This window comes from Curtobacterium sp. NPDC087082 (genome assembly GCF_044745045.1).
Lineage (GTDB): Bacteria > Actinomycetota > Actinomycetes > Actinomycetales > Microbacteriaceae > Curtobacterium.
The window spans coordinates 218119-274538 of the sequence record NZ_JBIUZN010000005.1 but is presented as its reverse complement, the minus strand read 5'-3'; the positions used below and the strand labels follow the sequence as shown (position 1 = coordinate 274538).

The 56420-nt window shown below is 71.1% G+C and carries 52 protein-coding genes and 2 tRNA genes (1 of these 54 running past the window's edge); 24 read left to right on the top strand and 30 right to left on the bottom strand.

The genetic code is table 11. The annotated features are described in order from the left end of the window. Positions 1 to 373 carry the 5' portion of a TetR family transcriptional regulator gene (locus ACIPEP_RS14860; protein ID WP_402717684.1) on the bottom strand. The gene continues 227 nt to the left of window position 1, outside the view, so only the first 373 of its 600 coding nucleotides appear in the window; it begins with the start codon at positions 371 to 373; its stop codon lies beyond the left edge, outside the window. Between the two features lie 32 nt (positions 374 to 405). Here ACIPEP_RS14860 and ACIPEP_RS14855 point away from each other — a divergent pair, with 32 nt between their 5' ends. Genes ACIPEP_RS14855 through ACIPEP_RS14840 form a run of 4 tightly spaced genes read left to right on the top strand, consistent with a single transcriptional unit; the run spans position 406 to position 5616 of the window. After that, positions 406 to 2034 carry an ABC transporter substrate-binding protein gene (locus ACIPEP_RS14855; RefSeq protein ID WP_402717683.1) on the top strand — a complete coding sequence of 543 codons (1629 nt, stop codon included), beginning with the start codon at positions 406 to 408 and terminating at the stop codon, positions 2032 to 2034. A gap of 35 nt (positions 2035 to 2069) precedes the next feature. Then, positions 2070 to 3101, top strand: coding sequence for an ABC transporter permease (locus tag ACIPEP_RS14850; RefSeq protein ID WP_402717682.1), 1032 nt, complete (start codon positions 2070 to 2072; stop codon positions 3099 to 3101). Continuing rightward, positions 3098 to 3979: an ABC transporter permease gene (locus ACIPEP_RS14845; RefSeq protein ID WP_402717681.1), complete on the top strand. Its 882-nt coding sequence runs from the start codon at positions 3098 to 3100 to the stop codon at positions 3977 to 3979. The genes ACIPEP_RS14850 and ACIPEP_RS14845 overlap by 4 nt, the downstream gene beginning before the upstream one ends. Further along, on the top strand, positions 3976 to 5616 hold the full coding sequence (locus ACIPEP_RS14840) for an ATP-binding cassette domain-containing protein (protein ID WP_402717680.1): 1641 nt from the start codon (positions 3976 to 3978) through the stop codon (positions 5614 to 5616). Before ACIPEP_RS14845 ends, ACIPEP_RS14840 begins: the two co-directional genes overlap by 4 nt. A 207-nt stretch (positions 5617 to 5823) precedes the next feature. Here ACIPEP_RS14840 and proP read toward each other — a convergent pair whose 3' ends face one another. Beyond that, a complete protein-coding gene (gene proP / locus ACIPEP_RS14835; RefSeq protein ID WP_254790819.1) occupies positions 5824 to 7404 on the bottom strand; it encodes a glycine betaine/L-proline transporter ProP in 1581 nt (526 codons plus the stop codon). Between the two features lie 274 nt (positions 7405 to 7678). Here proP and valS point away from each other — a divergent pair, with 274 nt between their 5' ends. Continuing rightward, positions 7679 to 10273 carry a valine--tRNA ligase gene (valS, locus tag ACIPEP_RS14830; RefSeq protein WP_254789347.1) on the top strand — a complete coding sequence of 865 codons (2595 nt, stop codon included), beginning with the start codon at positions 7679 to 7681 and terminating at the stop codon, positions 10271 to 10273. 65 nt (positions 10274 to 10338) lie between these two features. Next, positions 10339 to 10590, top strand: a complete 252-nt coding sequence (locus tag ACIPEP_RS14825; protein ID WP_070416567.1) for a hypothetical protein — start codon at positions 10339 to 10341, stop codon at positions 10588 to 10590. Between the two features lie 113 nt (positions 10591 to 10703). On the opposite strand, the gene ACIPEP_RS14820 is transcribed toward ACIPEP_RS14825, so the two are convergent. Then, a complete protein-coding gene (locus tag ACIPEP_RS14820) occupies positions 10704 to 11540 on the bottom strand; it encodes an alpha/beta fold hydrolase (protein ID WP_071295388.1) in 837 nt (278 codons plus the stop codon). Between the two features lie 121 nt (positions 11541 to 11661). Here ACIPEP_RS14820 and ACIPEP_RS14815 point away from each other — a divergent pair, with 121 nt between their 5' ends. Next, on the top strand, positions 11662 to 12255 hold the full coding sequence (locus ACIPEP_RS14815; protein ID WP_402717679.1) for a TetR/AcrR family transcriptional regulator: 594 nt from the start codon (positions 11662 to 11664) through the stop codon (positions 12253 to 12255). An 88-nt stretch (positions 12256 to 12343) separates the two neighbouring features. Continuing rightward, on the top strand, positions 12344 to 14371 hold the full coding sequence (locus ACIPEP_RS14810) for a M3 family metallopeptidase (protein ID WP_402717678.1): 2028 nt from the start codon (positions 12344 to 12346) through the stop codon (positions 14369 to 14371). A gap of 293 nt (positions 14372 to 14664) precedes the next feature. Here the strand turns inward: ACIPEP_RS14810 and clpX are convergent, their stop codons facing one another. Further along, a complete protein-coding gene (gene clpX, locus ACIPEP_RS14805) occupies positions 14665 to 15945 on the bottom strand; it encodes an ATP-dependent Clp protease ATP-binding subunit ClpX (RefSeq protein WP_022907244.1) in 1281 nt (426 codons plus the stop codon). A 216-nt stretch (positions 15946 to 16161) separates the two neighbouring features. Here clpX and ACIPEP_RS14800 point away from each other — a divergent pair, with 216 nt between their 5' ends. Next, positions 16162 to 16887 (top strand): YcnI family protein, encoded by a 726-nt coding sequence (locus ACIPEP_RS14800; RefSeq protein ID WP_070416571.1) that lies wholly within the window; start codon positions 16162 to 16164, stop codon positions 16885 to 16887. Beyond that, the gene (locus ACIPEP_RS14795) at positions 16884 to 17594 is read left to right on the top strand and encodes a copper resistance protein CopC (RefSeq protein ID WP_402717677.1); all 711 of its coding nucleotides are present in this window, start codon (positions 16884 to 16886) and stop codon (positions 17592 to 17594) included. The genes ACIPEP_RS14800 and ACIPEP_RS14795 overlap by 4 nt, the downstream gene beginning before the upstream one ends. 65 nt (positions 17595 to 17659) lie before the next feature. Here ACIPEP_RS14795 and ACIPEP_RS14790 read toward each other — a convergent pair whose 3' ends face one another. The 5 genes from ACIPEP_RS14790 to ACIPEP_RS14770 all read right to left on the bottom strand — a co-directional run bounded on the left by ACIPEP_RS14790 (position 17660) and on the right by ACIPEP_RS14770 (position 21082). Further along, entirely contained in the window at positions 17660 to 18319 is a 660-nt protein-coding gene (locus ACIPEP_RS14790; protein WP_070416572.1) for an ATP-dependent Clp protease proteolytic subunit, read from the bottom strand. Between the two features lie 29 nt (positions 18320 to 18348). After that, positions 18349 to 18978, bottom strand: a complete 630-nt coding sequence (locus tag ACIPEP_RS14785; protein ID WP_070416573.1) for an ATP-dependent Clp protease proteolytic subunit — start codon at positions 18976 to 18978, stop codon at positions 18349 to 18351. 298 nt (positions 18979 to 19276) lie between these two features. Next, positions 19277 to 20584, bottom strand: coding sequence for a trigger factor (tig, locus tag ACIPEP_RS14780; protein ID WP_070416574.1), 1308 nt, complete (start codon positions 20582 to 20584; stop codon positions 19277 to 19279). 36 nt (positions 20585 to 20620) lie between these two features. Continuing rightward, positions 20621 to 20697: transfer RNA gene (locus ACIPEP_RS14775), tRNA-Pro, on the bottom strand. A 58-nt stretch (positions 20698 to 20755) separates the two neighbouring features. Then, positions 20756 to 21082: a hypothetical protein gene (locus ACIPEP_RS14770; protein ID WP_402717676.1), complete on the bottom strand. Its 327-nt coding sequence runs from the start codon at positions 21080 to 21082 to the stop codon at positions 20756 to 20758. 54 nt (positions 21083 to 21136) lie between these two features. Between ACIPEP_RS14770 and ACIPEP_RS14765 the strand changes: the two genes are divergently transcribed. The 3 genes from ACIPEP_RS14765 (at position 21137) to ACIPEP_RS14755 (ending at position 22146) form a co-directional block, all read left to right on the top strand. Continuing rightward, positions 21137 to 21210: transfer RNA gene (locus tag ACIPEP_RS14765), tRNA-Gly, on the top strand. Positions 21211 to 21322: 112 nt separating this feature from the next. After that, complete coding sequence (locus ACIPEP_RS14760) at positions 21323 to 21913, top strand: transcriptional regulator (protein ID WP_071295888.1); 591 nt, start codon at positions 21323 to 21325, stop codon at positions 21911 to 21913. Continuing rightward, entirely contained in the window at positions 21910 to 22146 is a 237-nt protein-coding gene (locus ACIPEP_RS14755; protein WP_070416577.1) for a hypothetical protein, read from the top strand. Before ACIPEP_RS14760 ends, ACIPEP_RS14755 begins: the two co-directional genes overlap by 4 nt. Positions 22147 to 22176: 30 nt before the next feature. Here ACIPEP_RS14755 and ACIPEP_RS14750 read toward each other — a convergent pair whose 3' ends face one another. The 7 genes from ACIPEP_RS14750 to ACIPEP_RS14720 form a co-directional block, all read right to left on the bottom strand. Further along, on the bottom strand, positions 22177 to 22467 hold the full coding sequence (locus tag ACIPEP_RS14750) for a DUF1905 domain-containing protein (protein ID WP_402717675.1): 291 nt from the start codon (positions 22465 to 22467) through the stop codon (positions 22177 to 22179). Positions 22468 to 22686: 219 nt separating this feature from the next. Further along, a complete protein-coding gene (locus ACIPEP_RS14745) occupies positions 22687 to 23601 on the bottom strand; it encodes an endo-beta-N-acetylglucosaminidase H (protein WP_402717674.1) in 915 nt (304 codons plus the stop codon). Positions 23602 to 23629: 28 nt separating this feature from the next. Continuing rightward, on the bottom strand, positions 23630 to 26638 hold the full coding sequence (locus ACIPEP_RS14740) for an alpha-mannosidase (protein ID WP_402717673.1): 3009 nt from the start codon (positions 26636 to 26638) through the stop codon (positions 23630 to 23632). A gap of 66 nt (positions 26639 to 26704) precedes the next feature. Beyond that, on the bottom strand, positions 26705 to 28090 hold the full coding sequence (locus ACIPEP_RS14735) for a glycosyl hydrolase (RefSeq protein ID WP_402717672.1): 1386 nt from the start codon (positions 28088 to 28090) through the stop codon (positions 26705 to 26707). Beyond that, complete coding sequence (locus tag ACIPEP_RS14730) at positions 28090 to 29058, bottom strand: carbohydrate ABC transporter permease (RefSeq protein ID WP_402717671.1); 969 nt, start codon at positions 29056 to 29058, stop codon at positions 28090 to 28092. The genes ACIPEP_RS14735 and ACIPEP_RS14730 overlap by 1 nt, the downstream gene beginning before the upstream one ends. After that, the gene (locus ACIPEP_RS14725; protein WP_070416584.1) at positions 29055 to 29933 is read right to left on the bottom strand and encodes a carbohydrate ABC transporter permease; all 879 of its coding nucleotides are present in this window, start codon (positions 29931 to 29933) and stop codon (positions 29055 to 29057) included. Before ACIPEP_RS14725 ends, ACIPEP_RS14730 begins: the two co-directional genes overlap by 4 nt. After that, positions 29933 to 31228, bottom strand: a complete 1296-nt coding sequence (locus ACIPEP_RS14720) for an ABC transporter substrate-binding protein (RefSeq protein WP_402717670.1) — start codon at positions 31226 to 31228, stop codon at positions 29933 to 29935. The genes ACIPEP_RS14725 and ACIPEP_RS14720 overlap by 1 nt, the downstream gene beginning before the upstream one ends. 111 nt (positions 31229 to 31339) lie before the next feature. Between ACIPEP_RS14720 and ACIPEP_RS14715 the strand changes: the two genes are divergently transcribed. From ACIPEP_RS14715 to ACIPEP_RS14705, 3 genes are all read left to right on the top strand, one after another. Then, complete coding sequence (locus tag ACIPEP_RS14715; RefSeq protein WP_402717669.1) at positions 31340 to 32371, top strand: LacI family DNA-binding transcriptional regulator; 1032 nt, start codon at positions 31340 to 31342, stop codon at positions 32369 to 32371. 105 nt (positions 32372 to 32476) lie between these two features. Further along, the gene (locus tag ACIPEP_RS14710; protein ID WP_336697361.1) at positions 32477 to 32800 is read left to right on the top strand and encodes a hypothetical protein; all 324 of its coding nucleotides are present in this window, start codon (positions 32477 to 32479) and stop codon (positions 32798 to 32800) included. Positions 32801 to 32901: 101 nt separating this feature from the next. After that, entirely contained in the window at positions 32902 to 33054 is a 153-nt protein-coding gene (locus ACIPEP_RS14705) for a hypothetical protein (RefSeq protein ID WP_156794738.1), read from the top strand. A 35-nt stretch (positions 33055 to 33089) separates the two neighbouring features. Here the strand turns inward: ACIPEP_RS14705 and ACIPEP_RS14700 are convergent, their stop codons facing one another. From ACIPEP_RS14700 to ACIPEP_RS14690, 3 genes are read right to left on the bottom strand one after another with little or no spacing between them, the layout of a single operon-like run. After that, the gene (locus tag ACIPEP_RS14700) at positions 33090 to 33965 is read right to left on the bottom strand and encodes an EamA family transporter (RefSeq protein ID WP_402717668.1); all 876 of its coding nucleotides are present in this window, start codon (positions 33963 to 33965) and stop codon (positions 33090 to 33092) included. A gap of 10 nt (positions 33966 to 33975) precedes the next feature. Further along, positions 33976 to 34638, bottom strand: coding sequence for a response regulator transcription factor (locus ACIPEP_RS14695; RefSeq protein WP_070416588.1), 663 nt, complete (start codon positions 34636 to 34638; stop codon positions 33976 to 33978). Positions 34639 to 34677: 39 nt separating this feature from the next. Then, entirely contained in the window at positions 34678 to 36189 is a 1512-nt protein-coding gene (locus ACIPEP_RS14690; RefSeq protein WP_402717667.1) for a histidine kinase, read from the bottom strand. A gap of 90 nt (positions 36190 to 36279) precedes the next feature. Between ACIPEP_RS14690 and ACIPEP_RS14685 the strand changes: the two genes are divergently transcribed. Further along, positions 36280 to 36666, top strand: a complete 387-nt coding sequence (locus tag ACIPEP_RS14685; protein ID WP_402717666.1) for a hypothetical protein — start codon at positions 36280 to 36282, stop codon at positions 36664 to 36666. A gap of 66 nt (positions 36667 to 36732) precedes the next feature. Then, on the top strand, positions 36733 to 37560 hold the full coding sequence (locus tag ACIPEP_RS14680; protein ID WP_402717665.1) for a helix-turn-helix domain-containing protein: 828 nt from the start codon (positions 36733 to 36735) through the stop codon (positions 37558 to 37560). Between the two features lie 77 nt (positions 37561 to 37637). On the opposite strand, the gene ACIPEP_RS14675 is transcribed toward ACIPEP_RS14680, so the two are convergent. Genes ACIPEP_RS14675 through ACIPEP_RS14645 form a run of 7 tightly spaced genes read right to left on the bottom strand, consistent with a single transcriptional unit; the run spans position 37638 to position 46151 of the window. Further along, the gene (locus tag ACIPEP_RS14675) at positions 37638 to 39290 is read right to left on the bottom strand and encodes a dipeptide ABC transporter ATP-binding protein (protein WP_402717664.1); all 1653 of its coding nucleotides are present in this window, start codon (positions 39288 to 39290) and stop codon (positions 37638 to 37640) included. Further along, positions 39287 to 39868 carry a GbsR/MarR family transcriptional regulator gene (locus ACIPEP_RS14670; protein WP_402717663.1) on the bottom strand — a complete coding sequence of 194 codons (582 nt, stop codon included), beginning with the start codon at positions 39866 to 39868 and terminating at the stop codon, positions 39287 to 39289. Before ACIPEP_RS14670 ends, ACIPEP_RS14675 begins: the two co-directional genes overlap by 4 nt. Beyond that, positions 39865 to 41274: a serine hydrolase gene (locus ACIPEP_RS14665; RefSeq protein WP_402717662.1), complete on the bottom strand. Its 1410-nt coding sequence runs from the start codon at positions 41272 to 41274 to the stop codon at positions 39865 to 39867. The genes ACIPEP_RS14670 and ACIPEP_RS14665 overlap by 4 nt, the downstream gene beginning before the upstream one ends. 39 nt (positions 41275 to 41313) lie before the next feature. Continuing rightward, entirely contained in the window at positions 41314 to 42204 is an 891-nt protein-coding gene (locus ACIPEP_RS14660) for an ABC transporter permease (RefSeq protein WP_309779004.1), read from the bottom strand. Further along, positions 42201 to 43142, bottom strand: a complete 942-nt coding sequence (locus ACIPEP_RS14655) for an ABC transporter permease (protein ID WP_092384060.1) — start codon at positions 43140 to 43142, stop codon at positions 42201 to 42203. The genes ACIPEP_RS14660 and ACIPEP_RS14655 overlap by 4 nt, the downstream gene beginning before the upstream one ends. After that, positions 43142 to 44542: a M14 family zinc carboxypeptidase gene (locus tag ACIPEP_RS14650; protein WP_402717661.1), complete on the bottom strand. Its 1401-nt coding sequence runs from the start codon at positions 44540 to 44542 to the stop codon at positions 43142 to 43144. Before ACIPEP_RS14650 ends, ACIPEP_RS14655 begins: the two co-directional genes overlap by 1 nt. Positions 44543 to 44558: 16 nt before the next feature. Continuing rightward, on the bottom strand, positions 44559 to 46151 hold the full coding sequence (locus tag ACIPEP_RS14645) for an ABC transporter substrate-binding protein (RefSeq protein ID WP_229085062.1): 1593 nt from the start codon (positions 46149 to 46151) through the stop codon (positions 44559 to 44561). Between the two features lie 183 nt (positions 46152 to 46334). Here ACIPEP_RS14645 and ACIPEP_RS14640 point away from each other — a divergent pair, with 183 nt between their 5' ends. Beyond that, positions 46335 to 46979: an FMN-binding negative transcriptional regulator gene (locus ACIPEP_RS14640; RefSeq protein WP_402717660.1), complete on the top strand. Its 645-nt coding sequence runs from the start codon at positions 46335 to 46337 to the stop codon at positions 46977 to 46979. Further along, positions 46976 to 48451, top strand: coding sequence for an amidohydrolase (locus tag ACIPEP_RS14635; RefSeq protein WP_402717659.1), 1476 nt, complete (start codon positions 46976 to 46978; stop codon positions 48449 to 48451). Before ACIPEP_RS14640 ends, ACIPEP_RS14635 begins: the two co-directional genes overlap by 4 nt. Positions 48452 to 48457: 6 nt before the next feature. Here ACIPEP_RS14635 and ACIPEP_RS14630 read toward each other — a convergent pair whose 3' ends face one another. The 3 genes from ACIPEP_RS14630 to ACIPEP_RS14620 are packed head-to-tail and all read right to left on the bottom strand — an operon-like array spanning position 48458 to position 50544. Continuing rightward, a complete protein-coding gene (locus tag ACIPEP_RS14630) occupies positions 48458 to 49384 on the bottom strand; it encodes an Fpg/Nei family DNA glycosylase (RefSeq protein ID WP_402717658.1) in 927 nt (308 codons plus the stop codon). Positions 49385 to 49403: 19 nt separating this feature from the next. Beyond that, a complete protein-coding gene (locus ACIPEP_RS14625; protein WP_070416594.1) occupies positions 49404 to 49892 on the bottom strand; it encodes a ribose-5-phosphate isomerase in 489 nt (162 codons plus the stop codon). Positions 49893 to 49914: 22 nt separating this feature from the next. Further along, the gene (locus ACIPEP_RS14620) at positions 49915 to 50544 is read right to left on the bottom strand and encodes an XRE family transcriptional regulator (RefSeq protein ID WP_083413707.1); all 630 of its coding nucleotides are present in this window, start codon (positions 50542 to 50544) and stop codon (positions 49915 to 49917) included. Here ACIPEP_RS14620 and ACIPEP_RS14615 point away from each other — a divergent pair. Continuing rightward, a complete protein-coding gene (locus ACIPEP_RS14615; protein WP_402717657.1) occupies positions 50543 to 51070 on the top strand; it encodes a GNAT family N-acetyltransferase in 528 nt (175 codons plus the stop codon). The genes ACIPEP_RS14620 and ACIPEP_RS14615 overlap by 2 nt on opposite strands. Before the next feature lie 258 nt (positions 51071 to 51328). Here the strand turns inward: ACIPEP_RS14615 and ACIPEP_RS14610 are convergent, their stop codons facing one another. Beyond that, positions 51329 to 51889, bottom strand: a complete 561-nt coding sequence (locus ACIPEP_RS14610) for a disulfide bond formation protein DsbA (RefSeq protein ID WP_217637385.1) — start codon at positions 51887 to 51889, stop codon at positions 51329 to 51331. Between the two features lie 208 nt (positions 51890 to 52097). On the opposite strand from ACIPEP_RS14610, the gene pepN reads away from it, so the two are divergent. The 3 genes from pepN to ACIPEP_RS14595 all read left to right on the top strand — a co-directional run bounded on the left by pepN (position 52098) and on the right by ACIPEP_RS14595 (position 56268). Further along, the gene (gene pepN / locus ACIPEP_RS14605) at positions 52098 to 54677 is read left to right on the top strand and encodes an aminopeptidase N (protein WP_402717656.1); all 2580 of its coding nucleotides are present in this window, start codon (positions 52098 to 52100) and stop codon (positions 54675 to 54677) included. A gap of 77 nt (positions 54678 to 54754) precedes the next feature. Continuing rightward, the gene (locus ACIPEP_RS14600) at positions 54755 to 55831 is read left to right on the top strand and encodes a mechanosensitive ion channel family protein (protein WP_402717655.1); all 1077 of its coding nucleotides are present in this window, start codon (positions 54755 to 54757) and stop codon (positions 55829 to 55831) included. Beyond that, complete coding sequence (locus tag ACIPEP_RS14595; RefSeq protein WP_402717654.1) at positions 55828 to 56268, top strand: globin; 441 nt, start codon at positions 55828 to 55830, stop codon at positions 56266 to 56268. The genes ACIPEP_RS14600 and ACIPEP_RS14595 overlap by 4 nt, the downstream gene beginning before the upstream one ends. Positions 56269 to 56420 lie beyond the last annotated feature (152 nt).

Below are 56420 nucleotides of genomic sequence, written 5' to 3'. Positions count from 1 at the left end.
CGCTCGCCACGAGCTCGGCACCGATGCCCATCACCTCGGCCTGTGCGATCGCCCAGGGGACCCGGTCGGGGTCGTGGGCGCGGGCGGTGGCGAGCAGCGCGGCCTCGACGGCCCGCACCGCGGAGTCCTCGGTCGAGGCGGCGAGGCACGCCGGGAGCGTCGCGACCGCGGCGTCGAGGTCGAGCCAGAGCACGTCGGACTTCGCCGTGAAGTAATTGAAGAACGTCGCGCGGCTGACCCCGGCCCGCGCGGCGATCTGGTCGACCGTGGTCCGGCCGTAGCCCTGTTCGAGGAACAGCTCGGCCGCGGCGTCGGCGAGCACCTCGGCGCTCGAGCGTCGGGGGCGGCCACCGCGGCGCATCGGTTCGTCCATGGGCCCCAGTAAACCGCTAGACTCGTCCAGCCATGATCTTGGACTCAGTACAGAAAACCACCGCAGTGGTCGGCGGCGCCGCCGCACTCCTCCTCGTGCTCGCCGGCTGCACCGGTGGCGGCACCGCGACGTCGAACAGCACACCGGTCGACGGCGGCACGCTCACGTACGCCTCGGGCGACGCCGAACCGACCTGCCTCGACCCGCACGTCGGCGGCAACTACCCGCAGGCGCTCCTGTCCACCCAGTACATCGAGGAGCTCACCGCGCTCGACGACGGCAAGCCCGTCCCCGCGCTGGCGAAGTCGTGGACGACGAGCGACGACGGCAGGACGCTCACCTTCACGCTGCGCGACGACGTGACCTTCACCGACGGCACGCCCTTCGACGCCGCCGCGGTCGTGGCGAACATCGAGCACGTGCAGGACCCGGCGACCGCGTCGAGCACGGGGTACCTCGCGCTGCAGTCGATCACGAAGGCGACGGCCACCGACGACCACACGGTCACCCTGACGCTGAGCCGGCCGGACAGCGCGCTGCTCGAGTCGTTCTCGCAGCCGTGGGTCGGCATGGAGTCCCCGAAGGCGCTGGAGCGCTCGCAGGCGGTGAACTGCGAGTCGCCGGTCGGCACCGGCCCGTTCGAGGTCACCGGCTGGAAGCACGGCGACCGGGTGACGCTCCGCAAGAACGCCGACTACACGCTGCTCCGCGGGAGCACGGAGCCCCGCCTCGACGGCATCACGTGGCGCTTCCTGCCCGACTCGACCTCGCGGTACGCGGCGCTGCAGTCCGGCCAGGTCGACGTCATCGACAACGCCCAGCCCGACCAGCTCAAGGCGGCCTCGTCGAAGGGGTCCATCCGCGACCTCGACGCTCCGCGCCCCGGTGCGTCGAACCGCCTCGAGCTGAACTCCGGCCACGGGGTCTTCCGCGACGAGGCCGTCCGCAAGGCCTTCATCGCCGGCGCCGAGATCGACCCCGGCATCCGGTCGCTCTTCCTCGGGACGGCGAAGCGCTCGTACTCGGTGCTCTCCAGCGTCGAGCCGTACGGGTACTCCGACAAGAGCCTGTTCGAGTACTCACCGACGAAGGCGAAGCGACTCCTCGACGACGCCGGCTGGAAGGTGGGCAGCGACGGCATCCGCGAGAAGGACGGTGAGCAGCTGACCGTCACGTTCCCGGTGTCGACGAACCAGTCCGTCCCCGCCGAGCGCAGCCTGTTCCAGCAGATCCAGGCCTCCGAGAAGGCCGTCGGCTTCAAGGTCGTGCTGCAGGAGCTCGACCTCTCCAGCTGGTACGCGGCCCTCGCGGCGAACGAGTACGACGTCGTCAGCGCGCCCTACACGAAGGTGGGCGCGGACGTCCTCCGCATCCTGTACGACTCCGCCAGCATCACGCCGGCACCGTCCGGGTACTTCGCGAACCTCGCCCAGCTCGACGACCTTGAGCTCGACGACCTGCTCCAGCAGGCAGCGCAGACCTCGGACACGTCCGAGCGCGGCGACCTCTACGAGCAGGCGCAGGAGATCATCCTGTCCAGCGGCACCGTCCTCCCGCTCTACGACCAGCAGAACCACTTCCTGCTGCGGTCGAGCGTGCACGGCGTGCAGACCACCGCGGTGTCGACGCCGTGGTTCGGCACGGCCTGGATCGACCGCTGATCGCGACCTCGCGATCGTCGGACAGGAGGCACGGATTGCGTCGCGGACGTCGAGGCACGCCCGCCGCGTGGTCGGCGTGGACCCTGTGGGGACTGCGCCGCCTGGCCGGCGGCGTCGGGGTGCTCTGGGCGGTCGCCACGATCGTGTTCGTCGCGATCCGGCTCATCCCGGGCGACCCGGCGCTCGCGATCCTCGGCGGACCGGGCTCCCAGGCCTCGGCCGAGGCGGTCGCGCAGGTCCGGCAGGAGTACGGCCTCGACCGGCCGGTGCTCGTGCAGTACGCGGTGTTCCTCGGGCGTCTGGCGACCGGGCACCTCGGTGACTCGTACGCGTTCCGGACGCCGGTGTCGACGCTCCTCGGGCAGCAGCTCCCGGTCACGCTGACCCTGGCCGTTCTCGGGCTCGTCGTCGCCTGGGTGCTCGCGATCGTCGCCGCGTGGTGGTCGACGCAGCGCGGCCGGTTCGCCGCGGGACTCACGAGCGCCCTGAGCGTCACCGCGAGCGTCACCCCGCACTTCTGGCTCGGCAGCGTCCTCATCGTGGTGTTCGCCAGCGCCCTCGGCTGGGTGCCGGCGGTCAGCGACGGCTCGGCCCGGGGCTGGGTGCTGCCGGTCGTCACGGTGGCCGTGCCGGTCGCCGGGTACCTCGCCGAGACCGTCCGGGACGGCGTGGTCGACGCCCAGCGGTCGGCCTTCGCACTCGCGGCCCGCAGTCGTGGCGAGACCCGCGCGGGACTGTTCGGCCGGCACCTGCTCCGGCACGCCGCACTCCCGGGGATCGCCCTGTCCGCGTGGGCGTTCGGTTCGCTCGTGTCCGGTGCGGTCGTCGTCGAGTCGGTGTTCGCGCTCCCGGGCATCGGGCGCGCACTCGTGACCGCGGTGACGCAGCGGGACATGCCGCTCGTCGCGGGCATCGCGCTGGTGTCGGCCGCCGCGTACGTGGTCGTGCTCGCCGTCGCGGACCTCGTCGAGCGTGTGGTGGACCCGCGTGCCGGCGGGACGGCCGGGGCGGGGGCGACCCGGCGTCGCGCTCCGCGCGTCACCTGGCACGGGGCGGGCGCACGGTGAGCGGGATCGCCGAACCGCGCCTCCAGGCCGGTGCCCAGGGTGACGCGTCCGCCGGACGGTCCGAGCGAGTCCGTGGGGGGACGCTCGGCCCGGCCGGATGGACCGCTGCCGCCGTCGTGGCGCTGGCCGTGGTCGCAGTGGTGTGGCCGGCGCTGCTCGGCGGTGGCGACCCGCTCGCCGTGCACCCGGCGCAGGCGCTCCAGGCGCCGTCGTGGTCGAGTCCGTTCGGCACCGACGAGTCCGGGCGGGACGTCCTCGCCCGGGTCGTCGCCGGGACCCGGGCGTCGCTCGTGGTCGGTGTGGTCGCGACGCTCGTCGGCGGCGGGGTCGGGGTCGTGCTCGGCGTGGTCGCGGGACTCGGCGGACGCGTCGTCGACGGGGTCGTCGGCCGACTGACCGAGGTCGCGTTCGCGCTCCCCCTGCTCCTCGTGGCGCTCGTCGTCATCGCGGTGACCGGCCCCGGGCCCGTCCCGGCGATGCTCGCGGTCGGGTTCGCCACGGCGCCCGGGTACGCCCGGATCGTCCGCGGGCTCGTGCTCCGGGCGCGCCGCTCGCAGGTGGTCGAGACCGCCGTGCTGATGGGCCGCTCCCCCGCCGTGATCACCGTGCGGCACGTGCTCCCCGCGGCGCTCTGGCCGGTCGTGGCGGTCGGGACGCTCGGCGTCGGGCAGGCGATCGTGTGGGCCTCGGCGCTGAGCTACCTCGGCGTCGGCACCCCGCCGCCCGCGCCCGAGTGGGGCGCGATGCTGGCCGACGGTCGCACGTACCTGCTGACGGCCCCGTGGATGAGCACCTTCCCCGGCCTCGCGATCGTGGTCCTGGCGACCGCGGTGACCGTGCTCGGCCGGGCGATCCGACGAACAGGAGCGATCCGATGACCGTGCTCGACGTGCAGGGGCTGACCGTCAGCATCGGCGGGGCAGTGGTCGTGCAGGACGTCGCGCTGCACGTCGATGCCGGCGAGTGCGTCGCGCTCGTCGGCGCCTCCGGCTCCGGCAAGACCGTCACCGCACGGGCGGCGCTCGGCCTGTCGGCGCCCGGTTCCTCGGTCCGGGTCGACCGGCTGACCGTGGCCGGGCTCGACGTCCGGGCGTTCTCGGACCGCAGGTGGCGGAGCGTGCGCGGCTCGCGGGTCGGCTACGTCGGCCAGGAGGCCCTGGGCGCCCTGGACCCGCTGCGTCCCGTCGGGCGTGAGGTCGCGGACGCCCTCCGGCTGCACACGGACATGACGGCGGCGCAGCGGGTGGGGGCCGTTCGGGACGCCCTCACCGCGGTCGGCCTCGACCCGGCGCTCGCCACGGACGGCCGGCTCGCGGGCACCCTGTCCGGCGGGATGCGCCAGCGCGCCCTCATCGCCGCGGCCACGGTCGGGTCGCCGGCGCTCGTGGTCGCCGACGAACCGACGACGGCGCTCGACGCCGGGGTCGCGGTCACCGTGATGGAGCAGCTGCGTGCGGCCCAGTCGCGCGGCGCCGGGCTGCTCGTCATCACGCACGACCTCGGGCTCGTCGCGGGGTGGGCGGACCGGGTGGTCGTCGTGCACGAGGGACGCGTGGTGGAGCAGGGGCCGGTGGCGTCGGTGTTCGCGGCGCCCCAGCACGAGGCGACGCGGGCGCTGGTGCGGGCCGCGGGTGCGGGCGCGGGGCCCGGCGGGTCTGCAGTGTGCGAGGTGCCGGACACGGTGCGGGGGTCGGAGCCCCGCACGGAGCGCGGAGCCTCGCACGGTGCGGGCGTGGTGCTCGCGGCCGAGGGGCTCGCGCGGGCGTTCGACGGCGTGCCCGCCGTGCGCGACGTGTCGTTCGGGCTCGAGCGCGGGCGCGTCCTCGGGGTGATCGGTGCGTCGGGGTCCGGCAAGACCACGCTCGCGAGGATGCTCCTCGGCCTCGAGCTCCCCGACGCCGGCACGGTCACGCTCGACTCGTCGCCGTGGGTCCCGCTCGACGAACGCACCCGCCGGCCCATGCGGCACCGGGTGTCCGCGGTGGTGCAGGACCCCGGGGCGACGTTCGACGAGCGGTGGAACGTGGAGCGGGTCCTCGCGGACGCGTTCACCGGCGGCGCCGAGCGGTCGGCCCGTGGTGCGCTCGGTCCCCGCATCGACGCAGCGCTCGACCAGGTGGGGCTCGACTCGGCACTCCGCCGGCGCTCGCCGCTGACGCTGTCCGGCGGGCAACGGCAGCGCCTCGCGATCGCCCGCGCACTCGCGACGTCGCCCGAGGTCATCGTGCTCGACGAACCGGTCACGGCACTCGACGCCACGGTGCAGGACGCGGTGCTGACACTCCTCGAGGGGCTCCGGGACAGCACGGGCGTGGCGATGGTCTTCGTGTCGCACGATCTCCGGGCCGTCCGGCGGATGGCCGACGACGTGCTGGTCGTGCACGAGGGCCGGGTCGTCGAGCACGGCCCCGCCGCGACGGTGTTCGACCGCCCGACGCACGCCGTGACCGCGCGCTTGCTGCGGGCCGCCGAGCGGCTGGCCGCGGGCCCGCGGCCCGCGGCCGGCGCAGCGTAGCGCGGCGCGCGGCGCGCGGCGCGCCTGAGGTCGCCGAGACTCGGCCCGGCGGACACTTTCGCGGGTCGGAGGCCCGAGGAACGTCCGGCCAGCCGAGTCTCGGCGCAGGGCCGCGCCGCGCACCGTGTCGCGCACCGCGCCCGGACGAGCGGAGGCACGGCGCGACGTCCGAGACGGACGCGCACCGTGCCTCCTGGCAGCCGACGGCTACGAGCCCGCGGGCTCCTTCGAACCGTCACCGGACGACGGCACGTCGCCCGAGATGATCGGGATCTCGCTCGTCGAGAAGTCCTTCGCCCAGTCGGACTGCGCCAGCTCGGACTCCGGGTCGTTGTAGTCCTTGATGACGCCGGCGATCTCGTCCTCGTGCGCCACCGTGGGGCCGGACCCCATCAGCGGCGTCGCGGCCGTCTCCTTGGTGAAGTAGACGGCGACGAGCCCGATCAGGGCGGCCAGCATCAGGTAGAACGCCGGGATGTCCTCGGCCCAGCCGTAGCCGGCGTCCTTCGCGGCGTTGATGAGCGCCGAGGTGGCGAGCGGGGTCGTCCCACCGAAGAGCGACACCGACACGTTGAACGCGATGGCGAGCGCGCCGTAGCGGATGATCGTCGGGAAGAGCGCCGGCAGGGTCGACGGCATGGTCGAGGTGAACGTCACGAGCACGACACCCAGGATCAGGAGTCCCGCGAAGACCCCCACGCCGGTGCCGGTCTGCACCAGCTTGAGCGCCGGCCACGACAGCAGGATGAACCCGACGCAGCCCGCGGCGAGCACGGGACGTCGGCCGAACTTGTCGGACAGGCGACCGCCGAACGTGATGACGACCATCATGAGGATCATCACGATCACGATGAGGATCAGGCCGAACGTGGCGTTCTGGCCGAGGTTCTGCTCGAGGTACGTCGGCATGTACGACAGGAGCATGTAGTCGGTCACGTTGAACACGAGGACCAGACCGATGCAGATGATCAGCGAGCGCCAGTTCTCGGCGAAGAGCTTGAGGAACGGGGTCTTCTGCCCCTCGCGCTCCGCGGCCTGCTCCTGCTGCTTCTGGAACGCCGGGGTCTCCTCCAGCTTGAGGCGCAGGTAGAGGCCGATCAGGCCGAGCGGACCGGCGATGATGAACGGGATGCGCCAGCCCCAGCTGAGCAGGGCGTCCTCGGAGAGGCCGAACTGCAGGCCCGTGACGATCGATGCGCCGAGCACGTAGCCGGCGAGGGTGCCGAACTCGAGCCACGAACCCATGAACCCGCGGCGCTTGTCCGGCGAGTACTCGGCGATGAACGTCGCCGCCCCGCCGTACTCACCACCGGTCGAGAAGCCCTGCACGAACCGCGCCACCAGCAGCAGCACGGGCGCCCAGAAGCCGATCGAGTTGTAGCTCGGGATCAGGCCGATCATGAGCGTGCCCGCGGCCATCAGGATCATCGTGAGGGCGAGGACCTTCTGCCGGCCGATCCGGTCGCCGATCGGGCCGAAGACCGCACCGCCGATGGGGCGCACGATGAACGCGGCGGCGAAGAAGCCGAAGGTCGCGACGATGTTCGCGGCGGGGTCGCCCTCGGGGAGGAACACCTTCGAGATCGTCACCGTGAGGTAGGCGAAGATGCCGAAGTCGAACCACTCCATGGCGTTGCCGAGCGCGGCGGCCGCGACGGCACGCTTGAGCAGCGACTCCTCGACGACGGTGACGTCGTCCTCGGTCAGCTTGCGGCGTGCGCGCTTCGCGGCGCCCTTGGTGCGCAGGGGGCGGTCGCCCCGTGCGTTTCCTGCTTCGTTCGGTGCCAAGTGAGTTCCTCCGGTAGTGCTGTGTCTTGCCTTCGGGCGCCCGGCGGACGGCGACGCTGCAGTCCCTGCGAACCCCGCGTCCGCCGGACAAACTCCGACAGACTATCAGCTGCCCGGCGTGTCTGCCGGATCCGTGTGCTATTGGCCACCGGAGGGTCGGTGCGAGCCGCTACGATCGTGGGACTGCGCAGCACGCGCACACACTCAGGCACCTCATCACGGACTCGGTGCCGCACACAGCGGTCGCAGCACCGCACCGAACGGAAGGCCCGCCATGTCGAAGCCCATGCCCGAGAAGCCCACGGTGGACGGACTCGAAGACGTCTGGGGCCCGGTCTGGGAGCAGGACGGCACCTACCGGTTCGACCGCGACGCCGCCGGCGACCGCAGCAACGTCTACTCGATCGACACCCCGCCGCCGACCGCCTCCGGTTCGCTCCACATCGGGCACGTGTTCTCGTACACGCACACCGACCTCAAGGCCCGGTACGAGCGCATGCGCGGCAAGCACGTCTTCTACCCGATGGGCTGGGACGACAACGGTCTCCCCACCGAGCGCCGCGTGCAGAACTACTACGGCGTCCGCTGCGACCCGCAGCTCCCCTACGACGCCACCTTCGTGCCGCCGTTCGAGGGCGGGGACAACAAGTCGTCGAAGGCGGCCGACCAGATCCCGGTGTCGCGCCGCAACTTCATCGAGCTGTGCGAGCGCCTGACCGTGCAGGACGAGCAGCAGTTCGAGCACCTCTTCCGCACGCTCGGCCTCTCCGTCGACTGGACGCAGTCGTACCGGACGATCGACGACACCTCGCGGGCGAGCGCCCAGCGTGCCTTCCTCCGCAACCTCGAGCGTGGTGAGGCCTACCAGGCCGACGCCCCGACGCTCTGGGACGTCACGTTCCGCACCGCCGTGGCCCAGGCCGAGCTCGAGGACAAGGAGATGCCGGGCGCCTACCACGGCATCGCCTTCCACCGCACGGACGGCGGCGACGACGTCGTCATCCAGACCACCCGCCCCGAGCTGCTCCCCGCGTGCGTCGCCCTCGTCGCGCACCCGGACGACGAGCGCTTCCAGGACCTCTTCGGCACGACGGTCCGCTCCCCGCTGTTCGACGTCGAGGTCCCGGTGCTCGCGCACCACCTCGCGCAGCAGGACAAGGGCGCCGGCATCGCGATGGTCTGCACCTTCGGCGACACCACCGACGTCGTGTGGTGGCGCGAGCTCCAGCTGCCGAACCGCGCGATCATCGGGTTCGACGGCCGCGTCCGCTCCGACGAGCCGGCCTGGATCGAGTCCGACGGCGGCAAGGCGCTCTACGCCGAGATGGCCGGCAAGACCGTGTTCTCGGCGAAGAAGGTCGTCGTGGACGCCCTGACCGAGTCCGGCGAGCTGATCGGCGACGTGAAGACGATCAACCACCCCGTGAAGTTCTTCGAGAAGGGCGACAAGCCGCTCGAGATCGTCTCGACCCGCCAGTGGTACATCGTGAACGGTGCCCGCGACGAGCAGCTCAAGGCGACCCTCCGGCAGCGCGGCGACGAGATCGCGTTCCACCCGGACTTCATGCGCGTCCGGTACGACAACTGGGTCGGCGGCCTCTCCGGCGACTGGCTCATCTCGCGCCAGCGCTTCTTCGGCGTGCCGCTGCCGGTCTGGTACCCGCTCGACGCCGACGGCAACCCGGTCTTCGACCAGCCGATCGTCCCGACCGAGGCACAGCTCCCCGTCGACCCGGCGTCCGAGCCGGCCCCGGGCTACACCGAGGACCAGCGCGGTGTCGCCGGCGGGTTCCAGGGCGAGCTCGACGTGATGGACACCTGGGCCACCTCGTCGCTCACCCCGCAGCTCGCGGGCAAGTGGGAGACCGACCCGGCGCTCTACGACCTCGTCTACCCCTACGACGTCCGCCCGCAGGCGCAGGACATCATCCGCACGTGGCTGTTCACGACGGTGCTCCGCAGCCAGCTCGAAGCGGACACCGTGCCGTGGAAGCACGCGTCGATCTCCGGCTTCATCGTGGACCCCGACCGCAAGAAGATGTCGAAGTCGAAGGGCAACGTCGTCACGCCGCTGTCCATCCTCGAGCAGCACGGCGCCGACGCGGTCCGCTACTGGGCGGCCTCGTCGAAGCTCGGCACCGACGCGGCGTTCGACCCGCAGAACCCGAAGCAGATCAAGGTCGGTCGTCGTCTGGCGATCAAGGTCCTCAACGCCGCGAAGTTCGTCTACGGCTTCCCGCTGCCCGAGGGCGCGACGAGCGTCACCGAGCCGCTCGACGTCGACGTGCTCGCCGAGCTCGGGTCGGTCATCGACCAGGCCACCACCGCGTTCGACGCGTTCGACCACGCCCGTGCCCTCGAGGTGATCGAGCGCTTCTTCTGGACCTTCTGCGACGACTACCTCGAGCTCGTCAAGGAGCGCGCGTACGGCACCGCCTCGGACGCGACGCACGAGACCCAGGCGAGCGCGGTCCTCGCGCTCCGCGCCGCGATCGACGCGCTGCTGCGCCTGCTGGCACCGTTCCTCCCGTTCGCGACGGAGGAAGTGTGGGCCTGGACCCACGAGACCAGCGTGCACCGCGCCTCCTGGCCGACCGTGGCCGAGCTGCCCACGCAGGCCGAGCCGACGGGGCTCCTCGGGGCGGTGGGTCAGGCGCTCATCGGCATCCGCGGGGCGAAGACGGCCGCCAAGGCGTCCCAGAAGACGCCCGTGACGCGCGCCGTCGTGCAGGCCCCGGCCGAGACGCGTGCGCTCATCGAGCGCGCTGCGGTCGACCTGGCGGCCGTCGGCCGCATCGAGAACCTGTCGTTCGAGGACGGCGCGGAGCTGGCCGTCACCGAGATCGAGCTGGCGGAACAGCAGGCGTAACGTCGGTCGTCCGGGCCGGGTCGCGTGTGCGATCCGGCCCGGCCACCACCGGACTGGAGGCACGGATGCAGTTGGGCAGACGCTGGAACGTGGGTGCCGAGGCACCCGGGCAACTCCCCGAGGCGATGGTCGTCGCCGTGCGGGGCGTCGAGGACGAGCTCGCGTCGGAGTCGGTCGACACGGCAGGGTGGGGCTGGACCCTGACCTTCCTCGAGGGCAAGCCGATGGTCGCGCTCGACGACGGCACCTCGATCCACCTCGACGACGCCGGGCGCGCCCAGGTCACGAACCCCGACGACGCCCCCGAGGAGGACTGAGGGCGCTCGCGCCGCCCGCGCGCCCGCGCGCCGCGCGCATCGCTTGGTGAGCAGAAATGGTCGGGTCCCGCTGGGGAACCCGACCATTGCTGCTCACGATGCGAGCACGCGCGCTACTTCGCGAGCCACCCCAGGAGCACCTCGTTCACCTCGGCGGTGTGCGTGGTGAGCAGGCCGTGCGGGGCGCCCTCGATCTCGACGTACTCCGCCGCGGGCAGGGCCTTGGTGAAGCGTCGGCCGGTGGCGTCGATCGGCAGGATGTTGTCCGCCGTGCCGTGCACGATGAGCGCCGGGACGGTGACCTTCGGGATGTCCTGACGGAAGTCGGTCGGCCACGTCAGCGGTGCTGCGGCGGACGCGATGGCACCCGACCCGGCAGCGACGTTCCACGCGTTCCGGACGGCCTCTTCCGAGATGCGGGAGCCGAGGTTGTCCGACAGGTTGAAGAAGTCCTGGTAGAAGTTCGTGAAGTACGCGTACCGGTCCTTCTTGACGTCGGCGGCGATGCCCTCGAAGAACGACATCGGGCCGGCGCCGTCGGGGTTGTCGTCGGTGATCGCCAGGAAGGGCTCGAGCGAGGCCAGGAACGCGACCTTCGCGATCCGGTCCTCGCCGTGACGGCCGATGTACCGGGCGATCTCGCCTGTGCCCATCGAGAAGCCGACGAGGATCACGTCGTGCAGGTCGAGGGTCGTCAGGACCGTGTGCAGGTCGTCGGCGAAGGTGTCGTAGTCGTACCCGGTCGACGGCTGCGAGGACTGCCCGAAGCCACGGCGGTCGTACGTGATGACGCGGTAGCCGGCGTCGAGCAGGGCCGGGACCTGGCCCTCCCACGAGTTGCCGTCGAGCGGGAAGCCGTGGATCAGCACGATCGGCTGGCCGGTTCCCTTGTCCTCGTAGTGGAGTTCGATGTCGACGCTGTTCTCGGTCCCGACGGTGATGGCACCCATGGTCGTTCCTTCCCTGAACCTCGCGGAGAACGGTCGTTCTCCGTCGATGTGGCTTACACTAGAGAACGGTCGTTCCCGGCGCAAGTCGAGAACGGTGGACACGCAGCGAACGGGGTACGCCATGGCAACCAGCACGCTCCCGACCGTCGACCCCGACGTCCGGGCACACATCGTCGACGTCGCCGACCAGCTCTTCTACGCGCGCGGCATCCAGTCCGTCGGCATGGACGAGATCCGCACCGGCGCCGGGGTGTCGCTCAAGAAGCTCTACGCCGCGTTCCCCGGCAAGGAGCAGCTGATCGCCGCGGTCCTCGCCGGACGCCACGACGTCTGGGAACACGGGGTCCACGGCGCGGTCGATGCCGCCACCACCCCGCGTGACAAGCTGCTCGCGGTCTACGACTTCCTCGAGTCGTGGTTCGGCGACGACACCTTCCGCGGCTGCGGGTTCATCAACGCGTTCGGCGAGCTCGGAGCCACCTCCCCCGCCGTCGCCGAGATCGCCCGTGCCCACAAGGACTCGTTCCAGCGCTTCGTGCAGGACCTCGCGGCCTCGGTCGTCCGCGACCCCGCCACCGCCGAGGAACTCGCCGCCCAGCTCGCCCTCCTCGCCGAGGGGGCACAGACCACGGCCGCCATCGCCGGGTCGACGACGCCGGCGCGGCACGCGCGGCGGGCAGCCGAGACCCTCATCGACGCGGCGACGCGCGCCTGAGACGCGACCGACTCTCGGACAGGAGGCGCGGGGCGGGTCCGCACCGCGCCTCCCGTCCGACAGCGTCACCGGTCCGTAGGGTGGAGCGATGGCAACCCCGTTCGATGGACCGAGCACCCTTCCCTACGCCCTCCCGCCGTTCCGCGAGGTACGGCTCGAGCACTACCGCCCCGCGTTCGACGCCGGCATGGCCGAGCAGCGCACCGAGGTCGAGGCGATCGCCGCCTCCCCCGACGAACCCACCTTCGAGAACACGCTCGTGGCGCTCGAGCGCACCGGGCAGCTGCTCGCCCGCGTGAGCCACGTGTTCTTCACGCTGTCGTCGGCGGACTCGACGCCGGAGCTGCACGACCTCGAGGCCGAGGTCTCCCCGCTGCTCGCTGCACACCGCGACGCGATCACGCTCGACGGACGTCTGTACGCACGGGTGGCGGCGGTCCGCGATTCGCTCGACGACCGGGCCGACCTCACCGACGAGGACCGTCGGCTGGTCGAGCGGACGCACACCGAGATGACCCTCGCGGGCGCCGGGCTCGACTACGCCGGCAAGGAACGGCTCACCGCGATCAACCAGGAGCTCTCGACGCTCACGACGACCTTCGAGCGGAACCTGCTCGAAGACACGAACGATCTCGCCGTGCACGTGTCGGATGCTTCGGAACTGTCCGGCCTCGACGACGGCGCGAAGTCCGCCGCCGCCGCAGCCGCTGCCGACCGGGGGCTCGACGGCTGGCTCATCACACTGCCGCTCTACACCGGGCATCCGTGGCTGTCGTCGCTGGCCGACCGCGGGCTGCGTCGGCGGATCATGGAGGCCTCGCTCTCCCGTGGCCGTCGGGGCAACGACCACGACAACCGCGACGTCCTCCTGCGCATCGTCCGACTCCGGGCCGAGCGCGCCGAACTCCTCGGCTTCCCGAACCACGCCGCGGTCGTCACGGCCGACGAGACCGCCGGGACGCCCGAAGCCGTCGACGGTCTGCTGTCGTCCCTTGTAGGCGCGGCCGCTCGCAACGCCGACGACGAACGGGACGTCCGCGCCCGGGTGCTCGGTCACGAGGTCGAGTCGTGGGACTGGGCGTACGCGACCGAGCTCCTGCGCGGTGAGCAGTTCGCGGCGGACAGCTCGGCGCTCCGCCCCTACTTCGAGGCCGACCGGGTGCTGCACGACGGTGTCTTCCACGCTACCGGCGAGCTCTACGGCCTGACCTTCACCGAGCGCCCCGACCTGCACGGGTACAACGACGAGGTGCGGGTGTTCGAGGTGCGCGGCGCCTCGGGTGAGGAGGTCGGGCTCTACCTGCTCGACCTCTACACGCGGGACGGCAAGCGCGGCGGCGCGTGGATGAACCCCGTCGTGGAGCAGTCCGCGCTGCTCGGCACGCTGCCCGTCGTCGTGAACAACCTCAACGTCGCGAAGCCGGCCGCCGGATCGCCGACGCTCCTCATCCAGGACGAGGTCGAGACGCTCTTCCACGAGTTCGGGCACGCGCTGCACGGCCTCATCGCCCGCACCACCTACCCCCGCTTCTCGGGCACGAACGTGGAGCGGGACTTCGTCGAGTTCCCGTCGCAGGTGAACGAGATGTGGGTGTCGTGGCCGTCCGTCCTGGCGAACTACGCCAAGCACCACGAGACCGGGGCGCCGCTGCCGCCGGAGCTCGTCCTGGGGCTCAGCGACTCCGCCGGCTTCAACGAGGGGTTCGCGACGACGGAGTACCTCGCCGCGGCGCTGCTCGACCAGGCGTGGCACCGGCTCTCCGCTGCCTCGGCGGCTTCCGTGACCTCGGTCGAGGACTTCGAGCGGGCGGCTCTGGAATCCGCGGGCATCGCGGTCGAGGCCGTCCCGCCGCGGTACTCGTCGACGTACTTCGCGCACACGTTCTCGGGCGGGTACGACGCCGGGTACTACGGGTACATCTGGTCCGAGGTCCTCGATGCCGACACGGTGGAGTGGTTCCGCTCGAACGGTGGGCTCTCGCGCGCAGCGGGTGAGCGGTTCGCCTCGAAGTTGCTTGGCGTCGGCGGGGCGAAGGACCCGCTCGAGGCGTACCGGGACTTCCGCGGGCGCGATGCCGAGGTGGGGCCGCTGTTGCGGCGCCGCGGGCTGGAGTAGGGGGGCGCGGCGCGCTGCGCGCCGCGCTGCGGCGCAAGCTGCCGGCGCACAACCAAAGTCCCCCCGAGCCGCGCGCATGCGCGGCTCGGGGTGACTTGCGTTGTGCGCAGCGCGCCGACGCGCAGCGTCGAACCACGAATCCGACGTTGAACCGCCACCGAAGGCCGGTTCGACGTCGGAAACGTGGTTCGAACGTGCGCCCGGCCCGCCGCCGCGCGAGACGCCAGCTGGCGCGGGGCGCGCAAGCGCGCGCAGCGCAGCAGGGCGCGCAAGCGCCCGCCGCGCGCCCTGCGCTAGGCGGACTTCTCGACGCGCTTCGCCCTCGGCCGCGGGACGATCGTCGGCGCAGCGTTCTCGAGCACCGACTCGCGGGTGATCACGACGCGTGCGACATCGTCGTCCGACGGCACGTCGAACATCACCGGCCCGAGCACCTCTTCGAGGATCGCCCGGAGCCCACGAGCACCCGTCTGCCGCAACACCGCGAGGTCCGCGATCGCCTCGAGCGCACCCCGATCGAACTCGAGCTCCACCCCGTCGATCTGGAACATCCGCTGGTACTGCTTCACGAGCGCGTTCTTCGGCTCGGTCAGGATCTGCATGAGCGCCGACTGGTCGAGCTGCGACACCGTGGTCACGACGGGCAGGCGCCCGATGAACTCCGGGATGAGCCCGAACTTGTGCAGGTCTTCCGGCAGGACGTCGGCGTAGAGGTCCTGCTGGTCGAGCGGGCTGTGCAGGGGTGCACCGAAGCCGATGCCCCGCTTGCCGACGCGCGACGAGACGATGTCCTCGAGCCCGGCGAACGCCCCCGCCACGATGAACAGCACGTTCGTCGTGTCGATCTGGATGAACTCCTGGTGCGGGTGCTTCCGACCGCCCTGCGGCGGGACGGAGGCGACCGTGCCCTCGAGGATCTTGAGCAGCGCCTGCTGCACGCCTTCACCCGAGACGTCGCGTGTGATCGACGGGTTCTCGGCCTTGCGGGCGATCTTGTCGACCTCGTCGATGTAGATGATGCCGGTCTCGGCACGCTTCACGTCGTAGTCGGCTGCCTGGATGAGCTTGAGCAGGATGTTCTCGACGTCTTCGCCGACGTACCCGGCCTCGGTCAGGGCAGTGGCGTCCGCGACGGCGAAGGGCACGTTGAGCCGCTTCGCGAGGGTCTGCGCGAGGTAGGTCTTGCCGCAGCCGGTCGGCCCGATGAGCAGGATGTTCGACTTCGCGATCTCGATGTCGTCGCGGTCTTCCGCTGCGGTGATCTGCCCCTGCGCGCGGATGCGCTTGTAGTGGTTGTAGACCGCCACTGCGAGGGAGCGCTTCGCCGGGTCCTGCCCGATGACGTACTCCTGCAGGAAGTCGAAGATCTCGCGCGGCTTGGGGAGCTCGAAGTCACCGCTGGCGGTGTCCTCGCCGGCTTCGGCCAGTCGCTCTTCGATGATCTCGTTGCACAACTCGACGCACTCGTCGCAGATGTACACCCCGGGACCGGCGATCAGCTGCTGGACCTGCTTCTGGCTCTTGCCGCAGAAGGAGCACTTGAGCAGGTCAGCGCTCTCTCCGATGCGTGCCATGTCGGTGCCCTCCTTGGTAGACCGATGCAGGTCGACGACCTGCCCGACTCGTACCGAGCCTAATCGCAACCGGTGACACCGACCGCGACGCCGAGCCGGTTTCGCCCGGCGCGTTCGCCCAGGGCGTTCGATCCTGCTACCGTGTCCACGACTTCTCTACAAGTTGTAGAAGCCGCAGTCGCGGGTCGGAGAACCCGCAGTCCCGGAAGGAACCCCATGTCCAAGCGCCTCGCCGTCGTCGGCACCGCGACCCTCGGCGTCACCGCTGCGATCGTCCTCGGCACCGCGGGTGTCGCCAGCGCCCACGTCTCGGCGACGGCCACCTCGACCGCGGCGAACTCGTACACGACGGCCACCTTCTCGGTCCCGCACGGCTGCGACGGCTCCCCCACGACGAAGATCGAGTTCCAGGTGCCGGAGTCCGTCATCGAGGTCACGCCGACCGTCAACCCGAACTGGACGATCACGAAGGCCACGGCGCCGTACACGAGCCCGTCGGCCTCCGCGGACGACGAGTCCGCCGAGGACGCGGGCGAACGCGTCACGAGCGTCACCTACACGGCGAAGACCCCGCTCCCCGCCGACGAGCGCGACACCTTCGCGCTGTCCTTCTCACTCCCGGACGGCAAGCCCGGCGACCTCGTCGAGTTCCCGGCCCTGCAGACCTGCGAGAAGGGCTCGGTCGAGTGGAACCAGGAACAGAAGGCCGGAGAAGCCGAGCCCGAGCACCCCGCGCCCTCGATCACGCTGACCGCGGCCGAGGCCACCGACGACGACGGTGACCCGGTCGCCGCCACCCCCACGGCCGCAGCGGCAGCGGAGTCCACGCCCGCCGACCCCGACCTCGTCGGACGCTTCCTCGGCCTCGGCGGCCTGGTGCTCGGCGCAGCCGCCCTGGTCGTCGCCGTTGCCGGCACCCGCCGTCGGAGCGCCTCCAAGTGACGGAGCGCGACACGTCGACGGGGCGCGTCGCGTCGACGAGGCGCGTCACGTCGACGGCGCGGTCACCGCGCCTCCGGCGGGCCTGGAGGCGCGGTGCCGGTGTCGCCGCCACCCTCGCCATCGCAGGCGGTGCGGTCCTCGGCCTGGCCGGCCCCGCCAGCGCGCACAACTACATGATCGCCTCGACCCCGAAGGTCGACGGCACGCTGACCGCGCTGCCGAAGGCCTTCGAGATCACGACGAACGACAAGCTGCTCGACATCGACGACACGAACTCGGGCTTCGCCTACCGGATCGTCGGCCCCGACGGGAAGTACTACGAGGACGGCTGCCTCGACGTGGACGGCCCCTCGATGACCACCAAGGCCGCACTCGGCGCCTCGGGGAAGTACACCGTCGAGTGGCAGATCGTCTCCGCCGACGGGCACACCGTGTCCGACGAGTACCGCTTCACGTGGGACGCCCCCGCCGGGTTCACCCCGTCGAAGGGCTCGTCCACCCCGCCCGTCTGCGCCACGGCCGGCAGTGCGGCGAGTGCCAGTGCCGACACCACGGGCACCGCCTCGGGCGACACCGAGTCCCCGACGTCCGACGCCCTCTGGATCGGTGCCGGCGGCGTCGTGCTCGTCGGGCTCGTCGTCGCGCTCCTCCTGCTCCTGCGACGTCGCCCCGCCCCCGCGGCCGACGACGATCCCACCGACGACTGACCGCACCGCACGACGAAGGCCCCGCACCGATCGGTGCGGGGCCTTCGTCGTGCGGGACGCCGGTACTACTTGACGAGCGCCGGCAGGTTCTTGCGGCTCGTGAGGACCTGGTCGATCAGGCCGTACTCGAGCGCCTCTTCGGCGGACATGATCTTGTCGCGCTCGATGTCGTTGTTGACCTGCTCCGGCGTGCGGTTCGAGTGCTTCGACAGGGTCTCCTCGAGCCAGGTGCGCATGCGGAGGATCTCCGCTGCCTGGATCTCGATGTCGGAGGCCTGACCGCCGCCCTGCTGGACCGCCGGCTGGTGGATGAGCACGCGGGCGTTCGGGAGCGCCAGACGCTTGCCGGGGGTACCGGCGGCGAGGAGCACCGACGCCGCCGAGGCAGCCTGACCGAGGCAGACCGTCTGGATCTGCGGACGGATGTACTGCATCGTGTCGTAGATCGCCGTCATCGCGGTGAACGAGCCACCGGGCGAGTTGATGTACATCACGATGTCGCGGTCCGGGTCCATCGACTCGAGCACGAGCAGCTGGGCCATGACGTCGTCGGCCGACGCGTCGTCGACCTGGACGCCGAGGAACACGATGCGGTCCTCGAACAGCTTCGCGTACGGGTCCTGCCGCTTGTAGCCGTAGGCCGTGCGCTCTTCGAAGCTCGGCAGGATGTACCGATCAGTGGGGGCCGGGACGTTCTGCGCGCCACCGAGCATGGGGAGATGCATTCTCGTTTCCTTTTCTTCGGTGGGTGGGGTCAGGACTGGGCGTCGGGCTCGGCCGCGTCGGTGGGGGTCTCGCCGTCGCCGACGGTGCCACCACCGCCGATGACCTCGGTCGACGATGCACGGAGGTGGTCGACGAAGCCGTACTCGAGGGCTTCCTGCGCCGTGAACCAGTTGTCGCGGTCGTTGTCCTTGAGGATCTGCTCGATCGACTTGCCGGTCTGCTCCGCCGTGAGCTCGGCCATCCGCTGCTTCATGTCGAGGATGACCTTCGCCTGCGTCTGGATGTCGGCGGCCGTACCACCGAACCCACCCGACGGCTGGTGCAGGAGCACACGCGCGTTCGGGGTGATGTAGCGCTTGCCCGGGGTGCCCGACGAGAGCAGGAACTGCCCCATCGAGGCGGCGAGGCCGATGCCCACCGTGACGATGTCGTTCGGCACGAACTGCATCGTGTCGTAGATCGCCATACCGGCGGTGATCGAGCCACCGGGCGAGTTGATGTAGAGGTAGATGTCCTTCTCAGGGTCCTCGGCGGCGAGCATCAGCAGCTTGGCTGCGATCTCGTTCGAGTTGTCGTCGCGGACCTCGGAGCCGAGCCACACGATCCGGTCTCTCAGAAGGCGGTCAAAAACACTGGGGTTCAGTGTCGCTTCGGCCATGGAAAAGCTCCCGTTCAGTTGTCGCTTGTTGTCGAACTTATCGGGTGCAACGCACCACTTCTCGTCTGTTCGCTGTCGGCAATGCGGTGGTGCCGAAATACGGGACGGGAGGCGCGGGGGCCCCGGGCCCCCCCCCCCCCCGCCCGCGGGGGGGGGGGGGGGGGCCGGCGGGGGCGGCGGGGCCCGCGGCCGCGGCGGCGCCCGCGACGCCGCGCGGGGCCCCCCCCCGGGGGGGGGGGGGGGGGGCCCCCCCCCCCCCCCCCGCCTCCCGTCCGTCGTGCTGGTGGCGTCGAGATCGTTACTCGGCGTCCTCCGCAGGCGTCTGCGCGACCCCCGCCGTGAAGGCGGAGAGGTCGACGTCGTCACCGTTGGTGTCCTTGACGGTCACCTTGGAGAGGACGGTCGCGACGGCCTTGGAGCGCGCGACCTCGCCGACCATGCCCGGGATCTGCCCGTTCTGGTCGATGACCTTGATGAACTCGCCCGGCTCCATGCCGTACTGCGCAGCGGCCTGGATGAGGTACTGGGTGAGCTCTTCCTGCGAGACCTGGATCTCCTCCTTCTCGGCGATCGAGTCGAGGAGGATCTGCGAGCGGAATGCCTTCTCGCTGGACTCGGAGACCTCCTTGCGGTGCTCGTCGTCCTCGAGGCGGTTCTCCTGCTCGAGGTGACGGTGCACCTCGTCCTCGATGAGCTGCTCCGAGATCGGGATGTTGACGTCCTCGATGAGCTTCTCGACGAGCTTGTCGCGAGCCGCGGCGCCCTGACCGAAGGTCTTGGACTTCGCGATCTGCTCCTTGAGGTCCGCCTTGAGCTCGTCGATCGTGTCGAACTGGCTGGCGATCTGCGCGAACTCGTCGTCGGCCTCGGGGAGCTCGCGCTCCTTGACGGCGGTGACGGTCACGGCGATCTGGGCGATCTCGCCTTCGCGGTCGCCACCGACGAGCTTCGACTCGAAGGTGGTGGACTCGCCGGCGGTGAGGGACTCGAGCGCCTCGTCGATGCCCTCGAGCAGGTCGCCGGAGCCGATCTCGTAGGAGACGCCGGTGGCCGAGTCGACCTCGTCGTCGCCGATGGTGGCGGTGAGGTCGATCTGGGCGAAGTCACCCGTCGTCGCCGGGCGGTCGACCGTGACGAGCGTGCCGAAGCGGGTGCGCAGGTTCTGCAGCTCCTCTTCGATCTCGTCGTCCGAGACCTCGACCGCGTCGACGGTGAGCTCGTACTTGTCGTACTCCGGCAGGTCGAACTCGGGACGGACGTCCACCTCGAAGGTGAGGACGAGGTCGCCCGTGAAGTCCTTGACGTTCGGGAGCTCGGCGACGTCGGCCTCGGCGCGACCGAGGATGCGCAGCTCCTGCTCCTCCACCGCCTGGCGGTAGAAGTTGTCGATGGCGTCGCCGACGGCGTGGTTGAGGACCTCGCCGCGGCCGACGCGCTGGTCGACGATCGCCGGCGGGACCTTGCCCTTGCGGAAGCCGGGGATGTTGATCTGCTCGGCGATGTGCTTGTACGCGTGGTCGATGCTCGGCTTGAGATCTTCCGGCGTCACGTTCACGGTGAGCTTGACGCGGGTGTCGCTCACCTTGTCGACGGTGCTGGTGGCCAAGGGATGTTCTCCTGTTGGTTGACGTTCGTGTGGTCCTGGTCGGGGCGACAGGATTTGAACCTGCGACCTCCCGCTCCCAAAGCGGGCGCTCTACCAAGCTGAGCTACGCCCCGTTTGACTGGGCCAGGGGTGTCCGCGCACGCCGGTGGGGCGCATGCGACGCCGATGAGTCTAGCGGTCCCCGGGCGCGCGGTTCCCGGCAGGTTCGGAGCCGTCGTCGGCGGCGCGTCGCAGGCCCGTCCGCCACCGCACGCCGACGACGACCTGCACGCCGAGCGCGGCCACCGCGAGCAGGATGCCGGCGACGATGCGCCACGCGTGCAGGAGCGCGTGCGCGGGCTGGGTCTGCGGGTCCCCGAACAGCTCCGGCCGCAACGAGAGGACGATCGCGGCGAGGACGACCAGCACGTAGGAGAGCACGCGCGAGCGCTTGATCCGCCGGGCGTCCCGGTCGCTCGGCGGGAGCACGACCCGGGACGACACGGTACGTGGTGACATGTCGGTGCTCGTTCGTCCGCTACGATGGTCGGGCTGCGCCTGGTGCGCAGGCGCGGGGATGTAGCTCAATGGTAGAGCCCCAGTCTTCCAAACTGGCCACGCGGGTTCGATTCCCGTCATCCCCTCCACTCCTCGCTCTCGGCCCTTCCGGGCCGTCGATCGGTGTGCGGCGAACCGAATGCAAGGAAGTGTTTGCAACGAACTGTTTGCAAACATCTCTTTGCGGTGTACGGTCGAGCCATGACCGACGAGACCCGCATCCTCGACGTCGCCGCCCTCAAGGCGCTGGCGCACCCGCTCCGGGCGCGCCTGCTCGACCTGCTCTCCCAGAACGGCCCCTCGACCGCGACGTCGCTCGGCGCGAAGCTGGGCGAGTCGAGCGGCTCGACGAGCTACCACCTCCGGCAGCTCGAGCGCCACGGGTTCGTCCACGAGCTCCCCGACCGCGGCAACGCCCGCGAGCGCTGGTGGGAACGCACCGCCGGCCGGATCAGCATCGGCAGCCCCGACGAGGGCCCGGCCTCCCCCGCGCAGCAGACGGCGACGCAGCTCGCGAGCCTCGCCGTGATGGACGCCGAGAACGACCTGGTGCGCGAGTGGACCACCCGTGACCCCGACACCGTCCCGGCCGACTGGCGTGGCGTCTCGGGGTCGTCGACCTACGTCGCGCTCACTCCCGACGAGTACGGCGCGATGTGGCGGGAGTTCGAGGCCGTCATCGAGCGGTACCGCGCCATCCGCGGGCAGGCCGCCGATCTGCCCGAGGGCGTCCGTCGTGTGTTCGCCCAGGTCCGCAGCGTCCCGATCATCGACGAGGAGCCGACACCGTGACCACCTACCAGCCCCGCACGCTCCCGGTCCCGCCGATCTCGCCGGTCGAGGTCCTGACCAACCGGCTCGGCACCGCGCTCGTCCGCTGGAGCCTCCGGCACGCCGAACGCCGTGCCCTCCGAGCCGTCACGGCCCGCGAACGCGCTCTCCGTCGCGCGCTCGGTGAGCAGGCCCCGGCGATCACGAGCACGACGACCGACCTGGTCGCGGCCGAGCTCCGTCGGCGCTGGTGACCCGGCCGGCACGACCACCGTCCGCGGACCTCAGGGACCTGCGAGCTCGAGGGTGATCGCCGGTTCGTCGCCCAGCTCGACACCCGCGCGACGACGTTCCGCCGCCCGGAGGGGCACGAGGTACCCGCCGTCCTTCGGGAAGAGCGAGGTCGTCCAGGTCACCGACCCGATCGTGACGCGGGCGGGGATCACGCCCCAGCCGTAGGTGAGCATCGGAGCGAGGTCGTGGATCACCTCGGCGGCGTCCGGCGGCACGACGGCGTAGAAGAACGGCGCCGGACCGCGCCACTCGATGACCTTGCCGGTGAACTGGAGCTCCACGTCGCGATCGTACGGCGCACCGCACGCGGACGGGCGGGTTCTGCCGCGTTCGTGACCGTTCCGGTTCACGATCCCCGGGTTCCGCGAACCAGGACGGTCAACGCGCACGCGCGAATCCTGCTCCAGCGACGGGAGGCGAGGGACGGGACGGACGCGCCCCGCGCCTCCTGGACCGTGCCGAGGAGACGCGGGGCGCGAGCCGCCGCACCGGACGCGACGTCAGTGGTACGTCGCGGCCTGCCCGTAGAGCACCTGCGTCATCGACGACACGTACGACGAGACGTCGCCGTCCGGCAGGTTGTACGTCATGAAGACGCCGTACCCGTCGGCCTTCGTGCGCTGTGCGAGCGACACCGCGGTGGACTGCGCCGTGTTCTGGATGTCGACCGCGGCGGCGGACAGCTTCGCCTTCCCGAGCCCCGGGATCGACGGCGCCGAGTAGGTGCCGTAGTACGGGTTCCAGGCGTAGTCGAGCTTCGAGCCGATGGTGCTGCTCGACGACGAGAGCGACGAGGACGCCGGGCCGATGTCGTAGAAGGAGATGAGCTTGCCGGGCATCTGGGCACGGAGCGCGGTGATGAGCCAGCCGATCGACTGCTGGTTCGGCTGCGGCGTGCCGTTCGTGCCGTAGTCGGAGTACTCGTCGTCGAGGTCGACCCCGTCGAGGCCGTACTTCGTGACCGTGGCGGTGACCTGGGACGCGAAGTCCGCGGCGGCTGCCTGGGTCGGGAAGTTGGCGATCCCGGCGCCCTGGTGGTTGCCGAGGATCGACAGCGAGACCTTGATTCCCTTGGCCTGCAGCGGCTTGATCTGCGTCGCCGCGGCGTCGAGCGTCGCCTGCACCTTGTCGTTGTTGTACAGGACGGCCTTCGACCCGTTCCAGTTGATGTTCGAGGCGAAGATGATCGCCACGTCGAACGCGTTCGCCCCGTTCGCCAGCTGGTAGCGGCCGACGTTCGCGAGCTGGTCGTTGTTGACCTCCACGTACGCGATGCTCGTGGGCCCGGACTTCGTCGCGCTGGTCGCAGACACGGTCGCTCGTGCCGGGTCAGCCGACGCTGCGGACGGCACGAGTGGTGCCGCCATCATCGCGGCGATGGCCGCCACGATGCCGAACTTCATCGTCTTCTTCATCACATTCCTCCTTGAATGGGTCGGTCGTTCAGTTGTGTGGGAAGCGGAAGGTCCGCACCTCGTAGGCGTCGACGGCGAACGAGGACGCGTCGACGGTCCCGGCCGAGGCCAGTGGCTCTTCGAGCAAGGTGACCTCCGCCCCCGCACCGAACGGGCCGTCGACCACGATCCCGCCGGTCCCCCGCTGCCCGGACGGCTCGTACACCCGCACGACCAGGTCGCCGGACCGGTCGTCGGCGAGCTTGACGCTCGACAGCACGACGTCCCCGGAGACCTGCACGAGCGGGTCGAACCCGTGCCCACCGGTGGTCACCCGCGCAGCGGCGTTCATGACCACGCCGGCCGCCGTCGCCCCGAGCTGGTCGGTGCCGATGACGATCCCGTACCGGTGCGTCTGCACGCCCTGGTCGGTCTCGGGGTCGGGGAACCGCGGTGCCCGCAGCAGCGAGAGCCGCACGGTGGTGGTCACGTGCCCGTCGACGGCGTCGCGCGTGATGTCGAACCCGTGGATCGAGTCGTTCACGAGGGCGACGCCGAAGCCCGGCTCGGACACGAGCACGTAGCGGTGCATCGAGGTCTCGAACTTCGCGGCCTCCCACGAGGTGTTCGTGTGCGTCACCCGCTTCTGCGCCCCGAACTGCGTCTCGGCGACGGTGTGCTCGGCGCGGACGTCGAGCGGGAACGCGACCTTGAGGAACTTCTCGGTCTCGTGCCAGTCGGTCGTCTGGTCGAACTCCAGCGTGCGGGAGTCCGGCGCGAGCACGAGCTCCTGCCGGACCGTCGAGTCGCCGAACGCCCGCTCGACGACGACGCGCGCGACGCCGTCCGCGTCGATCGAACCGTGCAGCCCGGTGACCGACACGAGGTCCTCGACCCGGTTCCGGTAGTACCGGTCGACGTCCCACGCGTCCCACATGTTCGGGAAGTCCTGGTGCAGCTGCAGCAGGTTCGCCGCCTGCCCCGGAGCGATCGCCTCACGCCCGGTCGCCCGGTCGACGGCGCTCGTCACGAGCCCCTGCGCGTCGACGACGACCCGGACGAGGTCGTTGGCGAGCACGTACCCGCCGTCCTCCTCGGTCAGTGCCACGGCGGTCGGCTCCGGCACGTCGGTAGTCAGGACCGCGCCCTGCGCGGGTGCGCCGGCCTGGAGGAACGGGGCCGGGTTCGCGACGACGGCCGCGTCCCCGGTACCGGCGAGCGCCGACAGCGCCTGGTCGATGATCGCGGTCAGGGCGCGGTCCGTCTCGGCGTACTTCGCGACCGCTTCGCGGTGCACCCACGCGATCGAGGTCCCCGGCAGGATGTCGTGGAACTGCTGGAGCAGGACCTGCTGCCAGAGCGCGTCGAGCTGGTCGTACGGGTACTCGAACTCGGTCCGGGATGCGGCGGTCGTGGCCCAGAGCTCGGCCTCGATGAGGAGCTGCTCGGAACGGCGGTTGCCCTGCTTCGTGCCGTGCTGGCTGGTCAGGGTCGCACGGTGCAGCTCGAGGTAGAGCTCCCCCACCCACACCGGCGGGTCGGTCAGCTCGGACTTCGCCCGGTCGAAGAACGTGTCCGGGTGCTCCCAGCGGACCTTCGCGCTTCCCTCGAGGTCGGCGAGGCGCTTCGCCGTGCCGGTCATCTCGCGGGTCGTGCCACCGCCGCCGTCGCCCCAGCCGACCGGCGCGATCGACCCCGAGGCGAGCCGGTTCTCGCGGAACTGCCGGGAGGCCTTCGCGACCTCGCTGCCGGACAGCCGCGAGTTGTAGGTGTCCATCGACGGGAAGTGCGAGAACACCCGCGACCCGTCGATGCCCTCCCAGAGGAAGGTGTGGTGCGGGAACTTGTTCACCTGGTTCCACGAGATCTTCTGCGTGAAGAACCACTCGAAGCCCGCGCGACGCATGAGCTGCGGCAGCGCCGGGGAGTACCCGAAGCTGTCCGGCAGCCAGACGCCCTTCGGACGGATCCCGAACTCGCGCTCGAAGAACCGCTGCCCCTGCGAGAACTGGCGGACGATGCTCTCGCCCGTCGGCATCACGGTGTCGGACTCGACCCACATGCCGCCGATCGGCAGGAAGCGTCCGGCCGCCACGGCGGCCTTGACCCGGGCGTAGACCTCGGGCCGGTGCTCCTTGATCCACGCGTACTGCTGCGCGCTCGACATGCCGTACAGGAAGTCGTCGGTCTGGTCGATGAGCTCGGTCATCGTCGAGGTGGTGCGGGCGACCTTGCGGATCGTCTCGCGGACCGGCCAGAGCCAGGCGGAGTCGATGTGCGCGTGCCCGACGGCGGAGATCGTGTGGGCCGAGGCCTCGGCGGGCGCGGCGAGGACGTCCGCGAGGGCCGCTCGGGCCTCGGGGGCGGTCGCGGCGATGTGCTGCAGGTCGAGCCGGTCGAGGGCGTCGTCGAGGGCCTGCAGGATCCGCATCCGCCGCGGCCCCTCCGGGAGCTCGGCCTGCAGTTCGAGCAGGACGTCGATGTCGAGCGCGAGTTCGTGCACCTCGGACTCGAAGACGGCGAGGTCCATCCGGCGACTCGTGTAGAGGCGCGTCGACGACGAGGTCTGGACGTCGCCTTCCTGCGTCGGGAGGAAGGGGTGGTAGTCGAGCAGGACGGGGTTCGACGCCGCCTCGACGAAGAGCACGACGGTCTCGCCGCCGACGGCCTCCTCCGCGACGAGCACCCACTGGTTCCGGGGGTTGATCGACTTCACGGGCGTGCCGTCCGCGCGGTAGACGAGTCCCTCGCACTGGAACCCGGGCATGTTCTTGTCGAAGCCGAGGTCGACGACGGCCTCCACACGGCGGCCGGCCCACTCGTCCGGCACGGTCCCGGTCAGCCGGAACCACGTCGTCCCCCACGCGGCACCCCACGTCGTGCCCACCTCGTACGGCGTGAACTCGAGCGCGAGCCCGGCCGCGGGCGCGATCGGCTCCCCCGGCAGCTCGTGCCACGCGGTCTCGAGCGGCGTCGCGGTGGCGTGCACCGCCGGGAGGATGCGTTCGTCGAGGACGCGTCGCGCCCGGCCGGTGGTGAGGGGGATGTCGTCGTGCATGGAGACCTTCCTGTCGTGCGGTGCTGCTGGACGTGCGGGGTGTGCGGGGCGTGTGGGGTGTGCGGCTCAGGCCATCGTGGCCGGGTGGGCCACCGACAGGAGCTCGGTGGCGGTGTCCTCGGGGACGTCGACGCACCGGCTGATGCCCCGGGCGGCGAGCAGCGCGTGGTCGTCGACCCGCGAACGCAGGACCACCTGGGGCCCGCGTCCGTCCGGGGCCGTCGAGGCGAGGTCGAGCCAGGCGGCGGCGAACCGGCCGCCCGGCGCGCAGTCGGCCCGGAGCCCGCCGCGTTCGGTGCCGTCCGCGAGCACGTCGTCCAGCACGAGGGCGGTGGCCGGCGGCGCGGACACGGCACCGGTCGTGTCGGCCCGGCCGCGGGTGCCGTGCTCGCGGGCGAGGGCGGCGAAGGCCTCCCCCGCCGGCTTCAGCCGACCGTCGTTCGTGAAGAGGCCGAGGTCGTACTCGAGCTCCGGGAAGTCCGCGAGCGACCGCGAGACGTCGTGCGAGCACCACCACGTGACGCCGAGCACGTGCTGCGCGTCGAGCACGTGCCGGATCGTCTGCTCGGTGAACGCGGCGGCGTCGGCGGGGTCGACCACGTTCGTCGGGGCGCCCACCTCCTGCAGCCAGTTCGGGCGCTCGGGGTCGCGGTTCCACGCGCTCGCGAGCTGCAGCAGGTACTCGCCGTGGCGGACCGAGCCGGCCCCGAGTGCGCCGTGCAGGGTCGCCGAGCCGTTGAACACCCACGAGTGCGTGACGGTCGCGTCGCCGTGGTCGGCCGCGTGTTCGGGGCCGAACGGCTGGGCGTCGTCGTACCAGGCCGCGTCGTACTGCGCGACGGTGACCAGGGGCCGTGGACGCGACCCGGTGCCGGGGCGGGCGGACGGTGCCGAGCCGAGCCGCGCCTCCAGGCCGACCGGACTCGACAGCCCGCCCCGCGCCGCCGCGACCATCGCTGCCGCCCACGCGTGCCCCTGCTCCGCCGTGATGTCGTGCGGCGTCGGGTGCGGCGCGTGCGCGAACTGGTTCACCTCGTTGCCGATGGTGATGCCGAGCAGGTTCGGTTTGTCGGCGACGGACGCGGCGAGCGCCTCGACGTAGGCCGCCGTCGACGCGACCACGTCCGGGTCGGTGAACATGTTCCGGCGGTGCCAGCTCTCGAGCCACGAGGGCACGAAGTCGAAGCTCGACAGGTGCCCCTGCAGCGCATCGACGTTGACGTCGAGCCCGAACGAGCCCGCGATGTCGACGACCGTCGCGACGTCCCGGAGCGCCGACCGCCGGATGAGCGTCCGGTTCGGCTGCACGACCGGCCAGAGCGGGAAGATCCGCACGTGGTCCGCGCCGAGCGACGCGATCTGCTCCATGTCCCGCGCCGTGTCCGACGGCGAGAAGTCGAGCCACGAGTGGAACCAGCCGACCGAGGGGGTGTGGTTGACGCCGAAGCGCATCAGCCCTTCACCCCGCCCTCTTCGACGCCCTTGAAGAAGAACCGCTGCAGGATCGCGAAGATCACCGCGATCGGGATGAACGCGATCATCGTGCCGGCCGCGATCATGCGCTGGTCGGTCGCGAACGTGCCCTGCAGGTACTGCAGCCCGACGGTCAGCGTCAGCTTGTCCGGCGACTGCAGCACGATGAGCGGCCAGAGGAAGTCGTCCCACGCGCCGATGAACGAGAAGATCGCGATGACGGCGATGGTCCCCTGCACGGCGGGCAGCGAGATGTACCGGAGCCGCTGCAGGGCGTTCGCGCCGTCCATCACGGCTGCCTGGTCGATCTCCTCGGGGATCTGCCGGAACGCGTTGAACATGAGCAGGACGTTGAGCGCCGCGATCATGCCGGGCAGGGCGACGCCGACGAGGGAGTCGGCGAGGCCGAGGTCCTTCACGGTGACGAACTGGGAGATGATCGTCGCCTCGCCCGGGAGCACCAGGGTGGCCAGGAAGAGCCCGAGCACGGCCTTGCGGAAGCGCCACTGCAGCCGGGCGAGCGCGAAGCCCGCGAGGGTCGCGAACACGATGTTGCCGAGCACGTCGATCGCGGCGACGACGAGGGAGTTGCCGATGTACCCGAACACGGGGATCGCCTCGCCCACCCGCAGGTAGTTGCCGAAGGTCGGCTGCGTCGGGATGAAGGACGGGTTCGCCGTGTAGATGTCCTCCCCCGTGCCCTTGAGCGAGGTCGACAGCTGCCAGAGGAACGGGCCGATCGTGATGAAGAGGACCACGACGAGCAGGACGTAGCGGAGCACCTTCTCGCGGGTGGACATGACGCCCCACGCGGCGCGGCGCCGCTTGCGTCCGTTCGGTCGGGAGGCGCGGCTCCCGTCGGTCGCGCCGGTCACGTCCGGCGCAGGTGCGGCCGCGCCGGCGGCGCCCCCGAGGACGGGTTCGGTGGTCGAGGTCGTGTTGGTCACTTGTCCGCCTTGCTGTTCATCCGGGCGAGGGCGAGCATCGGGATGAGCGTCACGACGAAGAGCAGGAGGCTCAGGGCGGACGCGTAGCCGAGGTTGCCGGTGAAGCCGCGGGCGTACTGCTGGATGAGCATGACGAGCGAGTTGTCCTGCCCGCCCGGTCCGCCGGTGCCGTTGGTGAGGATGTAGAGCTCGCTGAACACCCGGAGCGCGCTCACGCACACGAGGATGCCGACGAGGGTCATGGTCCCCCGGACACCGGGCATGGTGACGGACCAGAACCGGCGGACGGAGCCGGCGCCGTCGAGGGCCGCGGCTTCGTGCAGGTCCTTGCCGACGTTCCCGAGGGCCGCCAGGAAGATGATCATGTAGTACCCGAGGCCCTTCCAGACCGTCAGGCTGATCGCGCTGAAGACGAGCAGCCACCGGTCGGTGAGGAACGGGATGGAGCTCTGCACGATCCCGAGGGACTGCGCCATCTCGTTGATGACCCCGCGGTCGTCGAGGATCCAGTTCCAGATGAGCCCGACGACGACGGCACTGGCGATCACCGGCGTGTAGTACGCGGTCCGGAAGAACGCGATGCCGGGGAGCTTCCGCTCGACGAGCACCGCCATGAGCAGCGGGAGCACCGTCAGCAGCGGCAGGCACACCGCCATGTAGATGACGCTGTTGAGGAGCGCCTCCCACACCTGCGGGTCGGCGAGCAGCGTCTCGAAGTTCTTGAGGCCCACCCACTGGCTCACGCCCCCGAGCGGGCTGGCGTTCGTGAACGACAGCCGGACGGTGTTGATCGACGGCCAGAGACTGAACGCGAGCAACCAGACGAGCGCCGGCAGGACGAGCAGCCAGGGCGTGAACCAGCGGTTGGCGCGCATCAGCTGTTCGCCAGCAGGCTGTTCATCTTGGTCTGCGCGGTCTGCAGCGCCTTTTCGGGCGTCGTGCCGCCCTTCATGGCCAGCGCGATCTGCTGGTCGAGGAAGTCGGTCATCGCCGAGTTCGCCTCGACCGGGTTGAGGTTCTTCGCCGTCTTCAGGGCGTCGTTGGCGAGCACGCGGGCCTTGGCCTCGACGGTGCCGTCGTCCTTCGAGAAGTACGGGTCGGACTGCGACGAGGTGGTCGACGGGAAGATGTTGACCAGGTGCGCGAAGGCCTCCTGGTTCTTCGCGTTCGTCATGAAGGCGGCGAGCGCCTCGGCCGTGGCGATGTGCTTGCTCTTCGCGCTGACGCTGAGGCCCTGCACGTAGAGCGGCGGGTTGTCGAGGGCCGACGACACGACGATGTTGCCCTTGAGTGACGGGTTGTTCTTCTCGAAGTCGCTGATCGCGGTGGCGCCACCGGTGGTCCAGGCGACCTTGCCCTGCGTGAACAGGGTGGAGTTGCCGAGGTAGTCGGTGTTCAGGACGGACGAGGGCATCAGGCCCTCCTTGTAGGCCTTCGCGTACTTCGCGATGAGGTCGGCCGCCTTCGACGAGTTCGCGAAGGTGAACTTCGTGCCCTGGTCGTTGATGATCTTGACGCCGGCGAGCGAGAAGTCCGACAGGCCGGGCTTGCGGCTCATCAGGTAGTCGTCCGGGCACTTCTGGTGCATGGTCTCGGCCTGCGCGAACAGCTCGTCGGTGGTCTTCGGCGGGTTCGCCGGGTCGAGGCCGCACTGCTCGAACATCGTCTTGTTCCAGTAGTCGACGTCGGTGTTGAGGTACCACGGGTAGCCGAAGGTGCCGTCGACGCCCTTGTAGTTGTAGGCAGCGAGCGCACCCTTGACGTAGGTGCTCGAGAGCTTCGAGTCGTCCTTCGCGACGTCCTGCAGGAAGCCGCGCTTGGCGAGGGGCAGGGCGATGTCCGGCGGCAGGTTGATCACGTCGGGCAGGGAGTTCGACGAGGCCTGGCTGAGGACCTTGTCGGCGTAGCCGTCGCCGGGCTGGTCGACGAGCTTCACCTTCGCGTCCGGGTACTTCGCCTCGAAGTCCTTGATCACGCCGTTGAGGTAGTCCGTGTAGGTCGGGGTCAGCGCCCAGGTCTGCAGGGTGATGGATCCGTCGACCTTGCCGCTCCCGCCGCCGCTGCCGGCGCTGCTGCCGCTCGAGCAGGCGGTCAGCGCGAGGGCCGTGACGGCCGCTCCGGCGAGGATCGCGAGGGCGCGTCCCGTCGTCCTGCGTGTGGTGTTCTTCATCGCTCGTGACTCCTTCGTCGTGGTGCGCGTCGTGCTGAACCGGTTCAGTCCCCGTCGCCGATCCGTGTGAATGGAGCGATGATTTCGGACTAAAGCGTTATAGTCAACCCCGTGGCCCAGAACCGTCGTACGACGATCGCCGACATCGCCGCACGAGCCGGCGTGTCCATCAGCGCGGTCTCGTTCGCGCTCAACGACCGCCCCGGCGTGTCCGACGAGACCCGCGCGCGGGTGCAGGCCATCGCCCGCGAACTCGACTGGCAGCCGCACACCGCCGCACGGGCCCTGGGCGGTGCGAAGGCCGGGTCGATCGGCTTCGTGCTGAACCGGCCGGCCCGGACGCTCGGCACCGAGTCGTTCTTCGGCGACCTCATCTCGGGGATCCAGCTCGGGCTCGCCGGCAGTCACGTCGGCATGAACCTCCTCGTCGCGCGGGACGCCGCCGAGGAGCTCCAGACCTACCGGGACTGGTGGCGCGGACACCGGGTCGACGGCGTGATCGTGATCGACCCCCGCCGCGACGACGACCGGCTCGCGCTGCTCGCCGAGCTCGGGATGCCCACCGTCGTCGTCGGGTCGCACCCCTCGGCCGAGCCCGCGGCACCGACGGTCTGGATCGACGACTCCGACGCGACCGACACCGTGCTGCGGTACCTGCACGCGCTCGGGCACCGGCGGATCGCGCACGTCGCCGGACGACCGGAGTTCGAGCACACGGCGATGCGGATCGACCGCCTCCGCGAGTTCACCGCGGCCGAGGGGCTGGAGGACGCCGTGTCGATCCCGACCGACTACTCCGCCGAGGCCGGGGCGAGCGCGACCAGGTCCCTGCTCTCGCGGAGCGTCCGCCCCACCGCGATCGTGTACGACAACGACGTGCTCGCGGTCGCCGGGCTGGGCGTGGCGAGCGAGATGGGCGTGCGCGTGCCGGGTGACGTCTCGATCGTGTCGTTCGACGACTCGGCGATGGTCCGGCTCGTGCGGCCGTCGATCACCTCGCTCACGCGTGACACGGTCGAGCTCGGGCAGCGGGCGGCGACGCTCCTGCGCGAGCAGATCGACGCCGGCTCGCCGCTGCCGTCGCGCCCGGGGCCGTCGCTGACGTTGAGCGTGCGCGAGTCGACCGGCCGCGTGCACCCCTGACCCGCCTGCGGCGCAGGCCCGTCGACACGCCGATCCTGGGCGCCGCGTGCGCACGGGCAGCGCGGCCGACTTGACGCCGGTTCGAACACACGTTCGAATACTCTCGTGGGACGGCGTCGCGAGAACCGGTGGCAGCCCCCGGAACACCCGGAGGTCGAGCGTCCGCGCGCCTACTCCCTCTCCGAGGACGCCCGCGGTCCGGACGTCTGCCACGCCGTCACCCCCGTGCCGGTCTGGGCGTGGATCCAGTTCCCCACGTTCCACGTCCGCGTGAAGGCCTTCGCGAAGAGCTGGACCCGCGACGCCGTCCTCGTCGAGTGGGCGCAGTTCGGGCAGCAGGCGAACGCGTGGGTGTGGCGGTCCGCGGTGAAGCACCGCACCCTGCGTGCCGACGCGTCGCGGCGCAGTCCGCAGAACGCACCACGTTGACTTCCCCCGACATCGCGAGGATCGTTTACGGAACACCGGTACAGCAAGTAACTCACTGATCGAGACATTCGGTCCGAGTGCTGACGCTGGGAGGAGGCACCATGAAGAAGAGCGAGGTGCCGTCCTGGGTCGCCCACGTGCTCACCCCGCCCGAGGTCATCGCGGCCTACGTCGAACGACGGGTCAACGACCCGGCGTTGCTGACGGGTGAACACACGGAGCCCACGTACGCGGACTTCCTCCGCGACGAGTAGACGGTCTTCCCGGAGGCGCGGCACACGTTCCGGACTCACGGAACGGGATCCGCGCCTCCCGTTCGACCGCCCCGACCACGACGCGCGGACAGCGTCACGCCCACGCTCGCGGCGGTGACGCACGCGAGGGCGACGACCTCGAGCAGCGCGAGCGCCTCGTGCAGGATCAGCAGGCCCGCGAGGGCCGCGATCGCCGGCCCGAGGCTCTGCAGCACCCCGAAGACACGGGTCGGCATCCGCCGGAGCGCGAGCATCTCGAGCGCGTAGGGCAGGACGCTCGAGAGCACGGCGACACCGCCGAACACGAGGAGGAGCACCGGTTCACGGACGACCCCGTCGACCGCCGACCGGAGCCCGAACGGCAGCGACACGAGCATCGCGACGAGCATCGACACGGCGAGCCCGTCCACGCCGGGGATCGCGGCCCCCACGTGCCGGTTCATGACGATGTAGCCCGCCCAGCACACCGCGGCGAGGACGGCGAACACGACACCGCCGACCGCGGTCACCGCCGCCGGATCGACCCCGAGCAGCACGACCCCGGCGAGCGCCAGCACCGCCCAGAGCACGTCGCGCCACCGCCGGGTGTGCACGAGGGAGAGGGCGAGCGGGCCGAGGAACTCGATCGTCACCGCGACCCCGATCGGGATGCTCGCGAACGCCACGTAGATGAAGACGTTCATGCCGCCGAGCGCCAGCCCGAGGCCGATCGCACCGAGCCACTGCTGCCGGGTCCAGTGCCGGACGCGCGGCCGGACCACGAGCGCGAGGACGACGGCCCCGATGACGAGCCGCAGTGTGGCGGCGCCGACCGAGCCGACGTCGTCGAACCGGGTCTTCGCGATCGCGGCGCCGAGCTGCACGGACACCATCGCCGCGAGGGCGAGGAGCGGCGCCGGGACGCGGTTCACCGGTGCGCCGTCACCCGAGGTAGGCGAGCACGGCGAGGACCCGACGGTGGTCCTCGCCCGTGTCCTCGAGCGCGAGCTTGCCGAAGATGCTCGAGACGTGCTTCTCGACCGCGCCGGTGCCGATCACGAGCGCGCGGGCGATCGCGGCGTTGGTGCGGCCCTCGGCCATGAGCCCGAGGACGTCGCGCTCGCGCGGCGTGAGCGCTGCGAGCGGGTCACGGCGGCGGCTCATGAGCTGGGTGACGACCTCGGGGTCGAGGACGGTGCCGCCGGCGGCGATGCGGCGGACGGCGTCGTCGATCTCCTCGAGCCGGGTGACGCGGTCCTTGAGCAGGTAGCCGATGCCGGTCGCGCCCGCCGCGAGGACGTCCTCGGCGTAGGTGGCCTCGACGTACTGGGACAGCAGGAGCACGCCGGTGCGCGGAGCCCGGCGCCGGGTCTCGACGGCCGCGCGGACGCCCTCGTCGGTGAAGGTCGGCGGCATCCGCACGTCCATCACCACGACGTCGGGGGCACCGTCGGGGAGCGTGGCGAGGAAGGAGTCGGCGTCGGCGTACTGCCCGATGACGTCGATGCCCGCTTCGTCGAGCACGCGCGAGAGTCCTTCGCGCAGGAGCACGGCGTCGTCGACGACGACGGCCCGGATGCGTGCTGCATCCGGGCCGTCGCTCATGCCGACCAGCCTAGTGGGAGCGTGGACGCTCCCGGGGGCTCACGAGCGCGTCGTGGGCACGCCGTTCAGGGCGCCGAGCGGGATCCGTGCGGTCGCCTCGGTCGGACCGCCCTCAGGGCTCGAGACCGTCAGCTCGCCGTCGAGGGCGCGCATCCGACCCATCAGCCCCTCGATGCCGTGCCCCTCCTGCGGGCGGGCCCCACCGCGGCCGTCGTCGGTGACACTGACCGTGAGGTACCAGAGTCCGGAGGCGTCGACCACGAGTCCGAGGTACACCCCGGCGGTCGAGGCACCGGCGTGCTTCGTGGTGTTCGTCAGCAGCTCGCTCACCGTGAAGTACACGTTGCGCTGGATCTCGGTCGCGAGCTCGAGCCCGTCGGGCAGGCGGACGTCCAGGCCGACGGGGATCGGGGTCCGGGCGACGAGGGCCTCGAGCGCGGCGACGAGCCCGCGGTCGAGCAGGATGGGCGGTGCGAACCCGCGGGACAGGGCACGCAGTTCGTCGAGGGCGTCCTGGGCGTGCTCCGACGCCTCGCCGATGAGCTGCTTCGCCTTCACCGGGTCCTTGTCGAAGGCACGCTCGGCCGCGGACAGGTCCATGCGCAGGCGGACGAGTCGCTGCTGCGGGCCGTCGTGCAGGTCGCGCTCGATCTGGCGGAGTGCCTGGCCCTCGGCGGTGACGGCGCCGGCACGGGAGGCCTGGAGCCCGGCGACCCGACGCTCGAGCTGCTCCGCACGGAACCCGCCGAGCAGACCGAAGTCGATCCAGAAGTGCGCGATCACGGAACCGCGGGCCCACAGCGGGAAGAGCACCACCGAGGCGGCCATCGACAGGAGTCCGAGGGACCCGAAGCCCACGACGGACGTCATGTCCCACCCGAAGTACTGCGCGCTCATGCCGTTCACGAACGCGACCCCGGCGACGCCGATCGGCCAGAGGAAGCCGGCGAGGAGCAGTGCGCCGGCGCCCACCGTGCAGAGCGCCGCGATCGGGTACACGACCGCCGCGTGCAGCAGGTACAGCCAGTAGTGCGGGTTGGCGACGGCCGAGCCCGTGCGCGTCCACCAGTTCTGCTGCCATCGGGGCGTCCAGTCGACCGGTCGGATCGGGCGGTTGTCGGCCCACCCGATGCGGAGCTTCTCGAACTGTCCGAGCCACCGCGCAACGAACAGCGCGATGAAGAACATCAGCAGGACGAACGGGTTGAAGAGGTCGCGGAAGCCGCCGCCGAAGATCGCCGCGGGGAACGCGGCGTAGAGCGTGCAGAGCAGCACCGCCGTGAGTGCCATGTAGCCGAAGTCACGCGGCAGGCGCTTCCACGCCTCGCGGTAGAACGCACCGGCGGTCATGCCCGTGCCCGATCCTGCCCCACCAGGGGCGGTCGGGTGTGCCGGCGGGACGCTCGGGCCCTGGCCGCTCGCGGGCGGCGTCGACGACCACGTCGGGGGCGTCTGGTTCGGCTGTGCGGGCATCGGTTCGGTGGCTCCTGGCGGGACGGAGTCGTGCAGCGGGACGGTCTCGGCCTGGTCGAGGCGGGCGGTGTCGGTCATGACACCAAGCCTCGCGATCACCGGCTCGATCCCCCATCCTGCCCCCTCCCGAACCGGAGGTGGGGTTATCCCCCGCACCGGCCGGCGGCGGTGTTCGTCGCCACGGTGGTGGCGGGTGTCTGCGGAGCGGTCGTGCTCGTGGCCGCCCTGCGGTCCCGGGACCGCCGCGCCATCGCGTTCGGGGTCGCGGCACTGGTGGCGTTCGGCGTGCTGACCGTCCGGGGTCTGCGCGGACCGCAGCGCGTGCTCGGCTGGGTCGTGACGATCGCCGCGGCGATGTGGTTCGTCGTGTCCATGCTGTCGCAGACGGTCCCGCCGCCCTCCACCGCGCAGGAGGTCCTCACCGTCGTGTACGCGGTCCCCGGCGTACTGCAGGCGGTCGCGTTCCTCGCGGCGGCCGTCCTCGTCGCCGTGCCCCTGCTCCGCCCGGTCGGTGCCGGCGCGGGGTCGCTCTGGTCCTCCGCCGAGGTCCGCTGACCCGCCCACTCCACAGATCGGACACCGGCGCCCTCGCCCGGGTGTCCGACATGGCAGCGTCATGGCGTGGAAGATGCACTCCGAGCACTGGTGGACGCCGTCGGCCTCGACGTTCGCTACGGCGACGAGGTCCTCGCCGACGACGAGCGCTGGACGCTCGACCTCGGCTCGACGACCGACCACGTCTGGGTTGCGTCGTCCGCCCGCACCGAGGTGTGGCTCCGACGCGGCGACGACGTCTGGGTGATCTCGCCGGGGACCGCAGCGATCGTCGCGCCGGGAGTCCCGGTGACGGTGGGCACCGGCCCGGATCGCTCACCAGCACCGACGGCCGACGATGCGTGGTGCAGTCCGACGGGCGTCCACCTCGGGACCGCGTCGTTCGGCCCGTTCGTCGACGAAGCGCTCGGGCTCGGCGCGCTCGTCCACACCGAGCCACCCGAGGCACCGCACGAGGACGTGGTGCTCGCCCTCGCCCACATCGCGTCGCTCGTCGGTGGCCGGTGGAGGGCATCGCGCCGGGATGCCCTCGCGCGTGTCGTCGTCATGACCGTGCTCGGCGACAACCCACCGTCGTTCCTCGCGGATGCGAGCCTGACCCCGTGCATCGATCGGCTCCTCGACGGCGGCGACCCCGTGCCGATCGACGAGCTGCGGCGCGGCACCGGCATGTCGGCGAGCACCGTGCGGCGCCGGTTCCGCGCGACGACCGGCTGCTCGCCCGAGGAGCTCCGGCGGTGGTTCCGGTCGCTCGCCCTCCGTGCCGCACTCGCCGACGGCGACGCGGACCCGGCCGCCGTCGCCGCCGACGCCGGGTTCAGCACCACGAGTTCGATGCGGCGCTCGCTCCGGCGCGTGCGAGCGCCCGATGTCCGTGTTCCGCCCGCGCTCTGACCGTTCTGGTTCGCGGATCCCGGGATCCGCGAACCAGGACGGTCAATCGCCGGACAGAACGTGCGGTCGCCCGGGGCTCACGCGCCGAGCGACGCCAGCCGTTCGGAGCGACGGGCGGCCTGCTCGACCGGGTCCGGCACGGGTGCCGCCTGGATGAGCCGCCGCGTGTACGGGTCCTGCGGCGCGCGCAGGATCGCGTCGCGGCTCCCCTGCTCGGCGACCCGCCCGCCGTGCAGCACCACGACCCGGTCGCAGAGCGTGTCCACCACGGCCAGGTCGTGCGTGACGAAGAGGCAGGCGAACCCGAGTCGTTCCTGGAGCTCCCGGAAGACGTCGAGCACCCGTGCCTGAACCGAGACGTCGAGCGCGCTGGTGGGCTCGTCCGCGATGAGCAGCGCGGGGTCCAACGCGACGGCACGGGCGATCGCGACGCGCTGCCGCTGGCCGCCGGAGAGCTCGTGCGGGAAGCGCTCGCGGAAGCCGCCGTCGAGCCCGACGTCCGCGAGCAGGCGCTCCACCCGCTCCCGGACCTCGTCCGCGGGCAGACCGAGGATCTGCCGGAGCGGTTCGGCGACCGTCTGCCCGACCGTGTACCGCGGGTTCAGGGAACGCAGCGGGTTCTGGAAGACGACGCCGACGCGACGGCGCATGGCACGCCGGGAGGCACGGTGCGTGCCCGCCACGTCCGTCCCCTCGACGAGGACGGCGCCCGCGGTGATCGGTGCGAGTCCGACGGCGGCTCGGCCGATGGTGGTCTTGCCGCTGCCGGACTCCCCGACCAGGCCGACGATCTCTCCCCGGCCGACGGTGAACGACACGTCGTCGACCGCACGGAAGCGCCCACGGAGTGCTCCGCCGTACTCGACCACGAGGTGCCGGACGTCCAGGACGGGTGCGGCGACCTCCGCGGCGGGGTCGACCCGCGCCTCCTGGACCGCACCGGTGCCCATCCGCGGGACGGCGGCGAGGAGTTCGCGCGTGTAGTCGGCGGCGGGTGCGGCGAAGACCACGCTCGCCGAGCCGGTCTCGACGACGCTTCCGCGACGCATGACCACCACGCGGTCGGCGATGTCCGCCACGACGCCCATGTCGTGCGTGATGAGCAGGATCGCGGTCCCGGTGCGTTCACGCAGCCGGCGGAGGACGTCGAGGACCTCGGCCTGCACGGTCACGTCGAGCGCGGTCGTCGGCTCGTCCGCGATGAGGAGGTCCGGGTCGGCCGCGAGCGCCATCGCGATCATGACGCGCTGGCACTGGCCGCCGGAGAGTTCGTGCGGGTACTGGCCGAGTCGGCGTTCGGGCTCCGGGACCTCGACGGCGCGGAGGAGGTCGAGCGACCGTTCCCGCACCGCGGCACGGTCGAGGCCGTCCTGGGCACGACGAACGGCCTCAGCGAGCTGGAACCCGACCGTGAAGACCGGGTTCAGTGCGGCGGACGGGTCCTGGAAGATCATCGAGACCCGGCGGCCACGTGCGGCTCGGAGGGTGCGCTCGTCGGCGCCGAGGACCTCGAGGTCACCGAGGCGGATGCTCCCGGTGGCACGTGCGCCGTCCGGGGCGATGCCCATCGCCGTCATCGCGGTCATGCTCTTGCCGGAGCCGGACTCGCCGACGACGGCGACCACCTCGCCGCGACCGACGGTGAACGAGGCGTCGTCGACCGCGCGGACCACGGTGCCGTCGACGTCGAACGTGACGCTGAGGTGTTCGACGGTGAGGACGTCGCTCATGGGGTCTCCGATCGGTCGGGGTGGTCGCGGGCGTCCTTGAACGCCTCCCACTCCTCGAGCATCTTGCGGTGGTAGCCCTGCAGCCACTGCATGTAGTCGCGGCCGTTGAGCAGGCGCTCGCGGACCTCGGCGTCGACGTCACCGGAACCGGTCCGGCCCGCCGCCTCGACGACGGCGAGACCGTGGCCGATGATGTCGCGCTGGCGGTCGAGGTACTTCCGCTCGCTCGCGAGCCAGGACCCCCACACGTCGGCCTCGGCGCGGAAGTAGTGGCTGCGCTCGCCGGGGACGGTGTGCCGCTTCACGAAGCCGGAGTCGACGAGCCGCCTGGTCGCCATCGACACCGATCCCGAGCTGGCGCCGAGGGCGGCCTGCAGGTCGGCGGACGACGAGTGCGGGGCGCGCGTCATCATGAGGTACCCGAGCACCCGGGCGTCGGTGAGGGGCATGCCCGCGGCGTCGTTGAGCATGAGGGCGAACTCCTCGACGAACGTCTGCCGCTCCGGTTCGAGGACGACGTCGTCGACGGGGTGCTCGTCGGTGCGCGCGCGGACACCGGCGCGGTCGTCGCCGCTCACGGTGCCAGTCCAGCCGCGACCTCGGGTCGCTCGGACGGGATCGTCCAGGGTTCCTCGCTCATGCCGCCGCCTGCGCGGATCGACACCACGGTGCCGTCGGCATCGCGCTCGTAGGTGATGTCCTCGTCGATCGACCCGAAGCGGTTGCCGTGGGTCATCCGGAGCGTGTCGGCGTCGACGACCTCGAGCCGGGTCGGGGTGTCGAGCGGCTCGGGGCCCGACGGGTCGACCTCGACGAGTCGATCCCCGATCCGGGCGATGTCGGTGACGCCCCACGGGTTCGCGAAGCGCCCCGTGAACGTGTCGGTGTCGACGTCGTCGGGCACCGGCGTCCCGGGGGCGTCGTCGTCCGCCGCGGCGTCGAGCATCCGGATGATCGCGGTGGCGATGAGCGTCGCCGGGCCGGCCGCGGCGCTGGTGAGCACCGAGACGACGAGACCGGAGGCCGGGTCGAACATCGACTGCGTGATGTGCCCGGGGAAGCCGCCGGAGTGGCCGCGGATCTCCCGGCCACCGATCCGGTCGACGATGAACCCGGCGCCGTAGCCGCGCGCCGCGGGGTCGACCGTCGCGCTCCACGCCTTGCGCTGCGCGAGCCGCTTCGAGTGGTCGTCGAGCAGGGTGCCCTGCCCGATGACGTGCTGCGAGAAGTACCGGACGAGGTCGGAGGCGGTGCCGTGGAAGCCCGTCGCCGCTGCCATCGCGCGGGTGTCGACGTGGTCGATCCGCCGACGCTGCCGAGCGACGTGGAACCCGGTGTACCCGACCACGAAGTCGTCGGCGCGCGCGGGGTCCCAGTCGGGCCCGGTGTTCCGCAGGCCGAGCGGTTCGGTGATCGACTCGCGGACGAAGTCGTTGTACGACCGACCGGACACCGCGGCGATGACGAGCCCGAGCAAGGAGTACCCGAGGTTCGAGTAGTTGAACGACGATCCGGTGGGAACCTTCTGCCCGCGGTCGAGGACGAGCGCGAGGAGTTCCTGTTCGTCCGGGAAGGGCCGGAGCAGCGACCAGTAGTCGCCGTCGTGACCGTCCCGGATCACGCCGGCCCCCATCTCCATGAGCTCCCGGATCGTGGCGTCGGCGAGGGGCGAGCCGCCGTCGACGAGCGCCGGGACGTACGTGCCCACCGTGTCGTCGAGCCGCAGCGACCCGCGCTCGGCGAGCTGCAGGAGCGCGGTGGCGGTGAAGGTCTTCGAGTGCGAGGCGATGCGGAACAGGTCGGTGGTGGTGAGGCGGCGCCCGGCCTCGACGTCCGCGTAGCCCCAGGCCTCGTCGAAGAGGACCTCGTTGCCGTACCCGATCGCGAGCTGCACGCCGGGGACGCGGAGCTGCCACACCTTGTACGACACCCACTCGTGGATGTAGGGCAGGGTCTTCCGGTAGGCGGCGAGGGTGTCTGTCACGGTGGTCCTTTCGAGGGGCGGTGGGTCGAGTCTGACGGATCAGCGCCGTCGCGGGTCGAGCGCGGCGCGCAGCGTGTCCCCGAGCGCGATGACGCAGAGCACCGTCACGGCGAGGAACACCGCGGGTGCGACGAGCATGTGCGGCGCTCGGAGGAACTGGCTCGTCGCGGCGGAGAGCTGCAGTCCCCACGAGATCGCCGGACTCTCGAGCCCGATGCCGAGGTACGTCAGGGACGACTCCGACACGATGACGCCGCCGACGGTGATCGTCGCGAGCACGAGCAGGGGTGAGATCGACGATGGCAGGACGTACCGCGTCGTGATCCGCCACGTAGAGAGCCCCATCGTCCGCGCGGCGAGCACGAACTCGGCGTTCCGGACGCTCCGCACGCTCGACCGCACGAGCCGGGCCATCGTCGGCCAGCCGAACAGCGCGAGCACGAGCGAGACCGTCAGCACCGAGCGCTCCCCCACGCTGTTCAGGACGACGACGGCGCCGAGCAGGAACGGGAAGCCGAGGAACACGTCGGTGAGCCGCGCGAGCACCGCGTCGACCCAGCCGCCGACCATGCCCGCGACGGTGCCGACGACGACGGCGACGACCCCGGCGAGGACCGTGGTGAGCACGGCGACGGCGATCGACGACCGCGTCCCGTAGACCACGTTGGCGTACACGTCGCAGCCCTGCAGGTCGAAGCCGAACGGGTGACCGCCGGTCGGCGACGCGCCGCTCCGACCGAGGTCGCACACCCGCGGGTCGCCGTGGCCGAAGAAGCCGGCGAAGAACCCCGGGAAGACGGCGACGAGCACGACGACGGCGAGGACCCCGGCCGGCAGCCAGAACCCCGGACGACGGACGGCCGCACGCAGGGGACGCCGCTTCGTGACGACGGACGACGGGACGGTCGCGCCGATCGCGGAGGTGGTCATGCGGAGGCTCCTGTCCGGACGCGCGGGTCGAGGGCGGCGTGCAGCAGGTCGACGAGCACGCTCGTGACGAGGAACACCAGGATGAGTGCCGTCGAGATGCCGACGACGACGGCCCCCTCGTGCGACCGGATGCCCTGGAACAGCAGGTTCCCGACACCGGGGAGGTTGAAGATGCCCTCGATGATCACGGTCCCGCCCATCAGGTAGCCCAGGTCCGTGGCGAGGTAGGTCGCCGTCGGGATGAGCGAGTTGCGCATCACGTGCACGCCGACGATCCGTCCCGGCGCGAGTCCCTTCGCCCGGGCGGTCCGCACGAAGTCCGCGTCGAGCGTCTCGATCATCGACGTCCGCGTCAGCCGGGACACCGCCGCGAGACCGAACAGCGCGATCACGAACGCCGGCAGCACGTAGGCCGTCGGCCACCCCGCCGTGGCGCCCGCGACCGGGAACCAGTGGAGCCGGACCGAGAACACGAGCTGCAGCGCGACGCCGAGCACGAAGACGGGGACGGCACCGACGACGATCGTCCCGACCAGGACCGTCTTGTCGAGGACGGTCCCGCGGCGGAGGGCCGAGACCACGCCGAGCCCGATGCCGAGCAGGATCTCGATCGCCCAGGCCGTCAGCGCGAGCGTGATGGTGACCGGCCAGCGCGACGCCATCTGCTCGCCGACGGACTGGCCGCTGAAGTCCGTGCCGAAGTCGCCTCGGAACAGCCCCGCGAGGTACTGCACGTACTGCAGCCACAGCGGCTGGTCGAGGTGGTACTCGGCGCGCAGCGCCCGGACGACGGCGTCGCTGAGCGGCCGGTCGCCGCCGAGCGCCTTGATGGGGTCTCCTGGCAGCGCGAACGTCATCGCGTAGATGAGGAAGGTCACCCCGAGGAAGACGACGACCAGGCCGCCGACCCGGCGACCGACGGCGAGCGCCGGGCGCATCACGCGCCTCCTGGCACGGCCGTCGCGAGGGACGGACGGGAGGCGCGGGTCGGCCCCGCCACGTGACTCGCGCAGGCGAGGATCGCGCCGTACTGCACCCCCACCAGCTTGCTGATCGGGATCGGCTCCGCGCCGGTCGCCTCGTCGGCCTGCCAGGTCGCGTACCGCTGGGCGAGGCGGTCGCGGAGCCGCCGCAGCGGCGCGGGCGCGGTCCCCGCGGTCGTCTCGGCCTCGAGTGCCCGGAGCAGCATCCCGCCGTACCGCAGGCGGAAGCAGCGCACCAGGTCCTCGCAGCCGAACCGCTCGGCGACGGTGGCCGTCCGGTCCGCGGGCTCACGGTCGGCGCGGGCCCGGTCGGTGTCGGTCATCCCGGCGATCATCGGGATGAACGCGCGGGACCCCTCGAGGAACGGTGACTCGATCGTGAGCATCGGCGAGGCCGCGTCGAGGATCTCCTGCAGTTCCGCGCCCGACGCACCGAGGTCGTCGGCGCAGCGGCGGAGCAGATCCGCGTAGGACTCCGACGTCGGGGTCTGGTCGTCGGCGTCCGGGTGGCTCCAGTACGGCAGCTCGGCGACCATGCACAGCGCACCGTGGCGCATCGCCCACGCGGCGCTGGACGCCCCGTGGATGTGCTCGCCGGGGTCGACGCCGAGGCCCTCGAGGTAGTCGTACGCCGTCTCGATGCCGTCCATCGCGAACACCGCCGGGGCGAGCTCCCGCAGGTACGGCGACTCCGGCTCACCCGTGTCCAGCGGGAGCCCCAGCGACGCCGGCACCGCGTGCAGGGTGTCGATCACGTCCGGCAGGTCCTCGGACAGGTAGTAGTAGACCCCGCCCATCTCGCCGTTGTGCAGCGACACGAGCAGGTCCGGCCGGGTGTCGTCGATGAGCCGCATGAACGCCAGGGTCTCCGGCAGCACCTGGTCGAAGTACACCGACCGGTAGCTGTTCGGGAACGTCCACTCCACCTGGCTGTCCGGTGCCGGACGGTAGAAGTGCCGCGCGTACCAGGCCCGGTCGAACGGGTCGCGGAACCACGCCTCGTTCAACCGCATGCCGTCCGGGTCGATCGTCGGGACGATGTGCCACGTCGTGTCCAGTTCCCGGGCCGACGCCTCGTCGCCGACCATCGTCTCGGCGAGGTGCAGCGCCGTCCACGAGCCGATCGGTTCGTTCGGGTGCACGCCGCCGACGACGACGGCGGCGTGCGACCCGGAACCGATGCGGTAGGAGTGGAGTGGCTCGCCGAGCCGACTGGTGCCGATCCGGGTCACCGTGACCTGCTCGGGGTGGGCCGCGGCGAGCGCGTCGAACCGGGCGTGCAGGTCGTCGACGAGCGGGAAGCCGTCGCGGTCGGGGACCTCGGCGACGAGGCGGAGGATGGTGCGCTGGTCCATGCGGTGGTGCCGGTCCCTACTTGACGGTGATGGCGGGGACGACCGGGCTGCCGTCGACCGCGGGCAGCGAGGCGATCTTGTCGCTCACCACGTACGAGTACTTGTCGAAGAACGTCGGGACGATCGGGAAGTCCTCGAGCACGGCCTTCTGCGTCTGGGCGTAGTAGTCGTTCGCCTCGTCCTGCGAGCCGGCGGAGTCCGCCTTCGCGAGGAGCTGGTCGACCTCGTCCGACTGGTAGTAGCCGGTGCAGGGGGCGCATCCACCCGCGGAGGTGAAGAGTGCGCGGAGGGTGTTCTGCTGGCTGGCGTAGAGCGCGCCCCAGTGCCCGAAGTGCGGCCCCTCGATCTTCTTGTCGGTGAGCTCGGAGTAGTACGAGGCCCAGTCGGTGGTGGCCTTCGCGACGGTGTCGACGCCGAGGTTCTGCCGGATCTGGTTCGCGTACGCCTGGTAGAGCGAGTCGAGGCCGTTGCCGCCGGGGTAGACGAGGGTGATGGTGCCGTCGAAGCCGCCGGCCTTCGCGAGCAGCGCCTTGGCCTTCGTCGGCGAGAACTCGCAGGCCTCGCCGCAGATGCCCTCCTCGGTCCCGGACATGTTCGGCGGGGTCAGCGCCGTGGCGGGTTCGTACAGCCCGCCGTAGATCGCCTTGTTGACCTGCTTGCGGTTGATCGACATCGAGATCGCCCGGCGCACGTCGGGGTCCGAGTAGCGCTCGTCCCAGAGCGGGAAGCCGAGGTAGTCGATGCCGGGGGCGTCGAAGGAGTGCAGGCGGTCCCCGAAGTCCGCGCCGGCGCTCGTCATCTTGTCGGCCGGCAGGAAGAGGACGTCGGCGTTGCCCGCGAGCACGTCGGTGTACGCGGTGTTCATGTCCGAGTAGCTCTTGAAGGTGACGTCCTTCGTCTTCGCCTTCGTGCCCTCGTACCCCTTCCACGCGGTGACGGTGAACGGCTGGTTCGCCTTCCACGCCTCGGTCATCTCGTAGGGGCCGTTGCCGATCGGCTTCGCGTCGTAGGCCTTGAGGTCCTCGTACGCGGCCTCGGGCATCGGGTAGAACGCGGTCTGCGCCTGGCTGAGCTGGAGCGGGAACTGGCTGTCCGCGTGGTCGAGCGTCACGGTGAAGGTGTCCTTCCCGGTCACCTTGAGTCCCGACATCTCCTTCGTCTTCGGCGTACCGGACGCCGGGTTGAGGTCCTCGTAGCCGACGATCGCGGCGAGCTCCCCGCTGTTCTCCCACGCGTTCGGGCCGTAGGCGGTGTGGTTCCACGCCTTGACGTAGCTCTCCGGCGTGACCTCCTCGCCGTTCTGGAACGTCCACCCGTCGCGGAGGGTGATCGTCCACGTGGTGTTGTCGGTCGACTCCACGCTCTTCGCGGCGACGTCGTGGAGCTTCCCCTTCGAGTCGGTCTCGGTGAGCGGCGCGAACAGGCTGAGCACCTGGGTGAAGGCCACCGTCTGGCGACCCGGTGTGAGGTGGTCGGGCTCGCCGGTGGCGTAGACGAGGCTCCCGCCGGAGCCGGCCTGGTCGTCCGCGTTCCCGGTGGCCGAACAGCCCGTGGCCACCAACGCCAGCGTGGCTGCTGCAGCCAGCGCGGCGATCGTCCTGCGTCGCATGTGTGCTCCTCGAGTCCCAGCGCTCCCGGGTCCGGCCCGGTCGTCGTTGACCGAGAAGCTAGGCCCGGCAGAAACCCGAACACAAGACTTCTTTCAGTGATCTCTGAAAGCTTTACCGTTCTGAAACACACCGGAAACGGCGGCCCTCGCGCCGTGGTCACCGTGTGTGCCACGCTGGCGGGCATGCGACACACACCGCACTTCCTGATGACCGACGTCGACGAGGTGCGACGCCTCATCGGGGGCAACCCGTGGGCGACGATCGTCTCGCACACCGAGGCCGGGCTGGTCGCGTCGCACTACCCGTTCCTGCTCGAGACGCCCGCACCGGCCGGCGCTGCCGACCCCGACGAGCTCGTCCTGGTGTCGCACGTCGGCCGCCCGGACGAGGTGGCCCACGAACTCGGTCGACACGAGGTGCTCGTCGTGTTCCAGGGCCCGCACGGCTACGTCTCGCCCGCCTGGTACCCGCCGGAGCAGTTCGTGCCGACCTGGAACCACGTGACGGCGCACTGCTGGGGCACGCCGGAGATCCTGTCCGACGAGGAGAACTTCCGCGTCCTCGGCGAACTCGTCGACCACTTCGAGCGGGTGATGCCCGAGCCGGTCTCCCTCGAGGTCGACGAGGAGACGGCACGCCGGATGGCGAAGGGCACCGTCGGGATCCGCATCCGGGTCACCCGGTTCGACGCCCGCGCGAAGCTCTCGCAGAACAAGGCACCGGAGGTGGTGGACCGGATCGTCGCGGGGCTGCGCGGCGACGGTCCGTACGCCTCGCCGGCACTCGCCGACGAGATGGCCCGTGCACACGGCCTGGAGGCGCGGTGAACGAGGTCCTGCTCCGCACCGTCCGACGGGTGGGCACGTCCGGCGCCCCGTCCGACGTCCGGATCGTCGACGGGCTGGTCACCGCGATCGCGCCGGCCGGCACGCTCGACCCCACGGACGCCGACACCGACGTCGTCGAGACGGCCGGCGCCTGGCTCGGCCCCGGGCTCGTCGACCACCACGTGCACTTCGACCAGTGGGCCCTCGTCCGCCGTCGCGTCGACGTGTCGGCCTGCGACTCGGCGGAGGCGACCGCCGACCTGCTGGCGGAGGTGGCACGCACCGGTGTGGCGGACCGCGTCCTGATCGGCCACGGCTACCGCGACGGGATGTGGCCCCGCCCTGCACGACGTGCGCTGCTCGACCGGATCGAGCCGCGCCTCCCGATCGTCGTCATCAGCGGTGACCTGCACGCCGCCTGGTGCAACGCCGCGGCGCTGGAGCACTTCTCCGGCGTCGTCGGCCGCCCGCTCGTCGCCGGCGACGACGGGGTGCTCCGCGAGCAGGACGCGTTCGACGTGACCGGCGCGCTCTCCCGCGTGCCGGACGAGGTGCTCGACGGCTTCGTCGCCGACGCCGTCGAGGCGGCCGCCGCCCGCGGCGTGACCCGGGTGACCGACCTCGAGATGACCTTCGGACTCGACCGCTGGACCCGCCGTGTGCAGGCCGGCACGGACGGCCTCCGCGTCGACTCGGGGGTCTACCCGGCCGACCTCGACGCCGCGATCCGTCGGGGACTCCGCACCGGCGACGTCGTCGACGGCACCCGCGGGCTCGTCCGGACGGGCCCGTTCAAGGTGATCACCGACGGCTCGCTCGGCACCCGGACGGCGGCGACGGCCTCCGGCGACGGCGTGCTCGTGTGGTCGTTCGAGGACCTCGTGGCGATGGTCCGTCGGGCGGTCGACGCCGGGCTCGTCCCCGCAGTGCACGCGATCGGCGACCGGGCGAACACCCTCGCGCTCGACGTCTTCGAGGCCGTCGGCGCACGCGGCACGATCGAGCACGCGCAGTTGCTGGCGGACACCGACCTGGAGCGGTTCGCACGGCTCGGGGTGGCCGCGTCGGTGCAGCCCGAGCACGCGATGGACGACCGCGACATCGCCGACCGCTACTGGGCCGGGATGACCGAGCGAGCGTTCCCGTTCGCGTCCCTCGACCGTGCCGGTGCCCGGCTGCTGCTCGGCTCGGACGCGCCGGTCGCGCCGCTCGACCCGTGGGTGTCGATGGCCGCGGCCGTCGGACGCGACCGGGACGGCCGCGAGCCGTGGCACCCGGCCGAACGCCTCGGCGTGCTGACGGCCTGGCGCGGGTCGACCGAGGGCGGTCGGGTCGGGGTGGCCGTCGGCGACGTCGCGGACCTCGTGCTGCTCGAGGCGGACCCGCTCACGGCGAGCGGTTCGGAACCGCTCCGCCGGGCGCGGGTCCTCGGGACCGCGATCGCCGGACGGTTCACGTACCGGGACGTCTGACCGGCGCTACTTCTGGTCCTTCGGGCACCAGTAGAGCTTGCGGCCGGCCATGTCGGCCATCCGGATCTCGGTGCCGCACACCCGGCAGGGTTCGCCCTCGCGGTGGTAGACCCAGTGCCGGTCCTTCCGGGACCGGACGGCCTTCGCGTGCTCGCTCTTCGACAGGCCGTCCATGGTCAGCATGAGGCCGTCGCGGACGCCCTCGTGCAGGAGCTTCGACCAGTCGTGCCAGAGCGCCTTCGCCTGCTTGACGGTGAGCTGCTTCCCCGGCTTGTACGGATCGATGCGCTGCCGGAACAGCAGCTCGGCGCGGTAGATGTTGCCGATGCCGCTCACGACGGCCTGGTCCATGAGCAGCTGCCCGATCGCGACGTTCCGCTTCCGGACGTTGTCGACGAAGGTCTTCTCGGCCTCGGGACCGTCGTCGTTGATCGGGTCCGGGCCGAGCTTGTCGAGCGCCTTCTGCACGCCGGCCGGGTCCTCGACGACGCACGCCGTCGGGCCGCGGAGGTCGGCGACCGTGTCCTCGGTGAGCAGCCGCACGCGCACCTGTCCGACGGGGTCCGGCGGGAACGCCTCGATCGGGTCCTCGACCTTCTCCTGCTCGGCCATCCGGTAGCGGGCGAGACGGGGAGCGCCGATCGACGTCAGGGACTCCTCGCCGTCGTCGTCCGACAGCGCCCCGGCGGTGGAGAGGTCCCCCGCGAAGTCCCACGCCCCGTAGAGGCCGAGGTGGACGCGCAGGAACCGATCGCCCTCGAACTCGAGGAACATCTGCTTGCCGACGGCCCGGGCGGCGACCATGCGCGTGCCGTCGAGCTGGGCGGCACCGGTGGCGAACCGTCCCTGCGGACTCGACACCTCGCAGCGTTTGCCGACGAAGTGCCGGGTGAACTGGTTGGCGATGCGGTGGACGGAGTGACCCTCGGGCATTGCTCTTGTCTACTCGGCCTTACTGGTCGATCTGCTTGCCGGCGATCAGGCCGGTGGTCTCGTACTCGGCGAGCTGCGCGATGCGGCGGGCGTGACGCTCCTCGCCCGAAAACGGCTCGGCGATGAACAGGTCGACGAACCGGATCGCTTCGTCCTCGGTGTGCTGGCGGGCGCCGATCGAGATGACGTTGGCGTCGTTGTGCTGGCGGGCGAGGAGCGCGGTGGACTCGTTCCACACGAGCGCGGCACGGACGCCCTCGACCTTGTTCGCGGCGATCTGCTCGCCGTTGCCGGACCCCCCGAACACGACACCGAGCGCCTGGACGCCCGCACGCTGGTCCTGCACCACGGCGTGCGCGGCGTTGATGCAGAACGAGGGGTAGTCGTCGAGCGCGTCGTACTCGGTCGGACCGTGGTCCACCACCTCGTGCCCGGCCTCCGTCAGGTGGGTGGCGAGGGTCTTGTTGAACTCGAGGCCGGCGTGGTCCGTTCCGAGGTGGATGCGCATGGGATCGATCCTATTCCTGCGACTACTGCCCCCGGACCACGACCACGACGTACCGCGTGGGCTCCTCGCCCGGGTTCCGGTAGACGACGTCGGCGGGGTCCCCGAGCTCGATGCGGTCCCCCGCGGCGAGCCGCGTCGGCTCGCCGCCGACGACGAGTTCGAGCACGCCGTCGACCACCCAGATGCAGTGGCGCAGGAACGCGTACGCGGACGCCGGGTAGGCCACTTCGCGGCCCGACGGGAGGCGCACCTCGGTGACGTCCGCGGGGAATGCCGCACTCGAGATCGGTCGACGCCGGTACCCGGTCTCGGGATCGGTCCAGGAGTCGGCGGTCGCGCCGCGCTGGACGCCCCGCGCGTCGTCGGGATCGGTCGCCCGGGGCACCTCGTGGTCGAGGGACTCGTCGAGGAGCTGTGAGACCGTGAGCCCGAACGCTCCCGACAGCCGCCCGAGGATGGTCGCCGTCGGGCTCGACACCCCGCGTTCGACGCGGTTGATCATGGCGCGGGAGACCCCGGACTCCTCGGCGAGCTCGGTGAGGCTCCACTTCCGCTCCGTGCGGAGGCGCTGCAGGCGCTCGCCGAGCCGTCGCTGGTCGGCGTCGTCCGCCGTTTCCGGTTCCGACTCCGGTGCGTCTACGATGTGAGACATGACGACAGCATATGCGACGAACGGGTCGAGTCCGGTCACCGTCCGGGAGTGCGAGCCGCGCGACCTCGACGTCGTCCACGCGCTGCACGTCGACGCCGTCCTGCACTCCACCGCCATCTGGCAGGAGGAGCCGCACCCGCGCTCGTACTTCGACAGCTGGCTCGCCGAGCGTCGCGCCGACGGCTACCCGGTCCTCGTCGCCGAAGTCGGCGGGCAGGTCGCCGGCTACGCGACGTACTCGCAGTGGCGGCCGCACCAGGGGTACCGGCTGACGGTGGAGCACAGCGTGTACGTCGTCGAGGCGTTCCGTGGGCGGGGCATCGCGACCGTGCTCATGGACGCCCTCGTCGCACGGGCACGGGCGGAGGGGCGGCACGTCCTGATGGCGGGGATCTGCAGCGAGAACGCCGGGTCGATCGCCCTGCACGCCAAGCTCGGGTTCGACACGGTGGCCGTCGTGCCCGAGGTCGGACGCAAGTTCGACCGCTGGCTCGACCTGACGCTCATGCGGCTCCCGCTCGCCTGAGCCGGGCCGGCGGGGCGGACGCGCGCCGCGCCTCCTGGCCCCCGCGCACAACCAAAGTGCATCCGAACCGGACGTTGTCGTGGTTCGGGTGCACTCCGGTTGTGCGGCGAGCAGCGAGCGTGACCGGACGGTTCCCGTGGTCGTGGCGCGTGACAGCGCACAACCAAAGCGCATCCGAACCGGACGTTGTCGTGGTTCGGGTGCACTCCGGTTGTGCGGCGACCATCCGCGCCGGGTGACGGCGCCGCCGGGCCGACGTCAGTCGGTGGTGTCGAAGATCGGTCCGACGGTCCGCGAGCGCTTGAGCTCGAAGAAGCCCGGGTACTTGGCGACCGCGACGACGCCGTCCCACAGGTCGAGCGCCTCCTGGCCCTTCGGCGCCGGCGAGATGACCGGGCCGAAGAAGGCGGTGCCCTCGACGGCGATGACCGGCGTCCCGACGTCCTGGCCGACCCGGTCGATGCCGTCCTGGTGGCTGGCGCGGACGGCCTGGTCGACCTCGTCCGTCCATGCGTACTCGAGCAGGTCGGCGTCGAGGCCGAGCTCCGCGAGCACCGCCGGCACGACCTGCTCCGGGTCCTGCTCCTGGCGGTGGTGGATGTGCTCGCCGAGCGCGTCGTAGAGCGGCTTGACGATCTCCTGGCCGAGGCGGAGCCGTGCAGCGGTCACGATGCGCGGGTAGACCTGCCCGGCCACGAGCCGCTCGCGGTAGGTGTCGGGGACGTCCTGGTCCTCGTTGAGGACGAACAGGCTCATCACGTTCCAGGTGACGTCGAGGTCGCGGTGCCGGGCGACCTCGCCGACCCAGCGGCTCGTCATCCAGGCCCAGGGGCAGTTCGGGTCGAACCAGAACTCCACAGCGGTGCGGTCGGCGGTCGTCTTGTCCACAGTCGTGTCGGTCACGGATGCGAGCGTACGCGTGCTCGCTAGGCTGGAGGCGACCGTCCCGCCGGTGCACGACGCCGTGCCGGGACCCCCCTCACGCGGACAAGGACCGTCCGTGTGCAACCGCGAAGATGGAGCGTCCGTGCCCGGAGAGAACCTCACCCGAATCGAAGCCCAGGAACGTGCCGCGATCGTCGACGTGCAGACGTACGACGTCGAGCTCGACCTGACCCGCGGTGCCGAGACGTTCGGCAGCACCACGCGGGTGCGCTTCACCGCCACCGCCGGTGCGTCCACGTTCATCGACGCCATCACGAAGTCGGTGCACTCGATCACGCTGAACGGCACGGCGCTCGACGTCGCCGCCGTGAACGACGGGGTCCGCATCCAGCTCGACGGCCTGCAGGAGCAGAACGAGCTCGTGGTCGTCAGCGACGCGCTCTACACGAACACGGGCGAGGGCCTGCACCGCTTCGTCGACCCGGTCGACGACGAGGTGTACCTGTACTCCCAGTTCGAGGTGCCCGACTCGCGTCGCATGTTCGCCGTGTTCGAGCAGCCCGACCTCAAGGCCGAGTTCACCTTCACCGTGACGGCGCCGTCCCGGTGGCAGGTCGTCTCGAACTCCCCCACGCCCGAGCCGCACGTCGACGGCGACATCGCCACGTGGGCCTTCCTCCCGACGGCGAAGATCTCGAGCTACATCACCGCGCTCGTCGCCGGCCCGTACGAGGTCGTGCGAGACGAGCTGACGAGCCGCGACGGCCGGACCATCCCGCTCGGCGTCTTCGCGCGGAAGTCGCTGGCCGAGTACCTCGACCCCGAGTACGTCTTCGGGACCACGAAGAAGGGCTTCGCCTACTACGAGGAGAAGTTCGACGTCCCGTACCCCTTCGAGAAGTACGACCAGCTGTTCGTGCCGGAGTTCAACGCCGGCGCGATGGAGAACGCCGGGGCCGTCACCTTCACCGAGACCTACGTCTTCCGGTCGAAGGTCACCGACGCCATCAAGGAGCGCCGGGTCGTCACGATCCTGCACGAGCTCGCCCACATGTGGTTCGGCGACCTCGTCACCATGAAGTGGTGGAACGACCTGTGGCTCAACGAGTCCTTCGCCGAGTGGGCCTCGACGATCGCCACGGCCGAGGCCACCGAGTGGACCGAGGCGTGGACCACGTTCCAGGCGATGGAGAAGTCCTGGGCCTACCGCCAGGACCAGCTCCCCTCGACGCACCCGATCGTCGCGACGATCAACGACCTCGAGGACGTCCAGGTCAACTTCGACGGCATCACGTACGCCAAGGGCGGCTCCGTCCTGAAGCAGCTCGTGGCGTGGGTCGGCATCGACGCGTTCTTCGCGGGCGTCTCGGCGTACTTCAAGAAGCACCACCACTCGAACACCGAGCTGCGCGACCTGCTCGTCGAGCTCGAGGCCACCAGCGGCCGTGACCTCTCCGAGTGGTCGAAGGCCTGGCTCGAGACCGCCGGGGTGAACACGCTCCGCCCCGAGATCGAGGTCGACGAGTCCGGCGCGATCACGTCGTTCGCCGTGCTGCAGGAAGCGCCGGCCGACTACCCGACGCTCCGTCCGCACCGCCTGGCGATCGGCGTCTACGCCGTCACGCAGGACGCGGACGCACCGTTCGGCGCCGACACCGCGTCCTCCGGCGGCAAGCTCGAGCGCGTGCACCGCGTCGAGATCGACGTCGACGGTGCCCGCACCGAGGTCCCGGAGCTCGTCGGCGTGCAGCGCGGCGACCTCGTGCTCCTCAACGACGACGACCTCGCCTACGCCAAGATCCGTCTCGACGAGCACTCGCGCCGGACCGCGATCGAGCACCTCGCCTCGATCGCGAACCCGCTCGCCCGCTCGATCGTGTGGGGCGCGATGTGGGACGCCACGCGTGACGCCGAGTCGCCCGCCAGCGACTACGTCCGCCTGGTGCTCGGCAACATCGCCACCGAGACCGAGTCGACCACGATCCGCACGACGCTCTCGCAGCTGCTCCTGACCGCGCGCAACTACGTCGCGCCGGCGAAGGTCGACCAGACCGTGCGCACCGTCGGCGACACGCTCTGGAACCTCGCGTCGAGCGCCGAGGCCGGTTCCGACGCGCAGTTCCAGTTCGTGAAGTTCTTCGCGCAGATCGCCTCCACGCCCGAGCACGTGGCCACCCTGAGCGGCCTGCGCGACGGTTCGGTGACGCTGAACGGGCTCGAGATCGACACCGACCTGCGCTGGGAGCTGCTCGAGGGCCTCGTGCTCGCGGGTGCCGCCTCCGGTGCCGAGGTCGACGCCGAGCTCGCTGCGGACAAGACCGCGTCGGGCGAGCAGGCCGCCGCGCGTGCCCGTGCGACGATCCCCACGGCCGAGGGCAAGCTCGCGGCGTTCTCGTCGCTCGTGGACTCGTCCGAGCTGCCCAACGCGATCGTGCGCCAGACGACGGTGGGCTACCAGCACGTGAACAGCCCGGTCGTGCTCGAGGGGCTCGTCCCGAAGTACTTCGACGTGCTCACGCGCATCTGGGCCGAGCGCAGCTACCACATGGCCGACACCATCGTCTCGGGGCTCTACCCGGCGCCGCTCGCGTCGGCCGAGCTGCGGGACGCCGCGGCCGCGTGGCTCGAGGCGCACCCGGAGACCCCGGCGCTGCGTCGCATCGTGTCCGAGAGCCTGGCGGGGACCGAGCGTGCCCTGCGGGTCCAGGCGGCGGACGCCTGAGTCTCGGATGAGGATCGGCGGGGTCCTGGCGTTCCCCAGGGGACGCCAGGGCCCCGCCCTCTAGCATCGACCGGATCATGACCTTGGTTGCAGTTCCCTCCCCGACCCCGTCAGGCCCGGCAGAGGCCGTCTCGCAGACGTTCGGCGAGTTCGTCGACACCTGGCACGTCCCGATCACGATCGTCATCACGATCCTCGCCGCGCTGGTCCTGCGGATCATCCTGCGGCACTCGATCAAGGGCGTCGTCGACCGCGTCGTGAACGGCGTGAAGAAGCGCCAGGGCGCGACCGACACGCAGGCACTCATCGCGTCGCCGATCCAGACCGCCCGCGTCGTCCAGCGCACCCGCACGCTCGGCAGCGTGCTCGAGAACCTCGCGACGGTGATCGTCGTCGTGCTCGCACTCGTCGTCATCATCCCGCTCGTCATCCCGAACGCGGCCGTCGGGATCGTCGGCGGTGCCTCGCTCGTCGCCGCCGGGCTCGCGGTCGGCGCACAGAGCATCGTGCGCGACCTGCTCTCCGGCGTGTTCATGATCCTCGAGGACCAGGCCGGCGTCGGCGACGTCGTCGACACCGGCCAGGCCACCGGCGTCGTCGAGAACGTCGGGCTGCGGGTCATGCAGATCCGCGACGTGAACGGCATCCTCTGGTTCGTGCCGAACGGGCAGATCCTGCGCGTCGGCAACCTCTCGCAGGGCTGGTCGCGCGTCCTCGTCGACATCACGGTCCCGTACGACACCGACATCGACGCCGTGCAGGACGCCCTCCTCAAGGCCGCGGTCACGATGTCGCAGGAGCCCCGGTGGCGCCAGCGCATCGTCGAGAAGCCGGAGATCTGGGGCCTGCAGTCGATCACGGACGCCGGCATGGTGTTCCGGCTCGTCGTGAAGACGCGGGCGTCCGAGCTCGACGTCGTCGGCCGCGAGCTCCGCGTCCGGTTGAAGCACGCCGTCGACGAACTCGGCGTGACCCTGCCCGCGATGGCGATGATCATGCCCGCCGGGTGGGAGAACGCGACGTCGATCAACGGTCTGCGCACCGTGCGGACCCAGCCCACGCCGGCGCCGACCAAGCCCCGACGCGGCCGCAAGAACGTCCTCGGTCAGCCGATCCGGACCGACGACCCCGACGCCGGGAAGGACCCGCGATGACCGACCCCACCCCGCCCGCACAGCCGATCACGCTGCGGGTCGGCGAGCACGGCGCCTCGGCCACCGGCTCCCTCTTCGAGCGCATCGGGGGCGCGCCCACCTTCGACCGGCTCGTCCGGCGCTTCTACGAGGGCGTGCAGCAGGACGACGTCATCTGGCCGATGTACCCGGCGGACGACCTCGAGGGGGCGATCTGGCGTCTCTCGGCCTTCCTGCAGCAGTACTGGGGCGGCCCGGGGACCTACAGCGAGGAACGCGGACACCCCCGTCTGCGGATGCGGCACATGCCGTTCCGGATCACGTCCGAGGCCCGCGAACGCTGGCTCCACCAGATGCGCGAGGCGGTCGAGTCCCTCCAGCTCGCGCCCCTCGACGAGGCAGAGCTCTGGGCCTACCTCGACCGGGCGGCGCACGCCATGACGAACACGTTCGACTGACGGACGTGCGCGGCTGACGGACTGGAGGCGGGGGGGGCCCCGGGCCCCCCCCCCCCCGGCCGGCCCCGGGGGGGGCCCCGGGGGGGGGGGGGGCCCCCGGCCCCCCCCCCCCCCGGCGACCGCGGGGGCGGGGCCGCGGGGTGTAGCCCGCA

Bases quoted from the DNA above. Each gene is read 5' to 3' on its own strand.
- ACIPEP_RS14855 (WP_402717683.1), top strand. From the start codon at position 406: ATGATCTTGGACTCAGTACAGAAAACCACCGCAGTGGTCGGCGGCGCC.
- ACIPEP_RS14840 (WP_402717680.1), top strand. From the start codon at position 3,976: ATGACCGTGCTCGACGTGCAGGGGCTGACCGTCAGCATCGGCGGGGCA.
- valS (WP_254789347.1), top strand. From the start codon at position 7,679: ATGTCGAAGCCCATGCCCGAGAAGCCCACGGTGGACGGACTCGAAGAC.
- ACIPEP_RS14825 (WP_070416567.1), top strand. From the start codon at position 10,339: ATGCAGTTGGGCAGACGCTGGAACGTGGGTGCCGAGGCACCCGGGCAA.
- ACIPEP_RS14820 (WP_071295388.1), bottom strand. From the start codon at position 11,540: ATGGGTGCCATCACCGTCGGGACCGAGAACAGCGTCGACATCGAACTC.
- ACIPEP_RS14815 (WP_402717679.1), top strand. From the start codon at position 11,662: ATGGCAACCAGCACGCTCCCGACCGTCGACCCCGACGTCCGGGCACAC.
- ACIPEP_RS14810 (WP_402717678.1), top strand. From the start codon at position 12,344: ATGGCAACCCCGTTCGATGGACCGAGCACCCTTCCCTACGCCCTCCCG.
- clpX (WP_022907244.1), bottom strand. From the start codon at position 15,945: ATGGCACGCATCGGAGAGAGCGCTGACCTGCTCAAGTGCTCCTTCTGC.
- ACIPEP_RS14800 (WP_070416571.1), top strand. From the start codon at position 16,162: ATGTCCAAGCGCCTCGCCGTCGTCGGCACCGCGACCCTCGGCGTCACC.
- ACIPEP_RS14790 (WP_070416572.1), bottom strand. From the start codon at position 18,319: ATGCATCTCCCCATGCTCGGTGGCGCGCAGAACGTCCCGGCCCCCACT.
- ACIPEP_RS14785 (WP_070416573.1), bottom strand. From the start codon at position 18,978: ATGGCCGAAGCGACACTGAACCCCAGTGTTTTTGACCGCCTTCTGAGA.
- ACIPEP_RS14770 (WP_402717676.1), bottom strand. From the start codon at position 21,082: ATGTCACCACGTACCGTGTCGTCCCGGGTCGTGCTCCCGCCGAGCGAC.
- ACIPEP_RS14760 (WP_071295888.1), top strand. From the start codon at position 21,323: ATGACCGACGAGACCCGCATCCTCGACGTCGCCGCCCTCAAGGCGCTG.
- ACIPEP_RS14745 (WP_402717674.1), bottom strand. From the start codon at position 23,601: ATGAAGAAGACGATGAAGTTCGGCATCGTGGCGGCCATCGCCGCGATG.
- ACIPEP_RS14740 (WP_402717673.1), bottom strand. From the start codon at position 26,638: ATGCACGACGACATCCCCCTCACCACCGGCCGGGCGCGACGCGTCCTC.
- ACIPEP_RS14735 (WP_402717672.1), bottom strand. From the start codon at position 28,090: ATGCGCTTCGGCGTCAACCACACCCCCTCGGTCGGCTGGTTCCACTCG.
- ACIPEP_RS14725 (WP_070416584.1), bottom strand. From the start codon at position 29,933: ATGCGCGCCAACCGCTGGTTCACGCCCTGGCTGCTCGTCCTGCCGGCG.
- ACIPEP_RS14720 (WP_402717670.1), bottom strand. From the start codon at position 31,228: ATGAAGAACACCACACGCAGGACGACGGGACGCGCCCTCGCGATCCTC.
- ACIPEP_RS14705 (WP_156794738.1), top strand. From the start codon at position 32,902: ATGAAGAAGAGCGAGGTGCCGTCCTGGGTCGCCCACGTGCTCACCCCG.
- ACIPEP_RS14695 (WP_070416588.1), bottom strand. From the start codon at position 34,638: ATGAGCGACGGCCCGGATGCAGCACGCATCCGGGCCGTCGTCGTCGAC.
- ACIPEP_RS14690 (WP_402717667.1), bottom strand. From the start codon at position 36,189: ATGACCGACACCGCCCGCCTCGACCAGGCCGAGACCGTCCCGCTGCAC.
- ACIPEP_RS14675 (WP_402717664.1), bottom strand. From the start codon at position 39,290: ATGAGCGACGTCCTCACCGTCGAACACCTCAGCGTCACGTTCGACGTC.
- ACIPEP_RS14660 (WP_309779004.1), bottom strand. From the start codon at position 42,204: ATGACCACCTCCGCGATCGGCGCGACCGTCCCGTCGTCCGTCGTCACG.
- ACIPEP_RS14655 (WP_092384060.1), bottom strand. From the start codon at position 43,142: ATGCGCCCGGCGCTCGCCGTCGGTCGCCGGGTCGGCGGCCTGGTCGTC.
- ACIPEP_RS14650 (WP_402717661.1), bottom strand. From the start codon at position 44,542: ATGGACCAGCGCACCATCCTCCGCCTCGTCGCCGAGGTCCCCGACCGC.
- ACIPEP_RS14645 (WP_229085062.1), bottom strand. From the start codon at position 46,151: ATGCGACGCAGGACGATCGCCGCGCTGGCTGCAGCAGCCACGCTGGCG.
- ACIPEP_RS14640 (WP_402717660.1), top strand. From the start codon at position 46,335: ATGCGACACACACCGCACTTCCTGATGACCGACGTCGACGAGGTGCGA.
- ACIPEP_RS14630 (WP_402717658.1), bottom strand. From the start codon at position 49,384: ATGCCCGAGGGTCACTCCGTCCACCGCATCGCCAACCAGTTCACCCGG.
- ACIPEP_RS14625 (WP_070416594.1), bottom strand. From the start codon at position 49,892: ATGCGCATCCACCTCGGAACGGACCACGCCGGCCTCGAGTTCAACAAG.
- ACIPEP_RS14615 (WP_402717657.1), top strand. From the start codon at position 50,543: ATGACGACAGCATATGCGACGAACGGGTCGAGTCCGGTCACCGTCCGG.
- ACIPEP_RS14620 (WP_083413707.1), bottom strand. From the start codon at position 50,544: ATGTCTCACATCGTAGACGCACCGGAGTCGGAACCGGAAACGGCGGAC.
- ACIPEP_RS14610 (WP_217637385.1), bottom strand. From the start codon at position 51,889: ATGACGAGCCGCTGGGTCGGCGAGGTCGCCCGGCACCGCGACCTCGAC.
- ACIPEP_RS14600 (WP_402717655.1), top strand. From the start codon at position 54,755: ATGACCTTGGTTGCAGTTCCCTCCCCGACCCCGTCAGGCCCGGCAGAG.
- ACIPEP_RS14595 (WP_402717654.1), top strand. From the start codon at position 55,828: ATGACCGACCCCACCCCGCCCGCACAGCCGATCACGCTGCGGGTCGGC.